We start from the raw sequence: 57671 nt of genomic DNA, 5'->3' as shown, positions 1-57671 counted from the left end.
TGATGGTGAGAAAGTTGAAAATACAATTAAAGTTGTTTCACTAAAAGATGCATTTTCTAATGAGTCACACCATCATCATCATTAGGAGCTAGGATGAAAGAATACAAAGGCAAGGTAATTGCCGCACTGTTAAGTTTTATTGGGTTAGGGTATTTACTTGCAGTGTACTGGAGCTTTGAAGCGGATCAGTTTGATGTTGTGGAGCGTGCAAAAGTACGTGCCGGTGAGCAAAATGCGACTTTAGTAACTGGTTATGTAACCACAAATACGTTAGTAGAAGTTATGCAAACTCTATTAAATAAGCCCGGTGGTTATTTATCTAACGATGTCTTGCCTCCCAGTGTATTGATGGACAATATGCCGGCTTGGGAGTTTGGTGTATTAGAAATGTCTCGAGACTTGGCTCTGTCTATGCGAAAAGACTTTAGCCGCTCACAATCACAGTCGACAGAGCACCCAAGTTTAAAAAAAGCACAGCCTAAATTTAACATCAGCTCAACGGCTTGGGTATTACCGAGTGCTGAAAGTGAATATCAAACTGGAATTAACTATTTACTTGACTATCAGGCTCAAATCGCAAATCAAGGGCAAGTAGATAGCCAGTTTTACGCGCGAGCAGATAATTTAAGAGGCTGGCTAAAAGAAGCTGAGAAGCGAATGGGGAGTTTAAGTCAGCGTCTTAGTGCGAGTGTCGGACAAGAGCGGATCAATACGGATTTGGCTGGAGACGCAAACGCGGTGCAGGCGACTGCGGGGGTGCAAAAATCTGTCGTGAAAACTTCATGGTGGAAAATAGACGATGTGTTTTACGAATCTCGCGGTGCAACATGGGCGTTACTGCACTTTTTAAAAGCAGTAGAACATGATTTTTCTGAAGTATTAGAAAAGAAAAATGCCAAAATCAGCTTACAGCAAATTATAAGAGAGCTTGAAGCGACACAGGAAACGGTGTGGAGCCCTGTAATTTTGAATGGTAGCGGTTTTGGTGTTGTAGCAAATCACTCATTAGTGATGGCAAATTATATCTCTAGAGCGAATGCAGCTCTAATTGAACTCAGTGAACTTTTAGCGCAAGGATAAAAAAATGAAAAAGTATTGTTTAGCGGCAGCGTTGTCTTTGGCTTGCCTTACACCTGCAGCACATGCTGATACTTTATTAGGGTTATATTTAGGAGCCGAAGGGTGGCAAAGTGAGCCTGACGGCAGCTTTGCAGAAAAAGGCAACCTTCAAACGTTTAATTTTGAAGATGAGACGTTTTCAAGTTTCTATGCCGCGCTTGAACACCCTGTCCCACTCGTGCCAAATGTTAAGTTGAAATATACTGAGCTTGAGTTGGTTGGTAGCACAACGCTAACTGACACTTTTGAATTCGGTGATAGCAACTTCACTGTTGGCACTACCGCCAATACGGTCGCTGACCTTAATCACATTGACTATATTTTTTACTATGAGTTATTCGATAACGATCTCATTTCTTTTGATTTCGGTATTAATGCTAAGCAGTTTGATGCAGATGTTGTCGTCACAGGTGATGTGAATGGCACGCAGGTAACTGAAACAGTAGATTTTTCTGGTTTTGTTCCATTGGGTTATTTGAGAGCAGAAGTAGGTTTACCTCTTACAGGCTTGAGTGTTTTTGCTGAGGGGAGCTTATTGGCTATAGACGACAGCAAAATTCAAGATTATCAAGTTGGTATCGCTTGGGAGTTTATTGACAACCTAGCTGTTGATGTTGCTGTGAGAGCAGGTTATCGTTCTTTGGTACTTGAGCTAGACGATATTGATGATTTCGACTCAGACATTGATGCTTCAGGTCCATTCGCTGGCTTACAGGTCCATTTCTAAGCTTTTAGTGATCTTTTGCTAATAAGTTGAACAGCCCACTGATGATTGTGTATTGTCAGTGGGTTTTTTATAGACAAATCTTATTCAAAGGTTAAAGTAAAATCGTCTTCTAATGTTTTACTGAGCAACTGTCTGTATGTTTTGTTGACTGGTGTATTAATCAGCTTTTTCAGCTCGTCCCCTGTCTGTGTCAATTTATAATAGCTGAGTACGAGATCATTGCTTTTTGCTTCAAAGTTCACTTTTTTGTTTTGATAAATTAATGTAAGTGACTGTCCCTTTTGTAAGCTGGCTGATTCTATTTCTTGGCGGTACATTAAGTTGATGTCCATGAGGGTTAAAATATGTGGAAAGCTTAACCCCGCTTGCGCCAAGTTGATCGTTTCAGTGCTGCCTTTACGCAGTAAATCTAGAATTGAGGGTTTTTTATAGAAGCCTAGAATAATGAGGTAGCTATCTTCTTTTTCTAGATATCCGCAAAGTGAGGCGCATTTTTGCAGGGCTTCTGCTTCACGTTGCGTCATAAGTTTTAAAGTTTGCAAACTTTTAATCGAGAACGTGCCGGGGGCAATGGATTCACCAACTAAAATCTTAGCCCAAAGTTTTTGCATTGTGTGATTAGCAATGTCTTCTGCGAGAGAGATAAAATGCTCTAACCAGTCTGGGTCTGGACGTCCTCGGCTGGTGACGTCAGGGCACAAGGTTAAAGACATTCCCATAACAGCTTCAATGTTCTGTTGTCGTTGTATCTTTTTTAATTGCTGCCGTTTGAGCGCCCGTTTTAATGTGCCATGCTGACTACTGACAAAGAAATTATTTTGCTGAGCGCTATTAGGAGTATAACGTCCATTCGATTGTATTGGCTTAATTTGTTTTGTCATGGCATAGCCAAGCTTTTCCTCTATGAGTAAGGCTAAGCTGGATCTTGCTTGGGCACTTTTTATGGTCATTTGTCGGATTGCCCCGTTGATTGTAGTTGAAGTTTAGAGTTCATTTCATTAACTGCTGTTTGTATTATTTTTTCTAGATAATATTTGGTCAAGAGAGCATTTAAGCTACCGATGAGCGGAGACAGTACTTCACCTTGAACGACAATTGTTATGTGCTGTGTTGCTGGTTTTATATGGATCCGCATTCTGGCTTGGTGCTCTTCATGAAAACGCAGGTGGTATTGCAATTCATGAGGTTTTTTCTCAACCAATGTTGCATCTACTCTTCCGCCTGAGTGGTTGAAGGCGACGAATCCCCCGACTTTTTCCGCATTCTGCATAGTGATAAGTTGTATTTTACTCGATTCCAAGACGCTAATCGCTTGTACCCAGCTACTTGTAGAAAGTAGAAATTCTGATGTATTAGAGCCTGCGTTTGAAATGGGGGTAGAGACTGTGAGTCGGTAGGTTGTAGGTAATATATTGACGGTGAGCAGGCAAACAAGCGCACTAAAAATGATCACTTTTAAGGTTGTTTGAAATAGTTGCACTTTAGCTCCTTTGACGTTTTATTTACGCCTTTACCGAGCGCAAGTATTTGAACATCGTCTATAATATTACTTGGGTGTTAATGAATGTAGAACACGATAGTAAAAACCTATCATATTTTATAAGATGAACCATAGAGAAAGCTGCTCTTGCAGAATTGATGTGATTAAGCATAAGGTGGATGATGGCGTCTGAGCAAGAAGATTTTCTGTTTGCAGATCAAGAAGTTTCCCATGATACCCAGGAAAGTGGTACGGGCTTTTGGGATGTGTTGGTTGTGGACGATGATCCTGAAATACACTCTGTGACTAAGCTCGCATTGTCTGGTGTTGAGTTTTGGGGGAAAACCTTACGTTTTCACCATGCATACTCAGGTAAAGAAGCTGTTGAGTCTCTGAAAAACCAATCTGAAGTGTGTGTCTTGTTACTAGACGTAGTGATGGAAAGTGATGATGCAGGTTTAAATGTAGTCAAACAGGTTCGAGAAGAGATTGGCAACCACGCAGTACGAATTATTTTACGTACTGGACAACCAGGGTATGCACCAGAAGAAAAAGTCATCCGTGAATACGACATCAATGATTATAAAATGAAAACGGAGCTTACTCGCGGAAAGCTAGTAACTTCCTTGATGACTGCAATTCGATCATATCAGCAGATTTGCGAGTTAGAGCAGCAAAGTATTGCATTAGCGAATATTTTAGATGCATCTCAAGCTATTTTGGGCCATACAGACATGGTTTCATTCGGTAAGGCTGTCGTTTTGCAATTAGCGAAAATTATTGGTGCGCATGACAGTGGATTGGTTGCAGGAGTGAGCAACGGCTCTCGGGTGATTATCTTTGGTGGTACAGAGCATTTCGATGACTTTATCGGCCAGGGGCTTGAGCAACTAGATAATGGCAGAGTGATCATGCAAGTGCAAAATTGCTTTGACAGAGAAGCGCATCAACACACTGATCACGATATTACCTTTTTATTGAAAGGCAAAAGCCGCAAAGCCGCAATTTTCGTTGAAATTGAAACCCCGCCGACGCCATCACAACTCCAGTTTGCTGAGATTTTCCTAACGAATGTTGGCGTTGGTGTCGATAATATTAAACTGATTAACGAGTTGCGAGATGTTGCTTATAAGGACACATTGACGCGTCTGCCAAATCGTGCCAACTTCGTTGATTTAATTGCGCAATACTATCAACCAGGTAGTGATGATCTCGTGTTTGTATTGCTCGATATTGCACAGTTTTCTGATATTAATAATGGGTTGGGCCAAGAAGTCGGTAATTTGTTGTTGTTGGCAGTCAAAGAGCGACTGTGCATTGAGTTTCCACAAAGTCAGTTACTTTCACGAATTGGTGCTGATGTTTTTGGGTTATTGCTCCCTAGTCAAATATTTGATGAGCAAAATTTTATCGATACGATTACAGTGCCCTATCAAGCTGGCGAGCATGTTCTGACGATGCACTTTCATATTGGTGTTTGTCGCCAAACAGATTTTCATCATTTGGGGCTCGAGACATTGAAGCTGGCTTACATTGCTTTGAATCAAGCGAAGCAAGCCAATAAGATTTTAGATTGGTATACACCAGATTTAGAAGAAAAAATGGCGTGGCGTTTGGGGCTTATTCGACAGCTTCGACAAGACTTTGAATTGAATAAACTAGAAATTTGGTATCAACCTCAATTTAGTTTAGAAACGAATCAAGTGATTGGTTGCGAGGCTTTGTTACGCTGGCCTTCTGGGAATGGTGATTATATTTCGCCTGGGATTTTTGTCCCACTTGCTGAAGACTCTGGTTTAATTGTGGATATAGGGCAGTGGGTGCTGGAGCAAGCGTGTAAGTTACAGCAGCAGTTAAGTGCTCAAAGTATAGATATTAGTGTTGCTGTCAACGTATCCGTCCCTCAATTTAAGGTGAGTGATTATGCTGAGCAAGTTAAGAATACTATTGTCAGTCATCAAGTTGCACCGGAAAAAATTGAATTGGAAGTGACAGAAAGCGTGGTGATGGATGAAATAAAAACTGTGATTGAAACGTTGGGAGAGCTCAAATCATTTGGTGTTGAAGTGGCTATTGATGATTTTGGCACCGGCTTTTCTTCATTAAGTTATTTACAGCAATTACCGCTGGCGCGTTTGAAAATCGATAGAGCCTTTGTGAAAGGGATCCCAGATTCTGATAGTGGGGCTATCGCTGAACTTGTTATTTCGTTAGGTCGACACCTTGGGTTAAAAACCATTGCTGAAGGGGTTGAAACGCAAGAACAGGCAGATGTGCTTAAAAATCTTGGGTGTGATGAAGTGCAGGGATTCTTATTGGCAAAGCCCATGCCCAAAGAGGAGCTTTTGAAGTTTTTAGGTGCCAATGATGGTGCCTAATGACTTCGGAAAGTCACGTCATATCCGGATAGATTAGCTTCAAAGCATCAATTTTTTTGGCATCAATGCATGACACACAGCCTATAAAACCAGATAAACCCGCAATACGCATTACTTTATTCAAATTTAAATTTTATTTTAGATTAATAATTACAGTGAATTAGATATTTTAGCTTGATATTTCGCCACATTTAGTGCGGTAACATGCGTCGCTAGGGTATAATAAGAGCCTTGCAAATTATTTGAGCCGTCACTCTATGAATACTTCAAAGGTCTCTGGGTTAAAAGCGGAAAGATCGCTATTCTCATACCCTAAATACTGGGCAGAATGCTTTGGCCCAGCCCCATTTTTACCAACTTGCCGTGCAGAAATGGACGCTTTAGGATGGGATAGTTGTGACATCATTATTGTCACAGGTGACGCGTATGTGGATCACCCAAGCTTTGGTATGGCCGTGATTGGCCGAGTGTTGGAAGCACAAGGGTTTCGGGTAGGAATTATCGCACAACCGGATTGGTCAGATAAAACGGCTTTTGAGTCATTAGGTAAACCAAATTTATTTTTTGGCGTGACGGCGGGCAACATGGACTCAATGATCAATCGCTATACTGCTGAAAAGCGGATCCGCCACGATGATGCCTACACGCCTGGTAATGTGGGTGGTAAACGTCCGGATAGAGCTGTGGTTGTTTATAGCCAACGTTGTCGTGAAGCATACAAAGATGTGCCAGTTGTCATTGGTGGTATTGAAGCAAGTTTGCGCCGGATTGCACATTATGATTATTGGCAAGAAAAAGTACGTCGTAGCGTTATTTTTGATGCCAAAGCGGATATCTTGATTTACGGTAATGCTGAGCGCCCTTTGGTTGAAGTTGCACACCGTATTGCCAATGGTGAAACCATTGACACAATTCAAGATGTGCGAGGCACCGCCGTTATTCGTAAATCCCCAATTGAAGGTTGGCGAGGCAGTGACTCAACAGCCATTGATAAAGTCGGTAAGATTGATCCTATTCCAAACCCATATGGCGCTGATGATATGGGTTGTAGCAAGTCTGAGTTTGCCAAAGCAGGTATTGATTTAAAAAGTGAATCGGCAAAGCCTATCATGGTGCAGCCGCCAAGGTTAAAGCCGTGGGAAAAAGTGTATGTGAAGTTACCTGCTTTTGAGCAAGTGAGCGTCAATAAGCCATTATATGCTCATGCTTCACGTATATTGCACCAAGAAACAAATCCAGGATGTGCAAGAGCATTATTCCAGCGTCATGGAGATCGCTCAGTCTGGGTAAACCCACCTGCATTTCCGTTAGAAACAGAAGAAATGGATCACGTGTTTGGACTGCCTTATCAGCGCATCCCGCATCCTGTCTATGGTGAAGATAAGATCCCTGCATATGACATGATAAAAACATCAGTGAATATTATGCGAGGGTGTTTTGGTGGATGTAGCTTCTGTTCAATCACGGAGCATGAAGGTCGTATTATTCAAAGCCGCTCGGAAGAGTCTATCATTGAAGAAATAGAGCAGATCAGGGATAAAGTTCCAGGGTTTACAGGCGTGATATCTGATTTGGGTGGCCCTACTGCGAATATGTATAAACTGCGTTGTAAAAGCAAAAAAGCGGAAAGTACCTGTCGTCGTTTGTCCTGTGTGTACCCTGATATTTGCAAGCATATGGACACCGACCATACGCCAACAATAGAGTTATATCGTAAAGCACGTGATGTGGAGGGCGTTAAAAAGATCCTCATCGCTTCAGGTGTACGCTATGATTTGGCCATTGAAGATCCGCGTTATGTGAAAGAGTTGGTTTCTCACCATGTCGGAGGGTATTTAAAAATCGCGCCGGAGCATACTGAGAGCGGACCGCTTTCGAAAATGATGAAACCGGGGATGGGGACCTATGATAAATTCAAAGAGTTATTTGATAAGTACTCCAAAGAAGCAGGCAAAAAACAATATTTAATTCCTTACTTTATTTCTGCGCACCCAGGCACGACGGATGAAGACATGGTGAATATGGCACTGTGGTTGAAAGCGCATGATTTTAAATTAGATCAGGTACAAAACTTTTATCCATCTCCGATGGCCAATGCGACAACGATTTACCACACGGAAATGAATTCGTTGCGTAACATCAAAAATAATCATGAGGAAGTACCGGTACCCAAAGGGGCCCGTCAACGCCGTCTGCATAAAGCGATTTTGCGTTATCATGATCCTGCGGGCTGGCCACAGATCCGTGAAGCGTTAAAGAGTATGGGTAAAGCACATTTAATTGGTCGGGGACCGGAATGTCTGGTTCCAGATGAGAATACGCGAGGTAGACAAGCGGGGTCAGGGCAAAAGAGAGGAAATAAAGCGCTGACAAAGCACACTGGGTTTAGCCAGTTTAATCAAGCCAATACTAAACCTAGAGTGGGTAAAAATAAACGCAAACCCAATAAAAATAAGCCGACACATCATTAAAATAAAAAGCCGCATCGTGCGGCTTTTTTATGGCAGTTGACCCGTCCTAAATAGCGTTGATATTCCAGCTACGTGGTATCAACTCTCTGGACGATATGCTTTGCCTGTTGTGATCCACTCTGGTGCAGGCATGCCTCGTAAATAGTGATCAAAATATTCCATCATACGTATCGAAAAATCGACTTGATTTGGAAATTGCTTTAAGTGATGTGGCTCGCCTTCGTATTGTAAGAAAATGGCGTCTTTATTATGACGACGTAACGCTAAATAGTATTGGATCCCTTCTTGCCAAGGCACCGCACCGTCTGTGTCGCCAAACATGAGTAAAATAGGTGTGTTGACTTTATCGGCAAAAAAGACCGGTGAGTTTTCGATGTATAACTCTGGTGCTTCAGCCAGTGTTTTACCGATACGACTCTGTCCAGTTTCATATTGGAATTGACGCGCAAGGCCTGATTTTAAACGTATTCCGCTATACGCTGATGTCATATTTGATACTGGTGCGCCAGACACAACGGCTTTAAACATATCTGTTTGCGTGACAGCGAAAGCGCTTTGATAACCAGCCCAAGAATGACCTTGTAAACCAATTTTATTTTTATCAGCAACGCCCAAATCAATCAGTTTTTGCGCCGCATTGATCAAGGTTTGTGTTGAAGATGGGCCTGGTTTGCCAATTTCAAAACGGATATCCGGTAAAAATATCGCGTAGCCGTTAGACGTGAACATGGGGAAGTTAGGTCTGTGATTGAGCTCCATCTTAGGGAAGTCATACATGCGCTGGCTCATGTATCGATAGAAATAAATAACAACAGGGAGTTGTTGGCCTGGTTTATAATCAGCTGGCTTGATAAGCACGCCTTGCAGGTTTTCACCATTGTAGCCTTTATACTGAATAAGTTCAGGTTTTTGGCCCCAAGCAAATTTGCTCACTTGTGGGTTAAGATTTGTTATTTGTTGAGATGTTTCAAATTGATTATCAGTCTGCCAGTAGTCAGGAAATTGATGGTAGGTTTGCTGAGTGAAAATGAGCTTATTGGCATGTTTGGCTTTTTTCACCAGATCAAATCGTGCTTGTCCCTTCAAGACAGTTTCAATGTGGCCCGTTCCAAGGCTTAGTTTGGCAATATGTGTTTGTTTATTTTGCAGGTTAAATGCAGATAAATAGAGGGTTTCATCTTTGCCAAATCCGACCTGTTTTGGATCTAGTTTAATGACTCGATAACGAGTATTTGTTTCTTTTCCAGAGGTCAAACGCTTTGCGTCGCCCGTGACACTATCAAAGGCCCAAATATCATACTTACTGTATGCATACAGGGTGCTGCCATCTTGTTGCCATCCTGCAAATCCATAGCCTGGGTTTGGTCTGGGATAATCGTGTTGGTCATCTGAGAAAATGGCTTGGCGAACCGCTTTACTCACCGCTGTTTCTTTTTGCTGATGTAAATCTTTAAGCCATAGTTGGTCATGAAGAAAATAAGCCGCATGCCTGCCTGTTGGAGAGAGTGTAGGCTGGTTTGGTGAATCTTTAACGATATACCCTTTGGCACCTGTGCTGACTTTGACGGCATAGTAATCGGCATAAAAGCCCTCATACATTACTTTTTCTAGGTAAGGTTGGTCATTTTTACCCAGCAAGTAATCGGCTTCAGTATTGAGCGTTACATCGCGAACAGTTTCATCAGCAAGTTGGATAACTTTTTTTGATTCTATGTGGTAAACCGCTTGATATTGCCGTTCACGGTTGGTTTTTTTCCACGTATTTTGCTCACGAGTCTTTATTTCAGGATCTTGATTGTGCCAAATTTGCAGACCTGACTGTTGTCGAATCGTATCAAAATCTCTCAGAGATGAGGCGTTGTCATATTTGAGCTCTTTTGCTTTGTCGTTTAGCTGAGGACGATTTTCAAAATAGAGTCGTTCACCTTGATCTGACCATTCGAGTTTTGCGGTCTTGGAGCTGTACCAGCCACTTGGGCTATCTATGGTACTCAATTTATCTATATTCGCATCCCAAAGCGTAACATCGTAACTGCGGCGGCGCTTATCTTCGTTGACATAGTTACCAAGATTAAAGGCCACAATACTCGAATAAGGATGCCAAGCGATGGCACTGACAGTAACGCCTGGTTCACTAAATAACGGACTGACGGTATTGTTATTAAGATCCAAGTATTGGACCTGATTGTTGGCACCCGTTTCATCATGTTGGCTGAAAAGTACACCGTATTCGGCAGGGCTTAAGCCGTAGTTAACCACGTTTTCAAAGCGCTGTGTCTGATTTGTTTTTAAATCGACAATGACTAATGTGAGTGCTTTATCTTTTTTATCTGCTGTGATTGTGGGTGTGTCGGCGCTTTTTGCTTTGTCATCCGACTGCGATTTTTTATCTTCGCGGTAGGCTAACCAGTGGCCGTCGTCACTGAGCTGATAATCTTTTACTTGTTCAAATACGTGCTGCTGTGCATTTTGCGTGTTTATCAGCACTAAGTTTTTTGTCAGTGCTTTTTTTTCTTTTTTAGTGGCTGTTTCTTGCGCTAACAAAGTAGGAGCTTGAATGAATGCGGCCCACGTTGCAGATTTATTTAAATATGCCTTGGTTCCGCGTTCAACTGTTGAGATCAGCTTATTAGTGGCGAGGTTATATACTTGTCCCTGAGCATTTCCTCGATAAGGCGTTGCACTAAACGCAAGTACTTTACCGTCTTCGGCCAGTTGTGTGCCTTGTGCATATTTGAAGTCAAAAACATCGGAGAATTCGAGTTGGGCTTTGTTGGCCATTGCTTGACCAGAAAACAAAGCCGCTGCTATAAGCGAATAAGTATACTTCATGATTCTGTCTATTTTATTTACGGAGTGTGTCTTTGTAACACTTTTAGTAGTTAAACAAAATCATGGTGCGTTATGTGGAAGTGAAAAAGCGTTGGAAGCGGCATTGTACCGCTTGCAGTTACAACCAAATGCGTTGAAGTTCTTGCCAGTGATTGTTAAAAGTTGCTGTTGGCTTAGCTTTAAAGTCGCTACGCACGAACTGGTTCATTTTCCCTTCAACATGGGCCAAAAATAAGTTTGCTAGAGCAGCTTCATCGCTATTAAACGCTTTGCCTTCTCTTAACTTTCTTTCTCTTAATACTTGTTTGAATTGCGTTTCAAGCTTTTCGAAGAGGCTTTGTACACGTTCTCTTAATCGTTCTTGTTCTCCCTGTAGTGCGTCACCTGTGAGAATGCGCGTTATACCTGGGTTTTTCTCAGAGAAAGTGAGCAACAAATGAAGGATATTATAAATTCTACTTTGAGTATCTTTTTCATTTTCAAGAATAATATTGATCCTTGAGAGCAATGTGTCTTCGATAAACTCGATGAGTCCTTCAAACATACGGGCTTTACTTGGGAAGTGGCGATAAAGAGCCGCCTCTGAGACGCCGACCTCAGCTGCGAGTTTAGCAGTTGTGATCCTTTGACCTGGGCTAGTTTCAAGCATTTGCGCAAGAGATTGAAGAATTTGCTCTTTGCGATTACTGCGTTTAGTCGCTGGCATGAACTTTCCTTTAATAATTATCGTTATTCTGGTCTGTATGGTGTATTTTTATTAGGTCCATACTCAATAAAGACCTATGTTAATGTTTTATTCAGCTTCTTTCCAGCCTTTTAACACTAGGTCAATTAAGTTTACTTGCAATTGCTTTGATGACAGTGAGTGCTAACTCCTTTTTGCTTGATGCTGGCAAACTACACTGCTCATTTTCCCAAAATAAGGTTAAGGCATTGTTATCTGAGTTAAAACCAATACCTTCCTGTGAAACGTCATTGGCACAAATCATATTGAGGTGCTTGTTTTTTAACTTACCAAGTGCATATTGTTTGATATTTTGTGTCTCAGCGGCGAAACCCACTGTATAGGGACGCTTTTGTTTCAAAGCTGCGACTGAAGCGATGATATCGGGGTTTTTGACCAAAGTGAGTGTCATTTCGTCACCCTGCTTTTTGATCTTTTGTTCTGCGATATCTGCTGCACGATAATCTGCAACGGCTGCGCAGCCAATAAAAACATCTGACTGTGTTGCTAAATCTAGCGCTGTTTCATGCATTTCTATGGCACTGCTGACAGAGGTGATATTAACGCCTTGTGGTGCAGTAATATTGACAGGTCCCGAAATTAGATTCACCGTTGCGCCTAACGCATGTGCTGCATGAGCAAGTGCATAGCCCATCTTTCCTGAACTGTGATTGGAGATGTAGCGTACCGGATCCAGTGCCTCACGAGTGGGTCCCGCAGTGATAGTGACAGTTTTGCCTTCGAGTATTTTTGGGACTGGATTAAGTGCTGAAATACAGTGCTCGAGAAGTTCCATTGGCTCTAACATTCGCCCTTTACCAACATCGCCGCAGGCTTGTTCCCCGCTGCCAGGGCCCCAAATAGAGACGCCATAAGTTGATAATGTTGCTAAGTTTTTTTGTGTTGCTGGGTGTGCATACATTTGCTGGTTCATTGCGGGTGCAATGGCAACTTTTGCAGGTGTGGCAATGACTAAAGTGGTTAACAGGTCATCAGCAATACCGACAGCCATTTTTGCTATGGTATTGGAAGTTGCAGGTGCGACTAAGATTAAGTCAGCCCACTTAGCAAACTCTATATGACCCATCGCAGCTTCAGCTTGTGGATCAAGTAAAGAGTCGGAGACTGGCTCACCGGAAACAGCTTGCATGGTAAGTGGGGTGATAAACTGTTTGGCAGAGTCAGTCATAACAACTTTCACTTCACATTGTTGCTCTTTTAAGCGCCTTACAAGTTCTGCACATTTGTATGCGGCAATACCACCGCTGATCCCTAAAACTATTTTCTTGCCCGATAAGTTCATCTTCACATTTCCACAACTTAAACTGGACTAAAGATATCATAGCCATGAGGTTGTTTTAAATCATCGAATGCAAAGTCGGTGATTACGGAGAAAAATAGATAGACTTTGAGCGTTTTTTTTATCCATTGACATGATACATAAGAAGTAGGTGCTAAGGATTCGACAAATTTGTTTAATAAGGAACTAACATGCAACTGACGCAATTACCAAAACATGCAAGGCCCAGAGAAAAGCTTTTGAGCGATGGAGCCAGTGCTTTGAGCGATGCAGAGTTATTGGCAATCTTCTTACGTACAGGGGTAAGTGGTATGAATGCCATTGAATTGGCTGATTCATTGTTACAACAGTGTGAGTCTTTACAGCGACTATTTAACACTTCACAAACAGAGTTTATTGCACTGAAAGGAGTAGGAGAAGCCAAATATGTGCAGTTTCAAGCCGTTTTGGAGTTGTGTAAACGGTATTTAAAAGAAGGGTGTGAGCGCGCGTTTAAATTTGACAGTCCTAATATGGTCTTTGATTACTTGAGTATTCAATTGAAAGGGCTAGAGCACGAAGCCTTTATGGTTTTATATTTGGATAGTCAGCATCAACTCATTAAAGATGAAATATTATTTCGCGGTACAATCAATGCCGCTTCTGTATATCCAAGAGAGGTCGTCAAGGCCGCGCTCAAGCATAATGCAGCGGCAATAATTTGTGCACACAACCATCCTTCAGGTGTGAGTGAGCCAAGTCGAGCCGATAAAATTTTAACGGAAAAATTGCAAAAAGCGTTGTCATTGATGGATATCAAAGTGTTAGATCACGTTATCGTAGCGGGTAATCGCTGTGTTTCATTTGCGGATATGGGCCTATTGTGAGTTTTAATTGACCACTTTTCGCCTGCAAACCGTTATTTCGCTTAAATTTTATAAAATAGTTTAATTTAAATGCAGTTTTTACTTTCCACAGGGCCCTATGATCATTATAATTGGCCGCTATCAAATTTTACCCATGAGCTGACTAGGATACCATCAGGTCCTTGATCTCTGCCTGCAGATGCTGTATAAAGAGCGCCCTTTGTTTTTACCCGGGGCACACCAGTGTAAGGCCTAAGGGGAAATTAAGCTCGAGCGAAGTTATTGGAGATACATAGACATGTCTAAAGTCTGTCAAGTTACAGGTAAGCGCCCGGTTGTTGGTAACAACCGTTCACACGCGCGCAACGCAACTAAGCGTCGTTTCCTACCTAACCTACAAACACACCGTTTCTGGGTTGAAAGTGAAAAGCGTTTCGTTACTCTACGCACTACTACTAAAGGTATGCGTATTATCGATAAAAAAGGCATCGACGCGGTATTAGTAGATATCCGTGCTCGCGGCGAAAAAGTATAAGGAGCTAAATCATGCGTGATAAGATCCGTTTAGTTTCAACTGCTGGTACTGGTTATTTCTACACTACCGACAAGAACAAGCGTAACATGCCTGAAAAAATGGAGATCAAAAAGTACGATCCTAAAGTACGTAAGCACGTGATCTTCAAAGAAGCAAAAATCAAGTAATTTTGCTTTGAGATTTGAAAAACCCAGTCTTGCACTGGGTTTTTTGTTGTCTGAATTTTATCAATTGAAATTGTTAAAAGTTAGGTATAAAAAAACCGAAGCAATGGCTTCGGTTTTTTTTAAATCTGCGATTAAGCAAACGCATCTTGAAGAGGCGGTACAACCTGCTTTTTACGGCTTAAAACGCCATCAAGCCATACGCGACTTTGCTCAGGTGCTTGACCATAGGCTTTTTCGATAATGCCTTCATCGTTTGATGCAATCAGCATCTGCGAGCCTTCTTTCATGATATCAGTAAGAAGCAGTAATACTGAGTGACGATCACCTTCTTCTTTTAGTTTTGCGATATCTGCTTCTAGGTCCGCTTTGATTTCGTCAAATACAGATAGGTCAATAACTTCTAGCTGACCGATACCAACTAGGTTACCGTTCATGTTAAAGTCTTTAAAATCACGCATTACTAGATCGCGAGCAGGCGTGCCTTCAACCGCTGATTTTACTTTGAACATTTCCATGCCAAATGCTTTGAAATCTTCGATCCCCGCAATTTCTGCCAACACTTCAACACATTTGATATCTGCTGTTGTGCACGTCGGTGATTTGAAAATTACCGTATCAGATAAAATTGCGCCTAGCATAAGACCTGCGATGTCTTTTGGAATTTCAACACCGTAAAAGTCATACATCATCTTGATGATGGTGTTACTACAGCCAACGGGACGGATCCAACACTCAAGTGGCGTTGAAGTTGTTAAATCTCCAAGTTTATGGTGATCAACAACACCTACAACGGTTGCGTCGTCAATGTCATCAGGTGCTTGCGTTTTTTCTGTGTGATCAACAATATAAACTTCTTCGCCAGCATAGCTTAGTTTTAGCTCTGGTGCTTCAAAGCCGAAGCGATCTAGAATAAACTGTGTTTCAGGTGATACATCACCTAAACGTGTAGGAATAGCTTCTTCACCAATTTGGTTTTTAAGATAAGACAGTGCAATTGCACCACAAATTGAATCAGAATCAGGGATTTTATGACCCACTACATACATTGCCATTGACGGACTCCTAAAAAATTTTGTTGCTTATTTTAGCAAAAATTAATCAGATTAATACAGTGCCAGATAGGTTTTGGACCTAGAAAATAGTCTAAGCTGTGTCAATGAAATAGGAAGAGCGGAGAATTAAGAGTACATGTCAGTTTATCTGCAAGGTATAGTAGTGTGATCTAATTAATCTTCTTATCAGTATGAATGGGGCCATTATGGGGTTAAGCCGAAAAGCTTGGAACAATGTAGTCATTTTCTCTATGTTGATAATGATCTTCTTTCTCAATGGACTACACCATAAGTTAAACCCGCAACAAGCTGAATTTGAACGTATTATGGTGTTGCCTGAGCATAGTTTTGTACTGGCATTGGCCTATCCAGGGGTTAAGATTGAACGGATAGGTACCACATGGCGTATTGAGAAGAAGTTGATGGAGAAGGAGCAAGCAAGATATACCGAGCAAGATCTTGCGCAGATCGTTCAGCTGTGGCAATACACTGAATTACAATCAATAGCACCACCGCAGCTTAGTCCTGAGTCGGCAATTTCAGTAGCGACCTTTTGGTTAGCTGGAGAAGAGTTACCGCTAAGTTATCAGTTATATCGTGCAGATGAGGTGTACTTTCTGTTTGCTAAGCGCCAACAACAATGGTTGGAACTTGACGTTGATATAGCAAAGCAATTATTTAAACCAATAGAATTATAGTTATGCCAGAATTACCAGAAGTTGAAGTCAGTCGTTTAGGTATTGAGCCTCACATCAAAGGGCACATTGTCAATGAAGTTCGTATCCATAACGGTAGTTTACGTTGGCCTGTCCCTGAAGATGTTGCGCTTTTAGCTGGAAGCGCTATTTTAGCCGTGAGGCGCAGAGCTAAATATTTACTACTGGACAGTGAGGTCGGCACTGGGATCCTTCACTTGGGGATGTCTGGCAATTTACGGGTCGTCGAGCAAAATGAGCCTTTGAAAAAGCATGATCATGTTGAACTGTTGTTTGATAATGGTCTGGCTTTGCGGCTCAATGATCCACGCCGTTTTGGCGCGTTTTTATGGCAAGAACCTGAACAGCAGCACAGTGTTTTTGCTAAGTTGGGCCCAGAACCTTTGACAGAAGCTTTTGACGCCGAGCATTTATATCAAGCCAGCCGTGGCAAAAAAGTCGCGGTGAAGCAATTTATTATGGACAACCATGTGGTCGTTGGAGTGGGTAACATTTATGCCAACGAGTCCCTGTTCAAGGCGGGGATCCACCCAAAGCGTGAAGCCGGTAAAATTTCCTTAGCACGTTATCAAAAGCTGACACCGATCATTAAAGAAACGCTCGCAGCAGCCATTGAACAAGGTGGCACGACCCTCAAGGATTTTGCCCAAAGTGATGGTAAACCGGGTTATTTTGCTCAAGAGCTACTCGTATATGGCCGTAAAGGCGAGCCCTGCGTGCAATGCGATACCACTTTACAAGAGATCCGATTAGGGCAGCGCAGCACTGTATATTGTACTAAGTGCCAACGCTGATAAAAAAGCTATGCTTGATGCTCAGCGGGTACCGCTGTGCTTGCTTGGTAGCATAGCTCAGATAATATGGCTGTCATCTGTTCAATGCGCAACTCGAAGCTGGATTTGAGGGCGCGTTCATTACGAGTGTGATCGCCATCTCCATAGGGGCCAAAACCATCTAATGTCGGAGTTCCTGTGGCTGATGCTGTGTTGGCGTCTGATACACCCCCGCGATGTTCGATCGGCTGAGCTTCCCCTAAAATGTTGTTAATTTCTTCTAGAAGAGCTTGTTGCGCAGCGGTTGGTGCCATCACACCGCGTTGTAGTCCCCCCTGTATTTCCACCTCAACTCCTGTTATTTCGATGGCCATACAAATGTTTTCAATACCTTCTAATAACCGCTGCTGTTCAGTTTGGTTGGTGAATCGCGCTTCAACCTGCATGCTTGCCTTACCTGAAATGGTGTTAGCGCCAATGCCGCCTTGCACCTTGCCTACATTCACTGTGCTACCCGCTTTGAGATCGGTCAATGAGGTCATTTCTAAGAGCATATTTGCCATGGCAAAGTTGGCGTCAATGCCATCTCTGTAGTGGTTACCTGCATGGGCCGGTTTCCCTGTCACGGTGATGTGATAGGTCGCAATTCCTTTTCTGGCGACGACGAGTTCATGCTCTTTCCCCGCAGCTTCAAATACAAAACACGCATCATATTGTTTGGCTATCTTAGTCGTTAAAGCTTGGCTGTCATCACTGCCAATTTCTTCATCACTCACTAGCAGCCAGTCTATATTTTCGAGTTGACCATATTGCTGTTTCAGACGTCGTAGCGCGTTCAATGCAACCCAGTTACCGCCTTTCATATCACATACACCAGGTCCATACACATAGTGGTCGTCTTCGGAAAACTCGGTAAAGGTATCCTTGGGGAAAACGGTGTCTAGATGTCCTAATAACAATATGCGTTTGCCTGAGCTGCGAGGAGAACGAAACAGTAAATGGTCACCAATATGTTCTCGTTGGTAGCGTGTCAGTGAAAAGCCGAGCGGTTCAATGAGTGCGATCATTTGCTTACCGTGTTGATCCACTCCAACTTTATTTTTACTGTGCGAGTTACAGCTTATTAAGTTAGCTAATTCTGCATAGTTTAGATTCATCCTAATCTTCTCCCTGTGAAGGTTTGGCTCATCGTGGCGTTTTTCAGTTGCAGTTCGGTGAAGCTTTTATGAACAGTTTTCAGTTCAGTAAAAGGATCAAAAATTTGTCATACAGATGGTCTTAACTAGTAAGACATCGCTCTGTTTTTGCACCTATTTTTAAACCAAGGAGATACTTTATGACTGCCGTATCGCGGGCGCCCCATGTCGGGATTTGGATGTACGAAAATGGCGGGGGAAAAGAGATTGAACAACAATTAGTGCACGCTTTAGCCGAGCGTGGGATCCAAGCTAGTACAGGTCTAAATCTGCGTGATGCACGGGCGCGAGATGGTGGTATTGAGTGTAACGGCGTGGCAATGGAGCAGTTAGATGCCTTTTTAAGCTACAACGCGGGTCAGCAAACGCAATATCAGCTTTATCTTTATGAAACACTTAACGAAACGATCCCTACACTCAATAACTATCGTGCTTTTGCATTGGCAGAAGACAAGTTTCGTACATCACATTTGCTTAATAGTCATGGGATCAGTACACCAGACTATCGTTTATGCCACAAAAATGACATGGATGGCTTGCGTGCCGCGCTGCATGACTTTGGTGGCAAGTTAGTCTACAAACCCACGGATGGTTGGGGTGGAGTCGGCATAGTGAAAATAGAAGGCGAACAAGCGCTGGATATGATCATGCCTTTTTTAAGCCGTACTGATTTACGCTATTTTTACGTTGAGCGCTTTATCAATTATGACAATACCGATTATCGTGTTGATGTTGTTGATGGTCAGTTTGTGGGCTGTTATGGCAGAAAAGCCCCTAAAGATGATTGGAAAACTAATGTGACTAGTGGTGGGAGTGTCTTTGTACGTGAAGCCAATGATGAAGTGGTGGCGCTGGCATTAAAAGCAACTAAAGCGCTTGGGCTTGAAGTCGCTGGTGTTGATTTAATTTATGATCGCGAAAAAGAACAATATGTGGTGCTAGAAGTAAACACAATTCCTGCCTTTGCCACCCCAGAGCAAGAGCAATTAGGGCTGACATTTAATCAAGCTAAAATCCAGGCTATGGTGGGTTTGATTGAAAAAACCGTGACTAATAAAACTTCATTTCAATCTGCCAAGGTGGCCTAATCTCATGCAAAACAACACACAATTACCCAAAATCGGACTACTTTATTTAGATTATGTACTGCGTTTTTTTGACAAGTCTAATTTTAAGGGGTGGCCCGATAAAATAGAAACAGTGGTATATCACTGGGGGAATGACAAGGCGCGTTTTATCGCTGAGGTAAAGCGCAAAAAAATAGATGTTCTGATAGGCAATATTCCTGCAACGGCGTATGAGACATTCAGAGAGATCGCCAGAGCATTGCCAGAAGTCAGGTTTTTACCATCGTTGGACAGCCAATTCTCGAATAAGTCTAAAGAAAATGTGACGCACTTTTGCCGCAAGTATAAGCTGCCTGCACCGCATACTGAAATATTTTATATTCCTGAGAGAGCACAGCAATATTTAGCAAATGCTCAGTACCCAAAAATTATTAAGCGCTCTTATGGGCCTTCAAACTATGGTGGCTATTTTGTTCATAAAGTAGATAGTGCTGAAGAAGCTAAGACGCTGTTGAATGAAAAAAAGTACTACCCACTCTATATTCAGGATTTTGTTCCAATGGAAGCCGACATTCGCGTGATGCTGATTGGGCATAAACCAGTATGTGCTTTTTGGCGCAGACCCCCTGAAGGTGAATGGTTAACCAATACCAGCCAAGGTGGCAGCATGGATTATCAAGCGATTCCTAAGTCGGTATTGAAACTCGCAACAGCGGCTTCAAAAGCGGCGAATGCAGAGTATTGGGCGTGTGATATCGCACTGGGTAAAGATGGAAAATTGCGGATCTTAGAATGTGCAACAGCCTTTGCTGCATTCCCTTACATTCGAGATTGGATCGGTCAATACTTGATGTGGTTATTGTCGAGTGGGTACTTCAGAAAGCCTCATATACCGCTTTATAACTGGGAAGAGCTCGGCAAAATTGACGCGCGTTTACTGCGAACGATGCGCCATATTGGATTTTCTCAGTACACACCAAGCCAAGACTGCGGTGAAGTATTTAAGCAATTTGATGAGCAGGCGTTTCCTATTTTAGACACTGAGTTTAAATTCGGAGAAGAGTGGCCAAGTGAAGTGTGGAATCTGCAAGATAACTTTGTATTGGGTGCAAGGGCGGTTGAGGCGAAGGTGATGCAGCCTATTCCCGCCAGTGATGAGTTAGCTGAAGAGCTGAATAATTACGATGCCCCGCAATTTGATGAAGCGCAAGTAAGGGCGCTACTGAGTCAAGTCCGTGGTGTGGGAGAAAAAATGGTAGATGACATTATGACGACATTCGGTGCACATGGTGTTGTTGAAGCATTAAATACAGATCCACAAAAACTGTGTGTCGTGAAAAACCTCAAAGATAAGAAATTAGAAAAAATAGTCGAGCATTGGCAAAGCCATGCTGGGCAAATCTAATGGATACCAACAGATAGACCAAGTGACGGGGGCTGTTGCCGCCGTCTATTTTTGTTCAACGAGTAAACCTGTGCTATGAAAATTCAATACGCTTCCTATCAAGATACTATCGACGCTTTACAATCTGCAATGAGTGAACATCCGCATTTAATTCGACTTCAGAGTATTGGTCAAACATGGGAGGGGCGTCCGATCATGTTGGTAACGGTATCTTTAGACGTCACTTACGCCGATGATAAACCAGCTTTATTGTACACCGGATCCATTCATGCCAGAGAGTGGATAGGCAATGAATTAGCACTCAAGTTTATTCAGTACATTACGGAAAACTATCGATTCAATCCCAAACTACAAACAGCTCTGACACGCAACACTTTATATATGGTGCCATGCTTAAATCCAGACGGTTTTGAATATTCCCGCAACCACTTTTCGTTTTGGCGCAAGAATCGTCGCAACAATGGCGATGGGACCTATGGTGTGGACTTAAACCGTAATTTTGATGCCAAATTTATGCGAAATCAAAATACTGGATCAAACACTTATGGTGGACCACACGCATTTTCTGAGCCTGAAACCTGTGCGATCCGGGATTTTGTTGAGCAGCATGACAATATCCGCATTGCGTTAGATTATCACTCTCAAGGAAATGTATTTTTTCCTGCGCACAAGTTTAACCATGAAGTAGAAATAGAAGGGGCTGATTTAAACATCTTATGTGCCAATATGAATCATGAAATTAAAAAAGTGACAGGTAGGCAATATGGCATCCATCGTGGCAAGCCACCCGCGCAGCTCATTCATGGCAGTGGTCGAGAATATTATTATCGCAAAGGTATTATTGCCACCGTTGTTGAGGTTGGTACGAGAAATATTCCGGATTATATGAAAAATATGTCAGAAAGCGTCGCTGAAAATATTCCGGCAATAGTGCACGCTTTAAGTGAAGCGATTAATTACTCGCCTTTGGCTCCGGAGCGTGTTGCTGGGTTTACCATCAAGAGCATTGATCACGAGGGGGTTGAGCTTGAATGGGAGTATGACAACCGGGATGATATTTACTTTGAGCTGTATCGCAGTGAGAGTAACAAAAGTCCCTGCGGTGAGGAAAGCTTAGTGGCCATAACCAAGTCGCTGTCTTTTAGAGATTCACAGCTGCGCAGTGGACAGAGTTATTTTTATAATATTCGTGCTGTAGATAAGGTAACAAAGATAAAATCGTCGTTTAGTCCTGAGCTGCGATTAAAAACACATTTATCCCGACATCAAAGTGCTCGAACCTTATTTCCAGCTAAAGAGTTTGTCGGCTACTTGAGCGAGAACTACCTTGCCAAAAATAAAGAGCATTTTGGTTACAACTCGATGTTTATCGGAGTCGATAAAAAGCGTGGCGTTAGTATTGGTGTCGTCCAGTTTGATTTAAGCTCTTTGCCCGCCGGTGCGGATATTGAGCGGGCGGAATTTTCACTGTATCCGATGAATCGAGTCGCTGCCAAAATTGAGCAATACGGCGAGTGGTCAGTGGCCATTATCGATGCGCAAAGCGTGTCAGATATTTATGACTATCAAGCTGTGAGCGAAGCTAAACCGCTGCATACCCTTGGGCAGACTTTTGAATCAGATAAGATGACGCAAGGGATTTGGATGAAGTGGCAATTCAATGGCGTAGAGCGCACACTATTGAATTCATTGATTGAACGGCAAAGTTTGTTATTACGCTTGCAAGGCCCCAAAACATTGCCAATTGGAAATGACTCGCAAGTCATGCAGTTTGACATAGGCTACGGACCTTTTGGTAGCGGTTTGCACTATCGACCAAACTTGGAACTTGTATATCAAGTACCGGAGCAGCAACTAGCCTTATTGCCTACGCGTTGTAATACGATATACAAAGAAGCAGTCGTCGCAGATAGGCTTGCCTCTGGATTTGATGAGCAAGGGGAGATTGTGTATGGACAGATGGCCTTTGTATTAAATGCGGATTTACCGGTTGATAAAACGGTATTCACGCAAGCGTGTTTAACACTCCGCAGCTGTAACAGTATTGCTAGTGCTAAAGATGTGCGGTTTACTATAGAGCTGGTGGAGCTTCAAGACGTTGATTTTCAAGCTGTTAAAAAACGTCAAAAGATAGAGTATATCGGCTATGAAGTGAGCAATGAGCAGTTACGAGAACGTGCAGAGCATCATTTTATCTTTGATAGTTATAGCCTACAGGCGTTAGAGCGGCTACATCAGGCGCATACGCCTTTTTATTTTATTATTCGTGCCACATCTGAATCCCAAGCAACCAATGCCCTAGTGAATTGGACAGCTTGCCAGGATCAACACCCAGCACAGTTAAACATTAACTATATTACCAGACGAAAACATGCCGTGCCTGCGCCGCAGAACTTGTCGGCGCAATCAGAAGGCGGCGTTGTTAAGCTGGTTTGGGAAAATCCTGAAGATGAAGACTTTGTTGGCTGTTTTGTGGTGCGTAATCGTTTTCACCCGCCGCGCTCCCCTTTTGATGGCGTTAAGCTTTATGGCGGAAAAGATGCGTATACATTAGATAATTTTGGTAATGCTAAACTGAGTAAGTACTATGCCGTGTTTAGCTACGATGATGTACCCAATTATTCAGCTCCTCTGGTTTTACATTACTCTGGGGAGGAGTAAGCAACTTGGTTCAGGGTGAATGTTCCTGAACTAACCAATTGAAAATAAACTTAAAATTAATATTTTTATTTACCTAGTCTGGACGGGTTTAATATGGCGTAACCTATTAATTTAATTATTTTTTGTGCTTTATTGTATTTGTCCAAGGTAAGAAAAATTCCCTAACCACCTGCTAATTTTATCGTCAGTGAGCGAGGAGAAGTTAACACCTGTGGGTGTCTTGTTGAGTATAACTGCATACGTTGAAGTGCAGTGTTCGCTCGCTACGTGTATCGCTCTTCCCTATTTTTTATTGGCGTATGAACTGGTTTTAGGGTGAATGGTATGGGAACGGGAGGGTGGCCAAACTGTCCGTAATTGGGTGACCCATTTTATGTTCGATCAAGGCAATGGACTGCTGAGATAAGAGTGGTACGCATGGAAGCTTTTTTATCATCATCAATTTGTAAAGCCAGCTTTTATACTTGGCGAGTATCGGGGATGTCAGTTACCATTTAGGTTTTATGGTAAGTGAAGAAAAACGCGTATGACTGAACTATATCACTGGTTCGATTTGTTGGGTGTTATGGTCTTTGCAATTTCTGGTACCCTTCTGGCCCATCGAAAACATATGGATGGGTTTGGTGTGGTTGTGCTTGCAACAGTAACAGGTATCGGGGGAGGCACAATACGGGATGTTATACTTGATACTCCGGTGTTTTGGCTTCACGATAGTAGCTATTTTATTGCTATTTTTTGTGCCGTTATTTTATGTATCTGGTGGACTAATAGACAAAAAACGGTGCCTAAGCAGCAACTATTGACCGCAGATGCGTTTGGATTGGCGTTTTTTGCGGTGATGGGGATGCAAAAGGCAATGAGTTTGGGTATGCCTGATACCACGGTAATTATTATGGGAGTGTTAACAGGATGCTTTGGTGGCGTTGTTAGGGACGTATTGGCAGACGAAATGCCGATGCTGCTGAAAGGTGAGCTTTATGCCATCACTTGTATCATCGGGGGGATTGTGTATACGCAATTGACGCATTTGGGTGTATTACTGGAAACCACCATGGTAGTGTCTATGTTGACGATTTTATTGTTACGTCTTGCTGCGATTCGTTGGCACTTGGTGTTACATGTATTTAAATACAAGTCTTGAGTATCAAAGTATTCATTTATATTTCTTGTTGTAATTTTCCCAGAGATTAACTTAGAAAAGTAATGTGTGAGACAACGGATGTCACTAGCTAAAACTTATACTCGAGCACAAGTGGGCGTCAATGCACCACTGGTTACTGTGGAAGTTCACTTAAGTAATGGCTTACCTGCATTTAATATTGTTGGTTTGCCAGAAGCTTCGGTGAAAGAGTCAAAAGAGCGTGTGCGTTGTGCATTAACGCATTGTCACTTTTTATTTCCTGAGCAACGAATTACCGTTAATCTTGCCCCTGCTGATTTGCCCAAGCAAGGTGGGCGGTATGATTTGGCTATTGCGATTGGTATTTTATTGGCTTCAGGTCAGCTTCAAAATACTCAAATACATGAGTACGAATTTTATGGCGAGTTAGCTTTGACAGGAGAGGTACGTGAGGTAACCGCGGTTATCCCCGCATTGATTGCTGCAGCAAAAGCGCAGCGTTGTTGTTTTATACCTTTGTCGAATAAAGAGATGGCGAGCTTAGTCACTTATGGCACACGTAAATCGGCAGGTAGTTTGCGAGATGTATGGATGGATTTAGGGGGACAACAAACATTGTCTTTTGATGAAGCCATGACGTGCCCTGATGAAGACCAATTCAATATGTCTATTGATATGAATGAAGTGAAAGGTCAGGTAGTTGCGAAACGAGTGCTTGAAATTGCAGCGGCAGGAGCACATAACGTTTTGTTTTTAGGCCCTCCAGGTACTGGAAAGTCGATGTTAGCCCAGCGGATGTCAACCATTATGCCACCCATGCAAATAGAGCAAGCATTAGAAACTGCGTCGGTTTATTCATTGATTGGTAAAAGTATAGACCCCAAAAAGTGGCGTCAAAGGCCCTTTCGTTCACCTCATCATACTTGTTCTGCTGTGGCATTAGTTGGAGGCTCTTCAACACCTAAGCCAGGGGAAATATCGCTGGCTCACAATGGGATTCTATTCCTTGATGAATTACCTGAGTATGAAAGAAAAGTATTAGACTCTTTACGAGAGCCGATGGAAACGGGCATGGTAAATATCTCGCGTGCAGCGCAACAGGTGGACTTCCCTGCGCGATTTCAGCTTATAGCAGCACTTAATCCCAGTCCTACGGGATGCCATCATGATAAGCGCTCAACACCAGATCAAGTGTTGCGCTACTTAAGTAAAATATCAGGGCCATTTGTTGATCGTATCGATCTGCAAATTGAGTTGCCAAGGCTCAGTACGTCAGAGTTGCAGTCAAAAGGTGAGGTAGAGGATAGTGCATGTATTCGTGCGCGTGTTGTGCGGGCGCGTTCAGCCGCCATTGAACGCCAAGGAAAAGAAAATGCCATGCTTTCTACTAAAGAGCTTGAGAAGTACTGTGCATTGTCGGACAGGGTGAGTGAGTACTTGGCAAAAGCGACAGAAAAGCTGCAGTTATCGCCTCGCTCATACCATCGAGTAGTTAAGGTAGCGAGAACGATCGCTGATCTAAATATGCATGATGTGATCACGTTATCAGATTTGAAAGAAGCACTCAGTTATCGCGCTTTTGAACGCTTACTTTCTCAATTGACACGTTAAGTAGACAGCATATAGCCTTTACCGCGGACGGTAACAATGCGTTTTTGGTCTTTTTCATCACCGAGCTTTTTACGTAATCTGCCTATTAATACATCAACGGTGCGATCACTTGGGCTCCAATCTGGTTGTCCAATGTCCTCAGAGATTTTTGCCCGTGAAGTGGCTTTACCTGCATTGGCAATGAGGCAAATTAGCACTTTATGCTCAGCTTCAGTGAGCCTTGCTTCATCTCCGTTCGGGTTGATTAAGGTGCGGTTATCAGGGTGAAGTTTAAAGTCTGCATATTCAATAAACTCTTCTGATTCATCTTCATTGCGCGCGCCAGCTAAGCGCTTATACAGAGCACGCATGCGTAATTCTAACTCTAATAAATCGACTGGTTTACAAACGTAGTCATCTGCCCCTTGCGCTAATCCTGCGATCCGGTCTGCTTGAGAATCACGGCTTGATAACATGATCACACCAAGATCAGTCAATGTGTTGAGTTCTTTTGCCAGCTGCAGGCCGTCAGTGGCTGGTAGAACAATGTCAATGATAGCCATCATAAAAGGAGTGCCCGTTTGGGATTGCTCCTGCACATGCTCTAGTGTCCGAGCACCGGTATTATCAACGGTGATTTGAAACTCCGTTTGTGCAAAGTGACTTTCGACTCTTTTAGCCAGTAACTCATCGTCTTCGACTAATAATACGTTTATGCTCATGGTCTCGAAACTTATTCAATAATTAATCTTTATCTTAGCACCGAGAATTCTCGGCTGAGAACCCTAAGTTATCTATTTTTATATAAAAACTCTAATGAAAAGCGACAGTAATTAGTACGCTATTTAGTCACTTTTTAAAAATAATGAAATAGTTCTAGCTTTTTATTACTTGCACATAAAAAAATAGCAGCACTAAAGTGCTGCTACAAGGTTTTATTTACCGTACATATGTTGCCACCATTGTGGCTCATCTTTTAGGTGTTTATCGAAGTAGGCCAGCATAGTATCCCACCACTGAAAACGACGGTCTCTTGCGAAAATTTGGTGATCCGCACCTTTATATTCGATCAATTCAACATCTTGATTAAGCATTTTTAGCGCCGTGTACATAATGTGGCTTTCACCGACAGGAACGTTCACATCTGCATCACCATGCACCAGTAGTAATGGTGTTTTGACCTTGTCTGCATTGAATACAGGACTTTGTTGACTATAAAGGTTGCTATTGTTCCAAGGGTAGCTGTGTTTTGATGCCTCTGCTGAGTAGAGGTAACCCCACCACCCGTGGCCCCAATAGGAAGTTAAGTTCGAGATACCGGCATGAGAAATGGATGCGCTGAATAGGTCTGTTTTAGTCGCTAAAGTCATGGTCATAAAGCCACCGTATGATGCGCCTAAGTTACCCAAACGTTTTTTATCGACAAACTGATAAGCGTCTAAGAATGCATTGGTGCCTTCGATAATATCGTCTGCTGCGCGGTTACCCCAATCGTTCACATGTTTTGCTGAGAACTCCTGACCAAAACCTGTGGCACCAGAAGGTTGTAATACATAGACAACATAGCCATTTGTTGCCCAGAAATTAAAAGGATAGCGACCTGTAAAGCCTCTAGAAACTGGCGATGTACCACCATAATAGTAAATCAACGCAGGGTGCTTTTTATTTTTGTCTAAGCCATGAGGAACATACACTCGGCCTTTGATCTCAGTACCGACAGAGTTCGTAAAGTTGAACTCCTCAAGTGTGGCTATTTCGGCATTCTTGTAAGCAATTGGTTGAGAATCCCAGATTGTGCTGGCTTTGTTACTTTTGACACTAAGCTTTATCAGTTTGTTTGGTGTTGAAGCGGTTGTACCAGTGGCAAGCACCACGGGACTGCGCTTGTCAGCAACGCTGTATTTATCAACGACATCCAATTTTGTTTTTAACGATTTGAATTTATTTTTACTTTCGTCAAAGAAGTACAGTTTTTTTCGGTCTTCATCAGTAACACTGAGTACTAAATCACCGTTGTTAAGCACTTGGAAAGAGTCAATTGAAGGATCAAATTGCTTGCTGAGCGCTTTGATATCGCCGCCTTGTGTATTCATCCAGAACAGCTGTGTATCATAGTTGTTTGCCAGTACGCCTTCTTTTAATGAGCGCCCTAAACCATTACCAAACTCTGCACCTGCCGTAACGTAGATCCCATCTTTGCCGTAACGTGCATCATTGAATGTACCATATTGACCCAGTACTTTACTGCTGTTGTTCGTTAGATCGAATTCAACAAGCTCTCTCACACCATGGTATGGTGCAGCATAGTTTTGCGGAGAGCGGGTTGCCAAAATACGGTTATTTTTTGCATCAAAATCTTCTAGCGAGTGGCTTAAGTTGTGCTCAGTTACTGCTTGAATAAGGCCTGTGCTGATATCCATCAAATAAACTTGGCTGATGTTGCGAGCGTAAGACCAGCGGTCTTCTAGACCTTTATAGTGTTTTACGATTTTGTCGCCTTTAGGGGCTGTTTTAGTCCAAGTGAAGATTAATGTGTTGTCATTAAAATATTGAAATCCGCTTGCGCCAGCTAAATCTTCTGCAATAACGGTTTCTTTCAAAGATTTAATATCAAGCGTTTTAAGCTGATTGTTTTGTACAAAGACCACAGTTTTAGAGTCGCCTCTCCAATTAACAGCACTTGCATTGACGCCACTGAGACGATAGACGACGTCACCGTTTTCATTGTATAAGGCAGTGTCGCGCAGGGCTGAGTTGCCCTTGTTGTCTTGATAGTGTTGCTCGGTCGCCACGTAGTAATCTGCGTTTGGAGACAAGGAGATAGCGCTGATAGTAGGTGAATCAAAAAGCTGTTTCGCTGATAACGCTTTGGTACTTTTTTTGGTAAATGTCAATTGATCATGTTCTGCTTTACCAGTGAAGTCGACAGTTACTTTTTTCCAATCACCGACTTGCTCTGCAATAACGAGTAATTGATGATCACCCGTGACTGCATTGATTTGATAGGTGTCTTTTCCTTCAAGCAACTGGCCATTTAGAAATACATGAGCTTTCTCGATACCATTGAGTTTTAGTTTCCCCTGTACAAAGCGACCAGTAGAAAACTCTAACTTAAGTGCCTGTAAACCACCCATTGTTAAAGCATTCACATCAGCAAGGGATTGCCATTTTATGCGCTCACCAAACACGTTTAATGAGTCAGTGTCACTAGTGAGTTTGCTTGCTAGATTTTCTACAATCGCTGCTTGATGACCAGTATGGTGTGGCTTAGTTTGAATATTCTGGCCGATAGGGCCAATGAACTGTATATGCTGAGAATCGATTGGCGCTGCGCTGAGTTGCGTAGCTATTGCGGAAAATAGTAAAGTGACCGCTGACTTAAATTTCATAGTATGCGCCTATTGTAGGTAAATAATTTGCGTTAATATAACATATTCATAAAGATTACTATGGGCTGTGCGATTAAGTGCTGTACAGCTAAAATTTAAATAAATGGTTGTTACATGAGGAGTAGACCTTGTTTTTGTTAATTAGCTACATGTTATTAGCTATCGCGATTTCTTTTTTGTGCTCGGTGATGGAGGCTGTATTACTGAGTATTACGCCTAGCCATGTTGGGATGATGAAGCAACAAAACCCAACTTTGGCATCGAGAGTGCAAAAGTTGAAAGACAATATTGATAAACCTCTCGCAGCTATTTTAACGCTAAATACTGTGGCACATACCGCTGGCGCCGCAGGTGTCGGTGCACAAGCTGCGGTTGTTTTTGGTGATGCTGCAGTGGGAGTAGCATCTGCCGTGATGACACTGCTGGTATTAGTATTGTCTGAAATTATTCCAAAAACACTAGGTGCAACTTATTGGCGTGCACTGACCCCAAGCGTCAGCTTTGCATTGGTATGGATGGTACGTCTGCTCAAACCATTTGTCTGGATGTCTGATCAACTGACAAAGATCATTGGCAAAAAGGGGGATGAGTCAGTGTATATTCGTCAAGAAATTGAAGCAATGGCTGAAATGGGTTCTCAAGCCGGTGCATTGCAGGCAGAAGAGTCAGCGACTATTCGCAGTTTATTGCAGTTTAGGCATGCGAAACTAGAAAACCTGATGACCCCAAGAACGGTGCTTTTTAAAATACACAAAGACATGGCGGTGCATGATTACCTTGCCGATCATGGTTCTGTGTCATTTTCCAGAGTATTAGTATTCGATCAAAATAGTGATGATATTGTTGGCTTTGTGCACAAAAATGACATTATGTTGGCTTACCATCGCCTTGGCGAAGACTATAAAATCAGTAAGCTGATGAAGCCGTTATATACGGTACCTGAGACATTGGCTGCGCCAACCTTATTTCAAACATTGCTAGAAAAACGCATTCATATTGCGCTGGTTGTAGATGAATATGGTGATATCCAAGGTATTGTTACCCTTGAAGATTTATTAGAGTCTTTGATGGGCATGGACATTGTTGATGAACGCGAGCAAACCAGTGATATGCAGGCAGCCGCAAAGCAAAAATGGCAGCAACGCGTAGATAACCACAGTCATCTTATCGTCACAGAAAATGAACCTGAAGAGCAGGAAAAAAAGTAACTGTTGAAACAGTGTAGTGCGTTAGTTTCTATGGGTTAGAGTTTATCATTCTCTGCCATGAATGGATCCAACGCACGAACTCATGTAGGGCTTTTGGTCGACTGATCAAATAGCCTTGCATGAGTAAACTGAATTTATATCGCTCTAGATATTGTAATTCTTCAATTCGCTCAATGCCTTCCGCAACGATATCCAGTTGCTCATTTTGCGCAATGTCTATTAAGCTATCTACTAAAACCTGTGAAAAACGGTCGGACTCGATATAAGTTATCAGTGAACGGTCAATTTTGATTTCAGTAAAGGGCAGTGTTTTAAGTTGATGAATATTGGTAAATCCGGTGCCAAAATCATCCAATGCTAGGTCAAAGCCACGCAAGCGCAAGCGATTAATGGTCTCGAGTTGCAAGCTAGTGACAATAGGTTGGTTTTCGGTAATCTCGACAATGACTTCTTGTGGCTTTAAGCGGTTAAGCTCTAATATTAAGGCGAGCTTGTCTGGGCAGCTAGTATCATTAAGTTGTATGGGTGAAAGGTTGAATGCCAGCTTAAAGGGGTAGTTTAATTCATTCCTGATCAGTTGGAACTCAGTGGCGGCTTTTTCAAATAGCTGAAAAGTGAGTAAATTGACTAAATCAAGGTCTTCGGCAACGCCAATAAAGCGCTTTGGCAGCATCACTTGGCCTTGATCTTTGGATACGATGCGTGCAAGTACTTCGATACTTTTGATTTGCTTGGTACCACGGTGCACTTTAGGTTGATAAAAAGGAGTGATCTCATGTTGGCTGATGGCTTCTAGCAGCTTATCTTCTGAGATGGGTTGCTCGTATTCTTCCTCTGTGCCAACAAAGCTGTCGAGTTTTTTTAAATTCCTTTCAACATCAAGTAGCTGTACAGGTTTGGCAATATTTCCAATTAAGTGAGTACAGTGCTGTCTTGCTAAATTTGCAGCGAGATCTATGATGCGATTTTCCATTTCCGAAATTATGATGATCCCACCTGGGTAATGGATTTCGCCCAAATGACGAATAAACTCCATTCCATCCATTTCAGGCATATTAAGGTCGGTAAAAATGGCATCAAAAGGGTGAGGGGACTGGCGTATTTTTTCTAATGCTTTTACAGCGCTATCGACGACAGTAATATGTTCGACATCGAGCTCAGAGAGGATAGCTTGCATCACGACAAGAATTGCTTGGGAGTCATCTACAACAAGTATACGTCGGCTACGATTGTTCATAATTTCCTGTCCCTAGGGCTGAATTGTATTATTGCTCGTTAGGCTTAAAAACCTACAAGCTTTGCTGATTTCAAATTATGACCAAAGTATTTCAAACTGATCATAAAGTGTGTCTCTAAACAACTCCATAAGCGTAGTACAACTTAGTAATAATTCACCCAATGTCTCTTCAATAGATACTGAGAATTGGTGATAATAATAGAAATTTCGTAATTGCAGTGAACATGATGACAAGAATTGAACTTCCCATTGGTGGCATGATGGTTTCCGTCATGATAAATCAGCAAAAAGTTGTGCAGGTTTATAAAGAGCAACAATCTGTGCCCATAGAGACACATAGTGAACATCAGTTGTTGATTGAATTAGATGATCACCAACTACAGCTGGATACCTCCGAACTCCATACAAATGCGCTTGCTGTCTCCGTTGATCAATCGCCATGGCAATGGATTGAAGTCCCTGCTGCTGAAGGTAAGCGACGAGGCAGTTGGTTAGGCTTGGCTGCTTTGGGTATTAAGCTGTTTAAAAGTGCAAAGGTAATAAAAGCTGCGTTAATCGGCGCCTCGGTGGCGGGCTATGCATGGCTCTTCTCATGGCAGTTTGCTTTGATGATAGTGGTTTGTCTGGTAGTTCACGAATATGGTCATGTGCGAGCAATGAAGTATTTTGGACTAAAAACCAAAGGGTTTTATCTGATCCCATTTGTTGGGGGGCTCGCTATGAGTGAAGACAAGATGACGACGCGCTGGCAGGATGTGATTATTTCTTTGATGGGGCCGGCATTTGGCTTGTTTACATCGGTGTTAGGAGTCGTTTTATATTATGCCACAGGCGCTGAAATTTTCGCTGGAGTGGCTGTGTTAAGTGCATTATTAAACCTCTTTAACTTGTTGCCTATTTTGCCATTAGATGGAGGGCATGTGTTAAAGAGTATTAGTTTTTCTATGCGTTCTTGGGTCGGGCTTATGGCCTGTTTAGGCGGACTCGCATTAGGGCTATGGGTAAGCTATGAATTTGGCTTAATGTTACTCGCATTTTTTATTTTCATCGGTAGCGTTGAGATTTTATTAGAGTGGCGTGGCAGGCATCAAACGCATTTGTTACCGTTAGATCGGTATGGTCAGATTGTTTCGGCGGCACTATATGTGCTAGTTGCTGTCGGGCATATTGCTGTGATGTGGCACTTTGCAGACTCAGACAATGTCATCCTGAGTCTGCCTGTGAAGGTGTTATCCAGCTAAATAAAGGTTAAAATTGTCGCAATGACAATGCCTGTTACCACTAACTGTAGCAGGCAAAACCCCATGATATCTCGTGCTTTAAGGCCTGCGATGGCAAGTACAGGCAACGCCCAGAACGGCTGAATTAAATTAGTCCAAGCATCTCCCCATGCGACGGCCATCGCAACACGTGCAATATCTGCCTCTAACGCTTGCGCAGCAGGGAGCACGATAGGTGCCTGCACCGCCCATTGGCCACCGCCAGAGGGGACAAAAATATTGACTAAGCCTGCACTTAAAAAACTCCAAAAAGGTAAGCTTTGTGCGCTACTGATGGAGACAAACCCTGCTGAGATTTGCTCTGCAAGGCCCGTTTGCACCATGATAGCCATGATACCTGCATAGAATGGGAATTGGATCACAATACCAGCTCCTCCCTTAATCGCTTCATGCAGTGAACTGAGTATATGTGTAGCGGAGCCATGTAAAAGGATGGCTAAAAATAAAAACAATGCGATGATGACATTGAGGTTGAGTCCGCCATTTTCAACGATGAAGTAATAACCTAAATAGCCACACCCGATGAGCCCGATTAGCCTACCAAGTATAGGGCTGTGCTCTAAGCGTTCTGCGGGTGTAAGCGTGTGCTTCGGTGCTGTTTCATGTGTGCTTTTTAACTTGCTTTTATCGACGACTACTTGCTCATTTTCTGGTGGCAACATGGCACGGTTCAAAAGTGGTAAGATCACCATCATCACAGCGAGTAAGGTTAGATTAAAATAGGAAAAAATAGTCTGCTCAGTGGTGATGATGCCAATTTGGGACGCAGCAAAGTGTCCCTCTGAAGCAATGGTGAGAGGCACTGAACCTGCTAGCCCGCCATGCCAAACTATAAAGCCGGAATAGGCACTAGCAATGAGTACGCGATAATCAACTTTAATCTGGCGAGCTAGTGCTTTTGCAAATAAAGCACCGACGACTAACCCAAAGCCCCAGTTCAGCCAACTTGCGAGCATGGAGATCAGTGTAACGAGCAAGATGGCTTGGCTGGGTGACTTTGCGAACTTTGCAAGCCGAGTTAGTAATTTTCCGCATACAGGCGTATTTGCCAGCATAAACCCAGCGATCAATACTAATAACATTTGCATGGCGAAGGTCAGTAAATTCCACAGCCCAGCCCCCCAAATTTGAATTGTTTCAATTGGCGTGGTGGGTGTGAAAAGAGTTGCCATAAACATCACAAACAAGGTGAGTATAATGACAAAAACAAAGGGATCTGGTAGGTATCGTTCTACCGCACTACTGAGAGGTCGGGTGATTCTATTTAGCATGTTAAAGTCCTGTTTTTATTATTTCGACTCGCATGACACATTGCATCATCACTAAGTGAAGATAAATTGGCGTGCTAAGCTAAGATGGTCATATTGAGTAATATAACTAACGAAATCACTAATAGTTAGTGCTTTAGACTAAATATAGCTGAATAGATTTATTTGGTTTTTATTAAGTCATTGATATAATTGTAATTAAAGATTTGGCATACATTGTGATTAAAATAATACGTAGTGAATGAAGCAAGGAGCTTCTGTACACTCTGTCACAATTTGATGTTTTTGGAATAAACATACAACAAAGAGAGGTATTTATGGCAGGACAAGGTTCTGGCGGTAATGTTATCGCGGCGATATGTAATATATTTTTTCCTGGTTTGGGTCAATTAGTTCAGGGCCGTATATTGGCTGCGATTATTTTTGCAATTATAACAGTGGGCGGTTATGCACTTTGGTTTTTAGTTGTGCCGGCAATTATTGCAGCCATTGTTCACCTTTGGGCAATTATTGACGCCGCAAAATACTCTCCAAGAGATTAGCTTTGATAGCAGCTTTATCGAAACAACCTGCTCAGTTGTATTCACAGAATTATACCACTGAGCTTGACATGTTTGTCATCAACTAGGCGCCTCGTTTGTGGTATATAGCTTTTTTTACTTTAAGCGTATTTTGATCAGTTCCTGTTTAAGTCTATTTACAAATCAGAGAGTTTAACTTGCCTTGAATGTTGTTTCACAATACACATTGAAATACCATACGGCTGGATTTGAATAAACAGGAAATTTCAATGCAGTCTACAATTGAAAAACAGGTCATGATGACTAAAAAGCTCGTATTAACCGCTGCAGTTGCGTTATCTCTTAGTGCATGTGGCGGTGGTTCAGGGGGATCAAATGACCCTTCTCCGACAGTAACATCACAAACAATTACTTATCAGGCATTACCCACGTTTGTTGACGTTAATGAAGGCCAGCAAGTTCGTTTATCGCTTAATACCAAGGGAAGCGGTGCATCAGATTTAAAGTTTGATTGGCAGGTCAGTTTCGATAATCAACCTTTAACCATCACAGGTCAAGGTTCTGATTCTATTTCTTTCACAGCTCCTGAAGTAGACGGTCGTCGCACAGTTCAGGTTAGAGTGTCATTGTCGGAAGATAGCGCTGCTAATACATTCGGCTTTCAAGACCAGTTCTTAACGGTCAATGTTGCCGATTTAACACCTTCTGAACCGACTATCACCCCAGACAATGAGCTGGGCAGTGAAGTAACAGAAATTGATATGACAGGGGTTACGGCTGGGAGCACGTGGATAGAGACACAAAACACATATACCAAAGAAGCTCAGCTAGATAACACACATATAGCTGTGAATAGTCAGCTCACGCGTTCACTTATAGTGGAATCTGTTGATCAAAATAATCAGACGATTAAAACAGATTACTGCGGTTTTAAGGATGTTACTTCTGTTGATTTAACGTCAGTATTTGCCAGTGCAAGTTGTGCCTCAGATAATAGAACACGACAGTTTTTCCAAAAAGAAGGCAGCTTCTCGGTTGTTGAAAAGTGTGATGATACTGTTATTGGACAAAGCACATTTAAACAAAAAAGTGCAGAGTCGATCACTAATTTTGGTAACTTAACAATCAATTTTGATAACTACCCTAAGCTCGAGAATAGTGCATGTGGTGTGGTCCTCTCATCAGAAATTGAGTCAATTAACCAGGATAATGAAGTACTGGCCACTGCTGAGGTGACTGCATTTCGTCTAATTACTGAATACGAAGGTAATGACTTTGAGGTGTTGTTTAGCTTTGAGGGGACGACTGATGACTTCCTTGTTTCAATAGGTGGTATTATTGGCGCTCAAAATAAAGCTATTATTCAATCAGGTAGCTATGCAGAGCTTAACGGTGAGGACTCTCGCGGCATGTTAACATTAGACTTTGGTAATACCCCATTGAATTTTAAAGGCACTTTCGATTTAACTATACCAAGGGCGATGGCTGTTGATGAACAGCTAGAAGGTGAATTTGAGCTGGTACTTGAATAAGTATGTCATAGACACCGCGAAGGGAGTTATTGATAATTCCATTCAGCTGTAATACTTAGGGTTGCAAATAGCTAATTTGCAACCCTATTTTTTTATAAGGTATTAAAGAATCAGCCAGTAGAGCCAAAGACTCATAGTCAGTGGGCTGAGTAAGGTGGACATGACTACGCTACTAGCAAGTGTTGCTTGTGCACATTTTTGCTGTCTAGCAACCAGGTAAGCATTTACACCGAGTGGGGATGCGGCCATTAAGGTCAGTACTGATGTATGTTCAGTAGGTAGCCCTAAGGAAGACGCAAACCCCCAGACCATTGAAGGCAATAGCATGAGTTTAACTGCGCTGAGTAGGAGTGCACTTTGCCATGCTTGTTTTAATGAATATTGTACCAAGCTGATCCCTAACACAAAAAGCGCACCGGCTATAGCTGGTTTTGCCAACCAATCTAATCCAGAGAGCAGTAAGGTAGGAATCGGTAATTCAAGTGTATTCAGCAACAGTCCGAGGCTAATACTCAATACAATTGGGTTGATAAATAAGGGTTTAAATGTGCTTACTAGGGATTGTTCTAGTGTACTTGAAAATAAAAAGCTCAGCGCAAATAACATGGCACTGTGGAAAGTGATGATCATAAACACCATAGCACCTGCATCAGTGCCCAGCGCTGCAATAATTACGGGTAAACCAACCAGTACAGTATTTGAGTAGGTGCCGCTTAATCCCCACATGGCAGCTTCATTCAAGGCATGCCTATGCATCATCCATTTTGTTAACAATACCAAGAAGTAACAGGTCGATACAGGGAGGTAAAAAGCTAACAATAGCTTTGCTGAAGCCACTTTTGATAAGTCTGCACGGTACATGTTTAAAAATAAAAAAACAGGGATCGCCAGATAGAATATAAAGCGTCTGAGGCCTTCAAGCTGGTTGGAGGCAATAAAACCGGTTTTACCGCATACAAACCCCGCAAGGACTAAAAATATTAGGGGGAATAGAATTTCAACAGGGGTCATAGCAAAACGGTGCGAGTGAATTAAAGGTGCATTATACGAGCATGAAGGATTTTTTCATGTCTTTATTACGGACTTTTTAGTGTGCTATTCCCTTGCCCATTTGACGTTATTACGGGATATAATAGAAAACTGTCCAGTGTGAGTATGAGTAGTATGGAATATCAGTTTATTAGAGATCCAATCACAGGTTATCGGGTACGAATGTCACAGGAGCATTCGTTAGTTGGGCGTTGGCTAAATGAAGAACTGGCGATTGCAGATGTCAATTCGTTCGTTGTAAAGATGAAAAATATCAGCAGTAGTCAGGATGAGATCCGCATTGAAGGAAAAGAAGTCCGTTTGATTTTGTCTAAAGACGAAGCCTTGTTTGAAGCACATACCTTGTATCAAAATGATGTAGACTTATCTCGGTATGAAGATGACTTTTTAGAGCTAGATGAAGATGGACTGGTCGCTGGGTGTGGCTTTGAAGATTTTCAGGCCCTGATGCTTGATTGGCAAGCGTTTACACAGGGCCGCAGGTAATTGATTAAACAGTAGCGTTTTGCGGTGGTGCACCATATAAACGCTCAGCTCGCTGAAACAATACCCAAGATGTTAAAATGTACTTGTCATTAGACAAAGGCATATTGCCTCTGTGGGTATGGGTGAAGTAACTTGGTGCAATGACCATGCTGCCTTGTTTCGGAGCCAACTTTCTGTTTTGATAGAAAAACTCAGTTTCTCCCCCTTCTTCCACATCATTGAGATAAAACATAAATAACAGTACGCGATGTAGTGCTTCATTGTGATGGAGCTGCGGGTAGACTTCACTGTGCCAATATGGGTAACCACCTTTGTTCACGGGGTATTTCTGTGCTTGAATGGGACCTAACCTGAATAATTGTTGTGTGAGAACCGGTAGCTGGGGTCTGCCTACTTCTTCGAAGTTTTCTACTGTTAAATTAACAGGTTTGCCCGTTTGCGGATGATAGACATTTAATCCAAATGCACCGAGCATCATAAAAAAGTGTTCTTCAATGTACTCAAATAAATACTTTGAAGTGGCTTGCTCTATTTCACGTAGTTGACTTTGATATTCAGGATGGTTATTAAGATATAAATCTTGGCTGATTTTTTTGCTTAAATCGACACCCCCTGAAGTTTGCCCTTGAGCTAAATGTGGACTTTTATCAAAGGTTTGCATAAATTTGTTGCAAAACTCTGCACTGAGTGCATTGTCATAAACGCGAATAAAATCAGTCATCTTATCCCTCAAAGGTTATTAGAATTATTATGCTTACAGAAAAAATCAAGCCTCGCTTCAGTGAAACCGATGTGCTTGGCCATATAAACAATACCGTACTCCCAGTTTGGTTTGAAGCCGCAAGAGTGCCTATTTTCAAAATTTTTACACCTGATTTAAATCCACATAACTGGAAACTGATTGTCGCTAAGGTAGAAGTGGTCTTTAAAGGGGAGCTTTTTTATGGTCAAGAAGTGGAAGTAAAAACCATGATTGAAAAGCTGGGAAATAGCTCTTTTGTGATTTTACAGCAAGCTTGGCAGCACGGTGAATGCTGCGCTGAAGGGCGTACAGTCATGGTGCGTTATGATTTTGCAAGCAAGTCATCTCAGCTTTTGAGTGATGCTGAGCGCGAGGCATTGTCAGCGTATCTTTTATAAAGTGGTCGTGTGGCGCTGCGTACACAGCGCCATTTAATAGGGGTTATTTGGTGGTAATTTGTGTTTTAAATTGATGCCCCAGTGCTGCAGAAATACAGGGAAGCACATCGTATTGGTAGCTCGATAAAGTATTGGCATCATCCAATTTGGTGATTTGCAATATCTCATAATCATTTAACTCTATGATACGTGTCCCAGGTGCATGCTCACAGCGCGAACGCGAGTCTGCTTCATATTCATAAATAAAATGCGCCAATATGCGTTTTAAATGGGTTTCGTATTTAACGGTGTTTTCACTAACGGTAGAGATCCTCACTTTAAACGCTTCAAAGTCGGGATCTTCCTCAACGTGCTCTGCGGGCTCAACTTTTAAGAGATTAACTTCATCGGTCAGTGGGGTTTCATTATTTGACACTGCAACAGTAACTGGTTGGTTGCTAATGATCTCAAACCACCCCCTGAGAAATTGATTTACACCACCAGACAAACCTGTGTGCGACAATAGATTAGCGACTTGTATAAGGATAAATAAGCTAAAAATGAAACGAAGTACCCCCGTGGTCACTGGGAATTTGTAATCTGCAGGTTGCCAAATACGGTGCAAGCCAAATGGCCTGAGTAAGATGAGCGCCAATAAATATAAAGGCTGAATGATTTGCAATAGTAGCAGTAAGACGATGGTGGTGAGAAAAAACCAAGTCGGCAAAGAGAGCAATACACTGAGGTTGTGACTGTAGGGCAGGGGATCTGAGCTGACGCCCGTAATGTCATTGATCATGCCCGCCGCTTGAACCAGTGCATAATTGGCAATAAAGGCATAAAAGAGCAGTATTATCGCCTTTCCAGGTAAACTCTCCCAAAATACCAGAAACTTTGGCCAAAACTCGTAGATCATGGCACATAATACTAGTACAGCCACTAAATTGAACCACCCTGTGTTGTCGTTATTGGCGACAATAATCGTGTAAATACTGATAAAAAGAGCTGAGAAATAGAGTCTTTGTGGTGTATTGAGCGAATGCCAAAAACGCTCAAATGGGGCGCTGATCTTGGTTGCTGTTTGTTTAACTGTGATCCATGCGGGGTGGTTCATTGTTCTTTTAATTCCCTACTGTTTAAACGCAGTTGCAGTGGTGTTTGTATTACCACTGCAACTTGATAGTTATAACATAGGGTTAAGGTAACGACCAGTATGTGATTGTGGGTGCTGCGCGACGTCTTCAGGTGTGCCTGATACTAAAATTTGTCCCCCACCTGAACCACCTTCAGGGCCAAGGTCGACGATCCAGTCTGCGGTTTTGATCACATCTAAGTTATGCTCGATCACGACCACGGTATTGCCATGATCACGTAAGCGGTGCAGGACGACTAATAACTGTTGAATGTCATGGAAGTGCAAACCAGTGGTCGGCTCATCAAGTATATATAAAGTCTTACCAGTATCTCGCTTCGAAAGCTCTCTTGCTAACTTAACTCGCTGAGCTTCACCACCTGAGAGCGTTGTAGCCGCTTGACCAAGTCGGATATATGACAAGCCAACATCCATCAATGTTTGCAGCTTACGTTTAATCGCTGGGATTTTATCAAAGAACTCGCGTGCATCTTCCACGGTCATCTCAAGTACTTCGTGAATGTTTTTACCCTTGTAGAGGACTTCAAGCGTTTCTCGATTGTAGCGCTTACCCGTACATACATCACAGGGGACGTACACGTCAGGTAGAAAGTGCATTTCGACTTTTAATACGCCATCACCCTGACAAGCTTCACAGCGGCCGCCTTTCACATTAAAGCTAAAGCGCCCGACTTTGTAACCGCGAGAGCGCGCCTCTTGCGTGCCAGCAAAGAGCTCTCGGATTGCGGTGAAAATCCCAGTATACGTAGCAGGGTTAGAGCGCGGTGTACGGCCAATAGGGCTTTGGTCTATATCGATGACTTTATCAAAATGGTCAAGACCCTGTATATCTTTATGTGGTGCCGGCTCTGACACTGTCGCACCGTTTAGCGCACGATGTGCAAGCTTGTATAACGTGTCATTGATAAGCGTTGATTTACCTGAACCCGATACGCCAGTCACGCAGGTCATTAAACCAAATGGGATCTTTAAATCGACATTTTTTAGGTTGTTACCTGTGGCACCAAACAACTCTAGCCATTTATCGTTTGGCTGGTGTCGCTCTTGTGGCACGACAATTTGCTTTGTGCCAGCGAGGTATTGACCTGTTAATGAGTCTTTATTTGCAACAATGTCATCACGAGAACCTTCAGCCACTACGTGTCCACCATGCACTCCGGCGCCTGGACCGATATCGATAATGTGGTCAGCTGCGCGGATGGCATCTTCGTCATGTTCAACCACGATAACGGTGTTACCTAAATCGCGAAGATGCGTTAGTGTGCTCAGTAGTCTGTCATTATCTCTTTGGTGTAAACCAATTGAAGGTTCGTCAAGCACGTACATAACACCGACTAGGCCGGCGCCAATTTGGCTTGCCAACCGGATCCTTTGCGCCTCACCGCCCGACAAGGTGTCTGCACTGCGTTCAAGAGAGAGGTAATTGAGGCCAACGTTAATTAAAAATGACAGTCTGTCGCGGATCTCTTTGAGTACTTTTTCAGCTATTTGTGCTTTTTGACCTGATAAGGTCAAACTCTCAAAGAACTGACATGCTTCGCCAATACTCATGGTGGTCACAACAGGCAAATTGGTATCACCAATAAACACATGCCTTGCTTCTTCTCTGAGTCGTGAGCCATTACAGCTAGGGCAGGCTTGGCTGGTTTGATATTTAGCGAGTTCCTCACGAACCGAGGTGGACTCAGTTTCGTGATAACGACGGTTCATATTATTTAAAACGCCTTCAAACTCATGATTACGGGTGATTAAGTCACCGCGATCATTGCGGTAACTAAAAGCGATTTTAGTTTTACCAGAGCCTTCCAATACTACTTTTTGCGCCGATGCAGGCAGCTCACCAAAAGGAATGTCTAAATCGAAGCCATAATGCTGTGCCACTGAAGTCAGCATTTGAAAATAATAAAAGCTACGCTTGTCCCAGCCTTTGATAGCGCCGCCTGCAAGGCTAAGTTCTGGGTTTTGTACCACACGGTTTGGGTCAAAGTACTGCCTGACACCTAAGCCATCACAGCTTTGACAGGCTCCAGCTGGGTTATTGAACGAGAATAGGCGAGGCTCTAGTTCCGTCATAGCATAACCACAGGTTGGGCAAGCAAAGTTGGCCGAGAAGATTAGATCTTCAGCGTCTGGATCATCCATGCTGGCGATTTGTGCAATGCCATCAGCCAGCTCAAGCGCTGTTTCAAAGGACTCTGCTAAACGTTGTTGTAGACCTTCTTTTACTTTAAAGCGATCAACAACGACTTCAATGGTGTGCTTTTTATGTAATTCCAATGTAGGGGGATCAGAAAGATCACAGACCTCTCCATCAATTCGTGCGCGGATAAAGCCTTGGCTTGCAAGTTGCTCCAGCAGTTTAACATGCTCACCTTTACGGTTTTTCACCACCGGTGCGAGTAACATGAGTTTGCTGCCTTCAGGTTGAGCGAGCGCGGTATCCACCATCTGACTGACTGTTTGCGCTTTTAATGGCAAGTCATGTGTTGGACAGCGGGGTTCACCTACACGAGCAAATAAAAGTCGCAGATAGTCGTAGATCTCGGTAATAGTACCTACGGTTGAACGAGGGTTGTGCGAAGTAGACTTTTGTTCAATTGATATGGCGGGAGACAGCCCCTCAATATGATCCACATCTGGTTTTTCCATCAGAGATAGAAATTGTCTTGCGTAAGCTGAAAGAGACTCGACATAACGTCTTTGACCTTCTGCATATAATGTATCGAATGCAAGAGATGATTTACCGGAACCTGATAGCCCAGTAATAACAATTAACTTGTCTCTTGGGATAGTTAAAGAGATGTCTTTGAGGTTGTGCGTGCGCGCACCTCTTACTTCTATTTTATCCATAGTGGCCTTATGTGGATCTTATATGCTTGCAACCATTACTCGTCACGAATAAAGCAGTACTTTGCACCACTTCTCTCCCGTGTATGTTGATCAGAGATATCTAACACATTTTCAATATAATCTAGGCGATCACGTTAAAGGTCTGCAAACCAAATTATGGGTAGCTGTATACACATACAGTATACTAAAAGCTGTGGTTATTCCACCTTTCATACGCGGTAGGTCATGTGCTAGCTCACTTACTAAGAGCGATTACATTATTGACGGAACAAGCGCGCATGGTAGCGTATCCCACAGACAAAATTAAGCTTTTGTAAAAATAAACAACTAAACTTAATTTTTACTGTCGGCAACAGAGTGGTACATGTGCGATTTTTGCTTTTGAGTCTTTTTTTTCTGCCACCTTTATGGGCCTGTGAAATGACGGTTCGTTTTGAAAATTACGCCGCGCAGTCACGTTTGGACGAAGGTAAAGGGTGGCATGGTATGGATGTTGATTTCGCCAAAGCGTTATTGGATGAAGCTGGGTGCAGCTATAACTTTGTTAGCATTCCATGGGGCCGTTCATTAAAAATGTTGGAGGCAGGCACTATTGATTTAGTGCTCAGCGTGACACGGACTCAAGAGCGCACAGACTTTGCATACTTTGTTGGTCCACAACGTATGGAAACAATTGTTTTTGCGATGAATGCTGAGCGCTTGTTTGAAGTGAATACCATGAATGATTTGTTTTCCCTGCCCGTACCTGTTGCTATACAGCAAGGGGCATTTTATGGGCGCATTTTTACTGAACGCTACAGCAAACGGTTGGGTGATGAGACCCAATTTATTTTTGTGCCTGACAATCAAACCAAGCTTAGCTTGCTCAAACACGGCCGCATTGCGGGCTTTTTAGAAGAAAAGTTTAATATTATTTTTCAGTCAACAAATCACCCAGATTTCATGACAATCAAAATTGCACCGCTGGTGGTCAATCAATCACCAGTCTATTTTGCTTTTAGTAAAAAAAGTGTCTCAGATAAGCAACTAGAACGCTTAGTCAGCGCGTATAACAGACTTAATAAAACTGGGCATTTTAGTGAAATATTAAAAAAATATCAGTTAGACTGAGTTTTTGCTAAACTAGCCCGCGATTTTTTACTGTTTGACTTTACGTTACTTTATGTCCAATCAATCTTTAAACCAAATTGAAAAACGCGCCGCTTTTTCACTAGCGGGAGTCTTTGCTTTTCGCATGCTTGGCTTATTTATGCTGATGCCTGTGTTGGCTATTTATAGTGATTCGTTCGAAGATGTATCGCCGCTTTGGATTGGTTTGGCCATTGGTGCGTATGGTCTGACCCAAGCGTTGCTGCAGATCCCAATGGGATGGCTATCAGACAAATTCGGTCGTAAACCAATTATTATTGGAGGATTAGTGGTGTTTGCAATCGGTTCTGTTATTGCGGCTACTGCGGATTCTATTTACTGGGTGACCGCCGGTCGAGCATTGCAAGGCATGGGCGCGATTGCCAGTGCACTGTTGGCGTTGGCATCTGATTTGAGCCGTGATGAACAGCGGCCTAAAGTGATGGCTGTGATCGGCATGTGCATCGGGCTGAGTTTCGCTGTGGCGATGTTAGTGGGGCCTATGGTAGCAGCATCATTTGGTATTGCTGGCGTGTTTTGGTTAACGGCAATTTTGGCTTTGGTGGGCATTGCAATCGTGTTATTTGTGGTGCCAAATGCAGTTCATAAAGCACCGAAGGGTGATACCGTTGCATCGTTAGGGGATATTAAAAACTTAATCAAACACCCCCAATTACTGCGACTGGATATTGGCGTGTTACTGCTTCATTTAACACTGACAACCTTGTTTGTTGTTTTACCTGCGAAGCTGATCAATGAAGGGCTAGAGGCGCAATCTCATTGGCAAATTTATATACCAGTTCTGATCCTCGCTTTTGTATTGATGGCACCCATGATGATTGTGGCAATTAAGAAGCAAAAAGAGAAGCAAGTATTTTTGGCTGCGATTGCCATATTAAGTATCAGTACGTTTTTATTGATTTGGTTATCAGGTAGCTTATGGGGGATCGCTTTGTCGATGACCTTGTATTTTATTGCATTTAATTTCTTAGAAGCGACCATGCCAGCTTTAGTGTCTCGAATATCTCCGGCAACCCAAAAAGGGTCTGCCATGGGGGTATTTTCATCGGGACAATTCTTAGGAGCATTTTTAGGGGGCGTGCTTGGTGGATATTTGGCACAACATTACGAAACGCAAACTGTATTTGCTGCGGCGGCAGGAATTGGGGTAATATGGCTGGCTATTGCATGGCGCATGCAAGTCCCTCCACGTAGTAAAGCGTTAAGCTTTGTAACGGAACTCGATAAACCCCAGCATGCACAAACACTTGCTGATAAACTGGTTGCATTACCAGGCGTGCTAGAGGCGACTGTAGTCAGTGAAGAAAATCGCGCTTATTTAAAAGTGGATGAAAGTAAATTTGATTTAAACCAAGCTAAGCAAATTTTATATTCTTCATAAAGAGGAATCGGTTGTGATGAGAAGTCGAATTCGACGTGCAATCAGTATACAATCGATATGTAGAATGAAACTAAGCAATGCTTGTAATTGTGTGAGGAGAGGGTGCCATGGCACGCGGTGTGAATAAAGTAATCTTGGTGGGTAACTTAGGCCAAGATCCTGAAGTTCGATATATGCCCAACGGTAACGGTGTGGCTAATATCAGTATTGCAACTACTGATAGTTGGAAAGATAAAAACACAGGTCAGTTGCAAGAGCGCACTGAATGGCACAGAGTTGTGTTATTCGGTAAGTTAGCTGAAGTGGCTGGTGAATACCTACGTAAGGGTTCACAGGTTTATATTGAAGGCCGTTTGCAGACGCGTAAGTGGACAGATCAAAGCGGTCAAGACAAGTACACAACTGAAATAGTTGTAGACATGGGTGGCCAAATGCAAATGCTAGGTGGCCGTAATGAGCAGGGCGGTCAATACCAGTCAGGCGGTAACCAAGGTGGTTATGCTCAGCAGCAAGGCGGTTTTGCTCCACAGCAAAATAACCAACAGCAATATGGTCAGCCAGCAGCACAGCAAGGCGGTTTTGCACCACAGCAACAAGCGCCACAACAAAGTGCACCGCAGCCACAAAATAATAACTTTGGCGGACAAGCACAAAGCGCTCCTGCACAAGGCGGTCAGTCTCAAGGCGGCCAGTCTCAAGGTGGTTTTGCACCACAGCAGCAAGGTAGTGCTTCTAACCCGATGGAGCCCCCCATTGACTTTGATGACGATATTCCGTTTTGATCAAAGATAAACATCAAGTTGTTTAAAATTAAAAAGCCGCTTTCTAGCGGCTTTTTAGTTCGATAAGAAAAGTAATAATGAAGCGGTTCGCGAATAAAACGAGAAAAAAGCTCTCACATGAGATTGAAGAGTTGAAGGCCCAAAATGCGAGTTTGTTCAACGCTTTGCTCGGTGACAGTGCAACCGTTCATAACGGGATACCGAACATTTACATGCAAGGGTAAGACCTTGAAACGTTGGGTGTAATTTAGGAACAGTGTGGAGTTATGTTTTTTAAAACTGTGATCGCTAGAACTAGCACGCTTTTTGAATTTTATTTCTGCCACTTGTTTTTCTTTGATTAACCTAAAAAATAATACACGCAAGATCAGCAGCTTTTAGGAATCTTAATCAGCTGTCCTTGAGTTTTGTATTAGATTGAACAAAACTTTAATCAGACTGATTAATGGCCGCCTTATTATGTTCCACTTCGCACTTGCAAAACACACCGTTAAACGTGAATACGTGTTTTTGGTTGCGTGGTGTGTTCTTTTGTTTATTTGTAATTTATCAATAGTGCAATTGACGAGTGGCTGGATCGACGAGCAAGCCCAGCGATTAGATACGCAGCTATCCTACTACATTGTTCCTATTTCTTCTCATGAACTCAGTGCGCTTGCTAAACAGTTTGGATTTAGTGTGTTTCCCAGCAGTGATGCAGTAACGGCATGGCTGTCATCACCAAGTCATTTTAAAATGGGTGAAGATGCGCTGGTTTTGCATCCGACAGACATTGTGAATAATGGTATTGCTTGGGCATTGTGGCTTAACGCTGTGTTGATGGGCCTTGCTGTAGGGGCTTGGGCATTGCATTCAAAACGAGGCAATAGGAGGGCTGAGCGAAGACGCACTGCGCTATTCACTGGTAATACTCAGGCTACTGAAAAGAGCGTAGACACTGGCGTGGCACATGTCACCAAAGATAAGCAGGTTACTGTATTTGCTATGTTTAGGTGGCGCTGTGAACTGCCAAAACATATTGAGCCACAAAGCCACTTTAGTGTGACATTAGCCAAATGTTTTAATAAATATAAGTATTGTTCAGCAAAATACCTGTCCTCAGGGACGTTGACAGTCACACTCAGTGATGTTGGAAAAGATGAGGTTGAGCAGACAATTAAACGATTGCATGAAGTGGTTTATCAGGCACTGTTGGCATTTAGAGGTGATTTGTCACGCAGTGCTGTGAAATGTGGAGCGTGCTTTTATGGTGAGGGCGCTGATCAAACACAAGTCTACCAGATTGCCAGATCGTCTTTGAGTATCGCACAAAACCATGTGTGGCAGCATATACATATGTTGCCGCTTAATCATACGTTAGCTGAAAGTTTATTGGATGCAGAAACACATATCATGCAGGACATCAGGGCCGGGCGGTTTGTGTTGTTTTGCCAGCCATTATTTGATTTCAAGTCTCAAGATGTGATTCAAAGTGAAGCATTATTGCGCGTGCGTCACAAGACATTAGGACTGATCACAGCAGGACAATTTATTCATAAAATCCATCATAACCAGCATTTGGCTGAATTGGATAAAGCCATTGTAATGCAGGCAATCAAAGTGTTGTCTAAAGAACCTAAGGGATTTTCAGTCAGTGTTAATCTGCACGTAGTGAACTGGTCAAATAGTGTATTTTTAAACTGGCTGATAGGCGCATTAAGAGATTCTGGCCGTGCAAGTGATATCACATTAGAGTTGATGATCAGTGATTTTTATCAACATAAAGGTTATTTCGAGCAATTTTTCAGTTCATTGGCGCCGCTAGGAACTAACGTGGTGCTTGATCATGTGAATAAGCCATTGGATATGATTCAATTACAACGGCTACATAATGTTGTTGGTATCAAATTGGCATTTGAGCTCATTCATGGCATTAACAGCTGTGCAAAGCGGCGAGCTGTGGTGAAGAAAATAGTTGGACAAGCTAAAAAGCTTCAAGTGCCTGTTTATGCCGTAGGTGTAGAAACCCAAGATGAATTTAATTGTATCCAGCGTCTCGGTGTTGATGGGGCGCAGGGTTACTTCTTTAGTGCCCCCTTACTCGAGCTAGAAAATAGTTTAAATTAAGTGACGATAGCGCAGGCCATTGAGGCCTTGTAAGCCGCCGGTATGAATTGCAATAATGCGACTATGCTGTGGAAACTGATCCTGTTCAATCATTTGCCATAGACCATACATCATTTTGCCTGTATAGATTGGCTCCAATGGTAAGTGGTGATCAAGCGTCATGGTTTGACAAAAACTCCAAAGAGGAGCGGAAAACTTGCCGTAGCCGCCATCATGAAATTGAGTAAGGATATGCCAATTGGTGAGGTGTAAAGCGTCAGGGTTAAGAGAGGTAACCTCTTGATTTAAGTAGTCAGCATTTTTGAGTACCGCAAATCCCAACACCTTTGTTTCATTACGCACGCCTTGTAGAATACCTGCAAGCGTTCCGCCACTGCCAACTGCACAACACAGGTAATCACTGGGTGGAAGTGATTGCGCAAGTTCTTTACAACCTTGCAAGGCGAATTCATTGCTTCCCCCTTCAGGTATAATAAAAGCGGTTGGGAACTGACGCCTGAGCAGTTCAAGATAGTCAGCATCGTGGCGTTGTCGATACTCGACTCTGGTAACTGGGTGCAGCCCCACTTTACATGCTTTAGCAAAACGTATTGTGGGATTACCTAAATCAAGATGCGGACCCCTGACGATAAAGTGCGCAGGTATATTGAATAGTTTACTTGCCATGGCTGTGGCATAAAGGTGATTTGAAAATGCGCCGCCAAATGTGAGTAATGACTGACATTGCTGACGCTTTAACTCAATGAGGTTGTATTTGAGCTTTCGCCATTTATTGCCCTGTACAGTTGGGTGGAGTAAATCATCTCTTTTTACTTTTAGTTCGATTTTTTTGGCGCTTAATAATGGGTGCCTAATTGTTTGAAGAGGTGATTCTAAGTGGCTTGAAGTCTTCATTAGATTTTCGATTTATCTGTAAATACACGCATTGAGGTTATTATTTCATGAAAATGTGCTCAGAACACTGGTAAGTACGTGACTATTAGTTGTAAACTCAGATATTAATTGTGCAAGGCTTGTGTTTTACTTCGTAAGTACATAGCATTGAGCATTAAAACATCAAAAATAACAAAGACCAAAACAACTGCCGCTGTTGGGAATGGAATATATGCGAATTGCTCCTTTATCTCTTTTTGTCTCTGCCGCCTTATTGTCTGTAAGTGTTTGGGCACAAGATACTGCGACTGTGACAGCTATCGAGTCAGAGCGCTCCGAGAAACAAGCTGAGTTAGATAGATATACTCAGATATTAGACAAGCACGTGGCTGAAGAGGCCCGTTTACAATCGCAACTAGAATTGTTGAGGAGTAACTCGACAGATCTGGATAAAGAAAAAAATCAGGCACTTGATGCCATGAATGATTTATATCGTCGTCTTATTGATGATCCATCGATTGATATTTCATCTGCTCAGATGCGATATCAACAGTCTGTTGCTGATCATAAAGCGAATAAAGAAGACATTGCGATGCAACTAGCGGCCATAGCATCGCACCGCAAGGACATTGAGCAAATTCGTGTTAGCAAGCATACCCTAATCAATACCCTCGCGAGTCTAAAAGATCAGCTCAGTACAGCGCGAGTTGAGCGACTTCGTAATGAATTTACAAGAGAGGGGACGCTTGAAGTTGAGCATACAATTAATTGTAAGCGCACAGAAACGTTAGCTGCATGTGAGCAAAGGGGCCAACAGTTAGGTTTACAAAAAGCAACTAAGCGTTTTATTGATCAGATATTTGCAAACTTAACGGAACAGCGAATTGTTGAGCCGAAACGTCATTTGGCAGGCGCACAAGTACAGGTTGTTAGCAGTCATGTGGTAGGCAGTGCATTTAGTGGCCAAGGTAACTACAGTGTCAATTTAAGTGTGACAATGCGCGGTGACGTCAATAATAGCCGCCTTTGTGGCTTGTTAGCACTGGACAATCGCTTTTGTAGCGAGTACGGCACGCCACTATCTGTAGGATATCAAGCAAGTTATCCAACTACATTCAGTGATAGTCAGTTAACATTTAAAGATGAACTAGATAAACCTAAACCCAGTGTACCCAGCGTTACGGCAATGCAGCCGAAAACTGAAATTAAATCCCAAATCATTCAGCAATCACCACAAGATAGACAAGTTGACCTGACCTTAAGGTCAAATGTGTATGATGATGAAGTCTTCATAGATGGTGTGAGCTATGGTTCTACTAAGCTTGTTGTGAGTGTTCCTCTGGGCTCTTATGACATAGAGATCCGAAAGCTTGGATATGAATCTTATAAGGCAAGAGTTGACGTGCGCCGTGCACGAACGATAAATGCTAAGTTGATAAAAAAGCCTGAGTCGATTGCTGCACCGACACCACAAAGAGAGCAAGTTGAGCGACAAGCTACTGTACAAAAGTCAGTGACGCCCAACTTGGTTGAGAATAAAGTCGTTATTATCCCCGCGGGTTCATTCCAAATGGGTGATTTGACTGGAAATGGTCTCGCTAATGAGCGCCCAGTTGTAGAAAAAGTATTGAGTCATTCATATGCGATGCAAAGCAATGAGGTGACAGTTGCTGAATTTAGGCAATTCATTGTTAGTACGGGCTACCAAACAGAAGCTGAGAAAGGCAATGGCTGCGCACATTATAAAAATGGTGAGCCGATTTGGGAAAGCGAATATAACTGGAGTAAACCTGGTTTTGAGCAAGCTGAAAACTTTCCTGTGGTGTGTGTGACTTATGAAGATGCTAAAGCATATGCAAATTGGTTATCAGCAGAGCAAGGGATCCAATATCGTTTGCCTAATGAGGTCGAGTGGGAATACGCAGCACGAGCAGGCACCAGTTCAGAGTATCCTTGGGGCAATGAAATAGGTCGAGGTCTTGCAAACTGTGGATGGTGTGGTAGCGAGTGGTCAAATAAAAGTCCATCTCCAGTAGGCGAATTTTCACCAAATAACTATGGTTTGTATGATACCGTTGGCAATGTGTGGGAGTGGACGCAAAAACGCGCTTCTCAAGATGATGTCACGGTGCGCGGTGGTGCATGGAATTTTGCCCCTAGCTTGGCTAGAGTATCGACTCGCTTAGCGTTAGCGCCTGATTTTAGAGCTAATTATATTGGTTTTAGATTAGTTCGAGAAAGATAAATAATAATGCGCTTTGTTGGGCGCATTCAGTTAAAGTGCAGTTAGTACTTTGTATACTTAAATATTTCAGCCGCAGCGACAATTTCTGTGGTTTGGTTAAAAGAATTCTTTAAGGTTACCCAGCCTCATGTTTAAAAAACTACGTGGATTATTTTCAAATGACCTGTCTATTGATTTAGGCACGGCGAATACACTGATTTATGTAAAAGAAGAAGGTATCGTTTTAAATGAGCCTTCGGTGGTAGCGATTCGTCAGGAGAGAGCCGGTGGCCCGAAAAGTGTTGCTTCTGTCGGTACTGCTGCGAAGCAAATGCTGGGTAGAACACCTGGTAATATTAAAGCTATCAGACCGATGAAAGATGGGGTGATTGCAGATTTCTACGTGACGGAAAAAATGCTTCAGCATTTCATCAAACAAGTTCACAACAATAACTTCATGCGCCCAAGCCCACGTGTACTAATTTGTGTGCCATGTGGTGCTACACAAGTTGAAAAGCGTGCAATTCGTGAGTCGGCAATGGGTGCTGGCGCACGCGAAGTGTATTTGATTGAAGAACCAATGGCCGCTGCAATTGGTGCAGGTTTACCTGTGTCCGAAGCGACAGGCTCGATGGTTGTCGACATCGGTGGTGGTACTACTGAAGTTGCAATTATCTCTCTCAATGGTGTGGTTTATTCATCATCTGTACGTATTGGTGGTGATAAGTTTGATGAAGCAATTATTAACTATGTAAGGCGTAACTTTGGCAGTTTGATTGGCGAAGCAACCGCAGAGCACATTAAACATGAGATAGGCTCTGCATTTAAGAGTGAAACGCCGATTGAAATTGAAGTTCGTGGACGTAACTTGGCAGAAGGGGTGCCGCGTTCATTTACCTTGAACTCACATGAGATCCTTGAAGCTTTACAAGAGCCGTTAATGGGTATTGTGAGCGCCGTTATGGTTGCGCTAGAGCAGTCACCTCCTGAATTGGCATCTGATATCTCAGCACATGGTATGGTGTTAACAGGTGGTGGTGCGCTGTTAAAAGATTTAGATCGATTACTTATGGAAGAGACAGGGATCCCTGTTGTTGTGGCAGATGATCCACTTACGTGTGTTGCACGAGGTGGTGGTAAAGCGCTAGAGATGATAGATATGCACGGTGGCGATGTATTTAGTTACGACTGATGAATTTACTGTTTGTCCGAAGCATATCTTTACAACTGCGACTTACTGTCGCAGTTGTGCTTAGTATTGTCTTAATCATTGGTGATCGATATACCTCTGGTGGTACCTTTGTAAGAACCACGCTTAATACGCTCGTCAGCCCAGTTTTATACGCTGCAAATATTCCATATGAACTGTTTAATGTTGGTGCACAGAGCTTGCATACTCGCGATAGACTGCTCAGTGAAAATGAATTACTCAAGGCAAAGCAATTATTACAAAGCGAGCAGCTCCAGCAATATCAGTTTTTACTTAAAGAAAATACTGAACTTCGTGCACTCTTAGGCGCGTCTTCCCGTCAATCTCAGAGCCGTCAAATAGCACAAGTTTTGTCGGTTCGTTCGAATCGTTATAATCATCAGATCGTGATAAATAAAGGCACGATTGATGGCGTATCAGAAGGCCAAGCTGTTATTGATGAGTTGGGTTTAGTGGGCCAGCTAACGCATGTTGGTACCACTACGTCACGTGTTCTTTTGATGACAGACACTACTCATGCTACACCAGTTCGAATTTTGAGAAACGATGTCAGTATGGTTGTAGAAGGCATTGGAAAAATCAATCTAGTACAACTTGCACACGTATCTCATAGTCTAGATATTCGTATCGGTGATATTTTGGTTACGTCGGGGCTTGGCAGTCGTTTTCCCGAGGGCTACCCTGTGGCTGTGGTGACTGAAATTGATAGAGATGAAGGGTTGCCATTTGCCAAAGTATACGCTGAGCCAATAGCGCAGCTGGACAGGATCCGGCTTTTGGTCATCTTAGGGGAAAGCAGCGCAGAGGTTAATAATGAGTCGTAGTTTTTCTTTCATAACGTTTAGCGTTTTTCTCGCACTGTTCATGGCATTGATGCCATTGCCTTTTTCTTTAGAACCTTTTAGGCCGGATTGGGTCCTATTGGTATTGATGTATTGGTCGATTGCATTACCCCATCGTGTGAATATTGGCTGGGCTTGGTGTACAGGCTTAATCATGGATTTGGCGGTGGGTTCGCCTTTGGGCATTAACTCATTGACCTATTCTGTATGTATTTACATAACGGTCAGTAATTTTCAGAAGTTAAGAAATTTTTCATTGTGGCAGCAAGCGATGTTAATTGGCTTGTTTTTAGCGCTCTACCATTTATTGCAGTTTTGGTTAAATCACTTCTTGTTAGATATTTACTTTAACCCTGCATATTTATGGCCAGCATTGGTAGGCATGCTGTGTTGGCCTTGGATATTTCTCTTACTTAGAAAGTATCGCAGACACTTTAGGATCCGTTAATGGCAGTAAAATTATATTTAGCATCGGCCTCACCACGCCGTAAAGAGCTATTGAGTCAACTTGGCTATGTTTTTGAGCAATTTGCTGTCGATGCTGATGAAAGTGCGCTTCCGAATGAAGAACCACACGCATTGGTAGAGCGACTTGCACGTTTAAAGGCGCAAACTGGGATAAGTATCGGGCATGAAGATCGTCCCGTGTTAGGCAGCGATACGATTGTTGTTGCAGAGGGTAAAGCACTCGGAAAACCAGTAAATAAGGCCGATTTTATATCGATGATGACAAGGTTATCGGGTAAAACGCATCAGGTTATGACAGCAATTGCATTAGCTAACAGCGAAAAAGTAGTGAGTCAGACAGTTGTGACCGATGTGACATTTAAAGCGTTGTCAGATGATGAGATTGAACAGTATTGGTTGAGTGGAGAGCCTCAAGATAAAGCGGGTGGTTATGGTATTCAAGGCTTAGGTGGGCGATTCGTAACACAGCTCAAAGGTAGTTATTTTGCTGTAGTCGGACTACCTTTATATGAAACAGACGAATTAATTCAAGCATTTATGGCGGGCAGAGATGAGTAGCGAATTATTGATCAATGTGACACCCAGTGAAAGTCGCGTCGCACTAATTGAAAATGGTGTACTACAAGAAGTCCAAGTAGAACGCGTAGGTAACTTGGGCATTGTTGGCAATATTTATTTAGGTAAAGTGAGTCGAGTATTGCCAGGCATGCAGGCTGCATTTGTCGATATTGGGTTAGAAAAAGCGGCTTTTTTGCATGCCTCAGATATTGTAAGCAGCGCGTCTATCGAAGAAGCTGTTGACGATCAACCAATAAAAAAAGTTCAAGATATCAGGGAGTTGGTAAAGCAGGGCCAGTTTATAATGGTCCAAGTGGTAAAAGATCCTATTGGCACCAAAGGGGCACGTTTAACTACTGATATCACTATCCCATCACGTTATTTAGTTTTTATGCCAGATGCGACACATGTGGGTGTGAGCCAAAGAATAGAAACCGAGGAAGAGCGAGACAGACTGAAGCATATTGTTGCGGAATATAACGATGAAAATGGTGGTTTTATTGTGCGTACGGCAGCCGAAGGGGCTGCGGAAGCTGAATTAAAGCACGATGCTGAGTTCTTAAAAAAACTGTGGCAAAAAATTATCAATAAACGTAGAAAAACCAGTAAGGCGAGTATCTTACATGAAGATTTAACCCTGGCTTTTCGTACTTTACGGGATTATGTCGGCGAAGATATGGAACGCATCCGAGTTGACTCTAAGCTTACTTATCAGCAGCTTAAGACTTTTACAGAAGAATTTGTCCCTCAGCTTTCTGAAACGCTTGAATACTATCCTGGAGAACGCCCCATCTTCGACTTGTTTGATGTTGAAGCTGAAATTCAAAAAGCATTGCACCGTAAAGTTGAGCTTAAGTCAGGTGGTTACTTAATTATTGATCAAACGGAAGCTATGACGACCGTTGATGTTAATACTGGTGCTTTTGTCGGACATAGAAATCTTGAAGAAACTATTTTTAATACCAATGTAGAAGCGACATCGGCCATTGCGCGTCAGCTTAGGTTAAGGAATCTAGGCGGTATTATTATTATTGATTTTATTGATATGGTTTCAGATGAGCATAAACGCCGTGTGTTGCATTCACTGGAAGCTGCACTGGCAAAAGATCGCGCTAAAGCGAATATTAACGGGCTATCCGCACTCGGCCTTGTAGAAATGACGCGTAAGCGTACCAGAGAAAGTTTAGAGCACATCCTATGTGATGTCTGTCCTTCATGTTCTGGTAGAGGGTCGTTGAAAACAGTTGAAACGGTCTGTTATGAGATATTACGTGAAATTGTGCGGGTAAACCGCGCATATGAAGCAGATAAATTTATGGTATATGCGTCTGCGGCGGTGAGTGAAGCATTGGTGAATGATGAATATCATAATTTGGCAGAACTTGAATTGTTTATCGGAAAACAAGTGAGTATCCAAACTGAAAACTTGTACAGCCAAGAGCAGTTTGATGTGGTAATGATGTAGGCCGATATGCACCCCAAAACAATTTGCTTTTTTTGTATTCGAAAGGTGTGGCAGATTTTCGCTGTTACCTTGGTAATCGTGGCAGTTTTGGTTTCTCTTTTGAAACTGAGCCTTCCCTATGCCAATGACTACAAAGCCAGCATTGAATCTTTAATTTATCGTCAACTTAATGTCGAATTAAGTATTGGCTCAATCAGTGCCAGCTGGCAGGGGAGTGGACCTGCGCTGGTACTTGAAAATGTGAGTTTTGAAGATAATCAAAATGCACCTATCTCCTTGTATATTGATAATACCAGCTTGCAAGTGAATGTGGTGCAGTCTCTTAGACAGTGGCAATTGGTATCAAACTATTTTGTACTTGATGGGTTCAAAGCTAATATCCACTTAGACAGACTTAACTTGGCTGAAAGTTCAGGTGAATTTGAGCAGCAAGCTTTACTGGAAGGCTTATTTCTAGGTGAGACCGGCCACTTTGCAGTTCAAAACAGTGAAATAAAATTATTTCTTGAACAAGAAAAGCATCACAAGGTGCTAGTTCGAGACATGGTTTGGCAAAATAGCGCCAATGCTCACCATGGCGAGGGGCGGTTAATTTTTCCAAGTCTCTCTCAAGGAAGCTTGAATACACGAGTCAAACTCTCAGGAGAAACCTTGCATGAGATCACAGGTGATATTTATCTACAAGCTCGTGATCTGAATGTTTTGGACCTTATTGATGAACACTTAGATGATGATTATCGTAACTTGAGTGCGAGCATTAACGGTCAGCTTTGGGGGCAGTTGGAGCAGGGTAAATTACGGGATATTTTGATTGAAGTACAGCCAAGCTATGTCACTTGGCTAGACAGCAGCCAGTCAAATAAATTGGGGCTGGAAGCTGGTCAAGTACGCCTTGTACCAATCGGAAAAGATTGGTCGCTGTCAAGTTCTGAATTTTTATTTAGCAGCAATGGTCATGAATACCCGCCAATGCATTTTCAGGGACTGTGGTCTAATTCAGACACTACTTTTTGGATACAACAGTTCAATTTAGAACCTATTGCCCACGCTTTAGCATTAACGCATTACAATTGGGCTAAAGGCATTGAACAGAGTCAATTTCAAGGAGTATTGAGTAAAGCAAAACTGTCTTTCAGTGACAGTGATGGGACAACGGCCTGGGGGGCGTTTAAAAATATAGGTTGGCAAGAAAGTGACAAAGTCCCTGGGCTTAAAGGACTTGATCTGGAATTCAACTGGCAAAAGGAGCGCGGTGTTGTCAGTGTCAGTGCGCATCAGCAGCAACTTGTGACTGGATCGCGTTTTATAGCACCCATTGATATTGATGAACTCAATGGTGATATTCATTTTTGGCAGGATAAG

General features: G+C 42.6%; 48 protein-coding genes (2 of these 48 running past the window's edge). 32 read left to right on the top strand and 16 right to left on the bottom strand.

What is annotated here, in order from left to right; all coding sequences use genetic code 11:
- The 3 genes in view from S4054249_RS19345 to S4054249_RS19335 are tightly spaced (at most 8 nt apart) and all read left to right on the top strand, a layout consistent with a single transcriptional unit that may run on beyond the window.
- Positions 1 to 85, top strand: the 3' portion of a protein-coding gene (locus S4054249_RS19345; protein ID WP_046355841.1) for a copper chaperone PCu(A)C. 434 nt of this gene lie to the left of the window's left edge; the window shows 85 of its 519 coding nt (coding positions 435-519); the start codon falls outside the window, past its left edge; the stop codon is at positions 83 to 85.
- An 8-nt stretch (positions 86 to 93) separates the two neighbouring features.
- Positions 94 to 1080: a DUF2333 family protein gene (locus S4054249_RS19340; RefSeq protein WP_046355840.1), complete on the top strand. Its 987-nt coding sequence runs from the start codon at positions 94 to 96 to the stop codon at positions 1078 to 1080.
- A 4-nt stretch (positions 1081 to 1084) separates the two neighbouring features.
- Complete coding sequence (locus S4054249_RS19335) at positions 1085 to 1846, top strand: TIGR04219 family outer membrane beta-barrel protein (RefSeq protein WP_046355839.1); 762 nt, start codon at positions 1085 to 1087, stop codon at positions 1844 to 1846.
- 80 nt (positions 1847 to 1926) lie between these two features.
- Here the strand turns inward: S4054249_RS19335 and S4054249_RS19330 are convergent, their stop codons facing one another.
- Entirely contained in the window at positions 1927 to 2796 is an 870-nt protein-coding gene (locus tag S4054249_RS19330) for a TIGR03899 family protein (RefSeq protein WP_046355838.1), read from the bottom strand.
- Positions 2793 to 3326 (bottom strand): hypothetical protein, encoded by a 534-nt coding sequence (locus tag S4054249_RS19325; RefSeq protein WP_046355837.1) that lies wholly within the window; start codon positions 3324 to 3326, stop codon positions 2793 to 2795. The genes S4054249_RS19330 and S4054249_RS19325 overlap by 4 nt, the downstream gene beginning before the upstream one ends.
- A 182-nt stretch (positions 3327 to 3508) precedes the next feature.
- On the opposite strand from S4054249_RS19325, the gene S4054249_RS19320 reads away from it, so the two are divergent.
- Positions 3509 to 5704: a bifunctional diguanylate cyclase/phosphodiesterase gene (locus tag S4054249_RS19320; RefSeq protein WP_046355836.1), complete on the top strand. Its 2196-nt coding sequence runs from the start codon at positions 3509 to 3511 to the stop codon at positions 5702 to 5704.
- Between the two features lie 257 nt (positions 5705 to 5961).
- Positions 5962 to 8175, top strand: a complete 2214-nt coding sequence (locus S4054249_RS19315; protein ID WP_046355835.1) for a YgiQ family radical SAM protein — start codon at positions 5962 to 5964, stop codon at positions 8173 to 8175.
- Positions 8176 to 8253: 78 nt separating this feature from the next.
- Here the strand turns inward: S4054249_RS19315 and S4054249_RS19310 are convergent, their stop codons facing one another.
- From S4054249_RS19310 to coaBC, 3 genes are all read right to left on the bottom strand, one after another.
- Positions 8254 to 11007 (bottom strand): alpha/beta hydrolase family protein, encoded by a 2754-nt coding sequence (locus S4054249_RS19310; protein WP_046355834.1) that lies wholly within the window; start codon positions 11005 to 11007, stop codon positions 8254 to 8256.
- A 118-nt stretch (positions 11008 to 11125) separates the two neighbouring features.
- The gene (gene slmA, locus S4054249_RS19305; protein WP_023400737.1) at positions 11126 to 11713 is read right to left on the bottom strand and encodes a nucleoid occlusion factor SlmA; all 588 of its coding nucleotides are present in this window, start codon (positions 11711 to 11713) and stop codon (positions 11126 to 11128) included.
- Positions 11714 to 11834: 121 nt separating this feature from the next.
- Complete coding sequence (gene coaBC / locus S4054249_RS19300) at positions 11835 to 13034, bottom strand: bifunctional phosphopantothenoylcysteine decarboxylase/phosphopantothenate--cysteine ligase CoaBC (RefSeq protein ID WP_046355833.1); 1200 nt, start codon at positions 13032 to 13034, stop codon at positions 11835 to 11837.
- A gap of 188 nt (positions 13035 to 13222) precedes the next feature.
- Here coaBC and radC point away from each other — a divergent pair, with 188 nt between their 5' ends.
- The 3 genes from radC to rpmG all read left to right on the top strand — a co-directional run bounded on the left by radC (position 13223) and on the right by rpmG (position 14578).
- Positions 13223 to 13897 (top strand): RadC family protein, encoded by a 675-nt coding sequence (gene radC / locus S4054249_RS19295; RefSeq protein WP_046355832.1) that lies wholly within the window; start codon positions 13223 to 13225, stop codon positions 13895 to 13897.
- A gap of 277 nt (positions 13898 to 14174) precedes the next feature.
- Positions 14175 to 14411 (top strand): 50S ribosomal protein L28, encoded by a 237-nt coding sequence (rpmB, locus tag S4054249_RS19290; RefSeq protein ID WP_023397288.1) that lies wholly within the window; start codon positions 14175 to 14177, stop codon positions 14409 to 14411.
- Positions 14412 to 14422: 11 nt separating this feature from the next.
- Complete coding sequence (gene rpmG, locus S4054249_RS19285) at positions 14423 to 14578, top strand: 50S ribosomal protein L33 (protein WP_005493124.1); 156 nt, start codon at positions 14423 to 14425, stop codon at positions 14576 to 14578.
- A 131-nt stretch (positions 14579 to 14709) separates the two neighbouring features.
- Here rpmG and S4054249_RS19280 read toward each other — a convergent pair whose 3' ends face one another.
- A complete protein-coding gene (locus tag S4054249_RS19280; protein WP_046355831.1) occupies positions 14710 to 15630 on the bottom strand; it encodes a manganese-dependent inorganic pyrophosphatase in 921 nt (306 codons plus the stop codon).
- Between the two features lie 206 nt (positions 15631 to 15836).
- Here S4054249_RS19280 and S4054249_RS19275 point away from each other — a divergent pair, with 206 nt between their 5' ends.
- Together S4054249_RS19275 and mutM are read left to right on the top strand one after the other, a co-directional pair.
- On the top strand, positions 15837 to 16328 hold the full coding sequence (locus S4054249_RS19275) for a hypothetical protein (protein ID WP_046355830.1): 492 nt from the start codon (positions 15837 to 15839) through the stop codon (positions 16326 to 16328).
- 2 nt (positions 16329 to 16330) lie between these two features.
- Complete coding sequence (gene mutM / locus S4054249_RS19270) at positions 16331 to 17140, top strand: bifunctional DNA-formamidopyrimidine glycosylase/DNA-(apurinic or apyrimidinic site) lyase (protein ID WP_046355829.1); 810 nt, start codon at positions 16331 to 16333, stop codon at positions 17138 to 17140.
- 8 nt (positions 17141 to 17148) lie between these two features.
- Here the strand turns inward: mutM and S4054249_RS19265 are convergent, their stop codons facing one another.
- Positions 17149 to 18276: a M20 family metallopeptidase gene (locus S4054249_RS19265; protein WP_046355828.1), complete on the bottom strand. Its 1128-nt coding sequence runs from the start codon at positions 18274 to 18276 to the stop codon at positions 17149 to 17151.
- Between the two features lie 179 nt (positions 18277 to 18455).
- On the opposite strand from S4054249_RS19265, the gene S4054249_RS19260 reads away from it, so the two are divergent.
- The 5 genes from S4054249_RS19260 (at position 18456) to S4054249_RS19240 (ending at position 26179) form a co-directional block, all read left to right on the top strand.
- Complete coding sequence (locus S4054249_RS19260) at positions 18456 to 19403, top strand: ATP-grasp domain-containing protein (protein WP_046355827.1); 948 nt, start codon at positions 18456 to 18458, stop codon at positions 19401 to 19403.
- A 4-nt stretch (positions 19404 to 19407) separates the two neighbouring features.
- On the top strand, positions 19408 to 20787 hold the full coding sequence (locus S4054249_RS19255; RefSeq protein ID WP_046355826.1) for an ATP-grasp domain-containing protein: 1380 nt from the start codon (positions 19408 to 19410) through the stop codon (positions 20785 to 20787).
- Positions 20788 to 20862: 75 nt separating this feature from the next.
- Positions 20863 to 23448, top strand: coding sequence for a M14 family zinc carboxypeptidase (locus tag S4054249_RS19250; protein WP_046355825.1), 2586 nt, complete (start codon positions 20863 to 20865; stop codon positions 23446 to 23448).
- A gap of 526 nt (positions 23449 to 23974) precedes the next feature.
- Positions 23975 to 24589: a trimeric intracellular cation channel family protein gene (locus S4054249_RS19245; protein ID WP_046355824.1), complete on the top strand. Its 615-nt coding sequence runs from the start codon at positions 23975 to 23977 to the stop codon at positions 24587 to 24589.
- A 78-nt stretch (positions 24590 to 24667) separates the two neighbouring features.
- The gene (locus tag S4054249_RS19240; protein ID WP_046355823.1) at positions 24668 to 26179 is read left to right on the top strand and encodes a YifB family Mg chelatase-like AAA ATPase; all 1512 of its coding nucleotides are present in this window, start codon (positions 24668 to 24670) and stop codon (positions 26177 to 26179) included.
- Here the strand turns inward: S4054249_RS19240 and S4054249_RS19235 are convergent.
- Together S4054249_RS19235 and S4054249_RS19230 are read right to left on the bottom strand one after the other, a co-directional pair.
- Entirely contained in the window at positions 26176 to 26880 is a 705-nt protein-coding gene (locus S4054249_RS19235) for a response regulator transcription factor (RefSeq protein WP_046355822.1), read from the bottom strand. The two genes, S4054249_RS19240 and S4054249_RS19235, sit on opposite strands and share 4 nt — an antisense overlap.
- Before the next feature lie 213 nt (positions 26881 to 27093).
- On the bottom strand, positions 27094 to 29547 hold the full coding sequence (locus S4054249_RS19230; protein WP_046355821.1) for an alpha/beta hydrolase family protein: 2454 nt from the start codon (positions 29545 to 29547) through the stop codon (positions 27094 to 27096).
- A 128-nt stretch (positions 29548 to 29675) separates the two neighbouring features.
- Here S4054249_RS19230 and S4054249_RS19225 point away from each other — a divergent pair, with 128 nt between their 5' ends.
- Positions 29676 to 30755, top strand: a complete 1080-nt coding sequence (locus tag S4054249_RS19225; RefSeq protein ID WP_046355820.1) for a CNNM domain-containing protein — start codon at positions 29676 to 29678, stop codon at positions 30753 to 30755.
- A gap of 28 nt (positions 30756 to 30783) precedes the next feature.
- Here the strand turns inward: S4054249_RS19225 and S4054249_RS19220 are convergent, their stop codons facing one another.
- Positions 30784 to 31992, bottom strand: coding sequence for an EAL domain-containing response regulator (locus S4054249_RS19220; protein ID WP_046355819.1), 1209 nt, complete (start codon positions 31990 to 31992; stop codon positions 30784 to 30786).
- Between the two features lie 227 nt (positions 31993 to 32219).
- Between S4054249_RS19220 and S4054249_RS19215 the strand changes: the two genes are divergently transcribed.
- Positions 32220 to 33233, top strand: a complete 1014-nt coding sequence (locus S4054249_RS19215; RefSeq protein ID WP_046355875.1) for a site-2 protease family protein — start codon at positions 32220 to 32222, stop codon at positions 33231 to 33233.
- On the opposite strand, the gene S4054249_RS19210 is transcribed toward S4054249_RS19215, so the two are convergent.
- On the bottom strand, positions 33230 to 34543 hold the full coding sequence (locus tag S4054249_RS19210; protein WP_046355818.1) for a short-chain fatty acid transporter: 1314 nt from the start codon (positions 34541 to 34543) through the stop codon (positions 33230 to 33232). The two genes, S4054249_RS19215 and S4054249_RS19210, sit on opposite strands and share 4 nt — an antisense overlap.
- 314 nt (positions 34544 to 34857) lie before the next feature.
- Between S4054249_RS19210 and S4054249_RS19205 the strand changes: the two genes are divergently transcribed.
- Together S4054249_RS19205 and S4054249_RS19200 are read left to right on the top strand one after the other, a co-directional pair.
- A complete protein-coding gene (locus tag S4054249_RS19205) occupies positions 34858 to 35082 on the top strand; it encodes a hypothetical protein (protein WP_046355817.1) in 225 nt (74 codons plus the stop codon).
- A 248-nt stretch (positions 35083 to 35330) separates the two neighbouring features.
- Entirely contained in the window at positions 35331 to 36593 is a 1263-nt protein-coding gene (locus S4054249_RS19200; protein ID WP_046355816.1) for a hypothetical protein, read from the top strand.
- A gap of 102 nt (positions 36594 to 36695) precedes the next feature.
- Here S4054249_RS19200 and S4054249_RS19195 read toward each other — a convergent pair whose 3' ends face one another.
- A complete protein-coding gene (locus S4054249_RS19195) occupies positions 36696 to 37604 on the bottom strand; it encodes an AEC family transporter (RefSeq protein ID WP_046355815.1) in 909 nt (302 codons plus the stop codon).
- A gap of 144 nt (positions 37605 to 37748) precedes the next feature.
- On the opposite strand from S4054249_RS19195, the gene S4054249_RS19190 reads away from it, so the two are divergent.
- On the top strand, positions 37749 to 38129 hold the full coding sequence (locus S4054249_RS19190) for a YacL family protein (RefSeq protein WP_343223838.1): 381 nt from the start codon (positions 37749 to 37751) through the stop codon (positions 38127 to 38129).
- Positions 38130 to 38133: 4 nt separating this feature from the next.
- Here S4054249_RS19190 and S4054249_RS19185 read toward each other — a convergent pair whose 3' ends face one another.
- Positions 38134 to 38850, bottom strand: a complete 717-nt coding sequence (locus S4054249_RS19185) for a 2OG-Fe(II) oxygenase (protein WP_046355813.1) — start codon at positions 38848 to 38850, stop codon at positions 38134 to 38136.
- Between the two features lie 29 nt (positions 38851 to 38879).
- Between S4054249_RS19185 and S4054249_RS19180 the strand changes: the two genes are divergently transcribed.
- Positions 38880 to 39269, top strand: coding sequence for an acyl-CoA thioesterase (locus S4054249_RS19180; protein WP_046355812.1), 390 nt, complete (start codon positions 38880 to 38882; stop codon positions 39267 to 39269).
- Between the two features lie 43 nt (positions 39270 to 39312).
- On the opposite strand, the gene S4054249_RS19175 is transcribed toward S4054249_RS19180, so the two are convergent.
- A complete protein-coding gene (locus S4054249_RS19175) occupies positions 39313 to 40362 on the bottom strand; it encodes a hypothetical protein (protein WP_046355811.1) in 1050 nt (349 codons plus the stop codon).
- A gap of 69 nt (positions 40363 to 40431) precedes the next feature.
- Complete coding sequence (gene uvrA, locus S4054249_RS19170; RefSeq protein WP_046355810.1) at positions 40432 to 43251, bottom strand: excinuclease ABC subunit UvrA; 2820 nt, start codon at positions 43249 to 43251, stop codon at positions 40432 to 40434.
- Between the two features lie 420 nt (positions 43252 to 43671).
- On the opposite strand from uvrA, the gene S4054249_RS19165 reads away from it, so the two are divergent.
- From S4054249_RS19165 to S4054249_RS19150, 4 genes are all read left to right on the top strand, one after another.
- Positions 43672 to 44361 carry a substrate-binding periplasmic protein gene (locus S4054249_RS19165; protein WP_046355809.1) on the top strand — a complete coding sequence of 230 codons (690 nt, stop codon included), beginning with the start codon at positions 43672 to 43674 and terminating at the stop codon, positions 44359 to 44361.
- A 52-nt stretch (positions 44362 to 44413) separates the two neighbouring features.
- Positions 44414 to 45781: an MFS transporter gene (locus S4054249_RS19160; protein ID WP_046355808.1), complete on the top strand. Its 1368-nt coding sequence runs from the start codon at positions 44414 to 44416 to the stop codon at positions 45779 to 45781.
- A gap of 107 nt (positions 45782 to 45888) precedes the next feature.
- Positions 45889 to 46563: a single-stranded DNA-binding protein gene (gene ssb, locus S4054249_RS19155; protein WP_046355807.1), complete on the top strand. Its 675-nt coding sequence runs from the start codon at positions 45889 to 45891 to the stop codon at positions 46561 to 46563.
- A 459-nt stretch (positions 46564 to 47022) separates the two neighbouring features.
- Positions 47023 to 48669 (top strand): EAL domain-containing protein, encoded by a 1647-nt coding sequence (locus S4054249_RS19150; RefSeq protein WP_145925055.1) that lies wholly within the window; start codon positions 47023 to 47025, stop codon positions 48667 to 48669.
- On the opposite strand, the gene S4054249_RS19145 is transcribed toward S4054249_RS19150, so the two are convergent.
- Positions 48661 to 49563 carry a 1-aminocyclopropane-1-carboxylate deaminase/D-cysteine desulfhydrase gene (locus S4054249_RS19145; protein ID WP_046355806.1) on the bottom strand — a complete coding sequence of 301 codons (903 nt, stop codon included), beginning with the start codon at positions 49561 to 49563 and terminating at the stop codon, positions 48661 to 48663. The genes S4054249_RS19150 and S4054249_RS19145 overlap by 9 nt on opposite strands.
- 211 nt (positions 49564 to 49774) lie before the next feature.
- On the opposite strand from S4054249_RS19145, the gene S4054249_RS19140 reads away from it, so the two are divergent.
- The 7 genes from S4054249_RS19140 to S4054249_RS19110 all read left to right on the top strand — a co-directional run.
- Positions 49775 to 51787 (top strand): SUMF1/EgtB/PvdO family nonheme iron enzyme, encoded by a 2013-nt coding sequence (locus S4054249_RS19140; protein WP_046355805.1) that lies wholly within the window; start codon positions 49775 to 49777, stop codon positions 51785 to 51787.
- Positions 51788 to 51914: 127 nt separating this feature from the next.
- Positions 51915 to 52958, top strand: a complete 1044-nt coding sequence (locus S4054249_RS19135) for a rod shape-determining protein (RefSeq protein ID WP_010376642.1) — start codon at positions 51915 to 51917, stop codon at positions 52956 to 52958.
- Positions 52958 to 53800, top strand: a complete 843-nt coding sequence (gene mreC / locus S4054249_RS19130; protein WP_046355803.1) for a rod shape-determining protein MreC — start codon at positions 52958 to 52960, stop codon at positions 53798 to 53800. The genes S4054249_RS19135 and mreC overlap by 1 nt, the downstream gene beginning before the upstream one ends.
- Positions 53790 to 54266 (top strand): rod shape-determining protein MreD, encoded by a 477-nt coding sequence (gene mreD, locus S4054249_RS19125; RefSeq protein ID WP_046355802.1) that lies wholly within the window; start codon positions 53790 to 53792, stop codon positions 54264 to 54266. The genes mreC and mreD overlap by 11 nt, the downstream gene beginning before the upstream one ends.
- The gene (locus S4054249_RS19120) at positions 54266 to 54844 is read left to right on the top strand and encodes a Maf family protein (protein WP_046355801.1); all 579 of its coding nucleotides are present in this window, start codon (positions 54266 to 54268) and stop codon (positions 54842 to 54844) included. Before mreD ends, S4054249_RS19120 begins: the two co-directional genes overlap by 1 nt.
- Entirely contained in the window at positions 54837 to 56309 is a 1473-nt protein-coding gene (gene rng, locus S4054249_RS19115) for a ribonuclease G (protein WP_046355800.1), read from the top strand. Before S4054249_RS19120 ends, rng begins: the two co-directional genes overlap by 8 nt.
- A gap of 99 nt (positions 56310 to 56408) precedes the next feature.
- Positions 56409 to 57671 carry the 5' end (the start) of a YhdP family protein gene (locus S4054249_RS19110; RefSeq protein ID WP_230851883.1) on the top strand. It continues 2673 nt past the right edge of the window, so only the first 1263 of its 3936 coding nucleotides appear in the window; the start codon lies at positions 56409 to 56411; the stop codon falls past the right edge of the window.

The sequence above is a fragment of the Pseudoalteromonas luteoviolacea genome (assembly GCF_001750165.1).
Lineage (GTDB): Bacteria > Pseudomonadota > Gammaproteobacteria > Enterobacterales > Alteromonadaceae > Pseudoalteromonas > Pseudoalteromonas luteoviolacea_G.
Note: the sequence above shows the minus strand (reverse complement) of the source record. Positions and strands in the feature narration are given on the sequence as shown.

Coding starts and splice junctions, on each gene's coding strand:
- S4054249_RS19340 (WP_046355840.1), top strand. CDS start 94: ATGAAAGAATACAAAGGCAAGGTAATTGCCGCACTGTTAAGTTTTATT.
- S4054249_RS19335 (WP_046355839.1), top strand. CDS start 1,085: ATGAAAAAGTATTGTTTAGCGGCAGCGTTGTCTTTGGCTTGCCTTACA.
- S4054249_RS19330 (WP_046355838.1), bottom strand. CDS start 2,796: ATGACCATAAAAAGTGCCCAAGCAAGATCCAGCTTAGCCTTACTCATA.
- S4054249_RS19320 (WP_046355836.1), top strand. CDS start 3,509: ATGGCGTCTGAGCAAGAAGATTTTCTGTTTGCAGATCAAGAAGTTTCC.
- S4054249_RS19315 (WP_046355835.1), top strand. CDS start 5,962: ATGAATACTTCAAAGGTCTCTGGGTTAAAAGCGGAAAGATCGCTATTC.
- S4054249_RS19310 (WP_046355834.1), bottom strand. CDS start 11,007: ATGAAGTATACTTATTCGCTTATAGCAGCGGCTTTGTTTTCTGGTCAA.
- slmA (WP_023400737.1), bottom strand. CDS start 11,713: ATGCCAGCGACTAAACGCAGTAATCGCAAAGAGCAAATTCTTCAATCT.
- coaBC (WP_046355833.1), bottom strand. CDS start 13,034: ATGAACTTATCGGGCAAGAAAATAGTTTTAGGGATCAGCGGTGGTATT.
- radC (WP_046355832.1), top strand. CDS start 13,223: ATGCAACTGACGCAATTACCAAAACATGCAAGGCCCAGAGAAAAGCTT.
- rpmB (WP_023397288.1), top strand. CDS start 14,175: ATGTCTAAAGTCTGTCAAGTTACAGGTAAGCGCCCGGTTGTTGGTAAC.
- rpmG (WP_005493124.1), top strand. CDS start 14,423: ATGCGTGATAAGATCCGTTTAGTTTCAACTGCTGGTACTGGTTATTTC.
- S4054249_RS19280 (WP_046355831.1), bottom strand. CDS start 15,630: ATGGCAATGTATGTAGTGGGTCATAAAATCCCTGATTCTGATTCAATT.
- S4054249_RS19275 (WP_046355830.1), top strand. CDS start 15,837: ATGGGGTTAAGCCGAAAAGCTTGGAACAATGTAGTCATTTTCTCTATG.
- mutM (WP_046355829.1), top strand. CDS start 16,331: ATGCCAGAATTACCAGAAGTTGAAGTCAGTCGTTTAGGTATTGAGCCT.
- S4054249_RS19265 (WP_046355828.1), bottom strand. CDS start 18,276: ATGAATCTAAACTATGCAGAATTAGCTAACTTAATAAGCTGTAACTCG.
- S4054249_RS19260 (WP_046355827.1), top strand. CDS start 18,456: ATGACTGCCGTATCGCGGGCGCCCCATGTCGGGATTTGGATGTACGAA.
- S4054249_RS19255 (WP_046355826.1), top strand. CDS start 19,408: ATGCAAAACAACACACAATTACCCAAAATCGGACTACTTTATTTAGAT.
- S4054249_RS19250 (WP_046355825.1), top strand. CDS start 20,863: ATGAAAATTCAATACGCTTCCTATCAAGATACTATCGACGCTTTACAA.
- S4054249_RS19245 (WP_046355824.1), top strand. CDS start 23,975: ATGACTGAACTATATCACTGGTTCGATTTGTTGGGTGTTATGGTCTTT.
- S4054249_RS19240 (WP_046355823.1), top strand. CDS start 24,668: ATGTCACTAGCTAAAACTTATACTCGAGCACAAGTGGGCGTCAATGCA.
- S4054249_RS19235 (WP_046355822.1), bottom strand. CDS start 26,880: ATGAGCATAAACGTATTATTAGTCGAAGACGATGAGTTACTGGCTAAA.
- S4054249_RS19230 (WP_046355821.1), bottom strand. CDS start 29,547: ATGAAATTTAAGTCAGCGGTCACTTTACTATTTTCCGCAATAGCTACG.
- S4054249_RS19220 (WP_046355819.1), bottom strand. CDS start 31,992: ATGAACAATCGTAGCCGACGTATACTTGTTGTAGATGACTCCCAAGCA.
- S4054249_RS19215 (WP_046355875.1), top strand. CDS start 32,220: ATGACAAGAATTGAACTTCCCATTGGTGGCATGATGGTTTCCGTCATG.
- S4054249_RS19210 (WP_046355818.1), bottom strand. CDS start 34,543: ATGCTAAATAGAATCACCCGACCTCTCAGTAGTGCGGTAGAACGATAC.
- S4054249_RS19205 (WP_046355817.1), top strand. CDS start 34,858: ATGGCAGGACAAGGTTCTGGCGGTAATGTTATCGCGGCGATATGTAAT.
- S4054249_RS19200 (WP_046355816.1), top strand. CDS start 35,331: ATGCAGTCTACAATTGAAAAACAGGTCATGATGACTAAAAAGCTCGTA.
- S4054249_RS19195 (WP_046355815.1), bottom strand. CDS start 37,604: ATGACCCCTGTTGAAATTCTATTCCCCCTAATATTTTTAGTCCTTGCG.
- S4054249_RS19190 (WP_343223838.1), top strand. CDS start 37,749: ATGAGTAGTATGGAATATCAGTTTATTAGAGATCCAATCACAGGTTAT.
- S4054249_RS19185 (WP_046355813.1), bottom strand. CDS start 38,850: ATGACTGATTTTATTCGCGTTTATGACAATGCACTCAGTGCAGAGTTT.
- S4054249_RS19180 (WP_046355812.1), top strand. CDS start 38,880: ATGCTTACAGAAAAAATCAAGCCTCGCTTCAGTGAAACCGATGTGCTT.
- S4054249_RS19175 (WP_046355811.1), bottom strand. CDS start 40,362: ATGAACCACCCCGCATGGATCACAGTTAAACAAACAGCAACCAAGATC.
- uvrA (WP_046355810.1), bottom strand. CDS start 43,251: ATGGATAAAATAGAAGTAAGAGGTGCGCGCACGCACAACCTCAAAGAC.
- S4054249_RS19165 (WP_046355809.1), top strand. CDS start 43,672: ATGACGGTTCGTTTTGAAAATTACGCCGCGCAGTCACGTTTGGACGAA.
- S4054249_RS19160 (WP_046355808.1), top strand. CDS start 44,414: ATGTCCAATCAATCTTTAAACCAAATTGAAAAACGCGCCGCTTTTTCA.
- ssb (WP_046355807.1), top strand. CDS start 45,889: ATGGCACGCGGTGTGAATAAAGTAATCTTGGTGGGTAACTTAGGCCAA.
- S4054249_RS19150 (WP_145925055.1), top strand. CDS start 47,023: ATGTTCCACTTCGCACTTGCAAAACACACCGTTAAACGTGAATACGTG.
- S4054249_RS19145 (WP_046355806.1), bottom strand. CDS start 49,563: ATGAAGACTTCAAGCCACTTAGAATCACCTCTTCAAACAATTAGGCAC.
- S4054249_RS19140 (WP_046355805.1), top strand. CDS start 49,775: ATGCGAATTGCTCCTTTATCTCTTTTTGTCTCTGCCGCCTTATTGTCT.
- S4054249_RS19135 (WP_010376642.1), top strand. CDS start 51,915: ATGTTTAAAAAACTACGTGGATTATTTTCAAATGACCTGTCTATTGAT.
- mreC (WP_046355803.1), top strand. CDS start 52,958: ATGAATTTACTGTTTGTCCGAAGCATATCTTTACAACTGCGACTTACT.
- mreD (WP_046355802.1), top strand. CDS start 53,790: ATGAGTCGTAGTTTTTCTTTCATAACGTTTAGCGTTTTTCTCGCACTG.
- S4054249_RS19120 (WP_046355801.1), top strand. CDS start 54,266: ATGGCAGTAAAATTATATTTAGCATCGGCCTCACCACGCCGTAAAGAG.
- rng (WP_046355800.1), top strand. CDS start 54,837: ATGAGTAGCGAATTATTGATCAATGTGACACCCAGTGAAAGTCGCGTC.